At 49.4% G+C, this 57,671-nt stretch carries 43 protein-coding genes and 3 pseudogenes (2 of these 46 cut by a window edge); 18 read left to right on the top strand and 28 right to left on the bottom strand.

The genetic code is table 11. The features are described from left to right. Positions 1 to 849, bottom strand: partial view of a DNA polymerase IV gene (dinB, locus tag K0335_RS17320; protein ID WP_001226157.1) — the 5' portion only. Its footprint begins 207 nt before the window's first position; the window shows 849 of its 1,056 coding nt (coding positions 1-849); the start codon lies at positions 847 to 849; the stop codon falls past the left edge of the window. Between the two features lie 70 nt (positions 850 to 919). After that, the gene (gene lafU, locus K0335_RS17315; RefSeq protein WP_219393961.1) at positions 920 to 1,705 is read right to left on the bottom strand and encodes a putative lateral flagellar export/assembly protein LafU; all 786 of its coding nucleotides are present in this window, start codon (positions 1,703 to 1,705) and stop codon (positions 920 to 922) included. Here lafU and K0335_RS17310 point away from each other — a divergent pair. Beyond that, positions 1,671 to 3,389 (top strand): annotated as a pseudogene (locus tag K0335_RS17310) (flagellar biosynthesis protein FlhA); the annotation flags it as partial. The gene lafU and the pseudogene K0335_RS17310 overlap by 35 nt on opposite strands. Positions 3,390 to 3,473: 84 nt before the next feature. Here K0335_RS17310 and recD read toward each other — a convergent pair. The 13 genes from recD to rppH form a co-directional block, all read right to left on the bottom strand. Further along, a complete protein-coding gene (gene recD / locus K0335_RS17305; RefSeq protein ID WP_000058017.1) occupies positions 3,474 to 5,294 on the bottom strand; it encodes an exodeoxyribonuclease V subunit alpha in 1,821 nt (606 codons plus the stop codon). Further along, entirely contained in the window at positions 5,291 to 8,842 is a 3,552-nt protein-coding gene (recB, locus tag K0335_RS17300; protein ID WP_104920478.1) for an exodeoxyribonuclease V subunit beta, read from the bottom strand. Before recB ends, recD begins: the two co-directional genes overlap by 4 nt. Further along, entirely contained in the window at positions 8,835 to 11,723 is a 2,889-nt protein-coding gene (gene ptrA, locus K0335_RS17295) for a pitrilysin (RefSeq protein WP_219393959.1), read from the bottom strand. Before ptrA ends, recB begins: the two co-directional genes overlap by 8 nt. Positions 11,724 to 11,738: 15 nt before the next feature. Continuing rightward, positions 11,739 to 11,861: a hypothetical protein gene (locus K0335_RS22530; RefSeq protein WP_255121708.1), complete on the bottom strand. Its 123-nt coding sequence runs from the start codon at positions 11,859 to 11,861 to the stop codon at positions 11,739 to 11,741. 38 nt (positions 11,862 to 11,899) lie between these two features. Then, on the bottom strand, positions 11,900 to 15,268 hold the full coding sequence (gene recC, locus K0335_RS17290) for an exodeoxyribonuclease V subunit gamma (protein ID WP_000946806.1): 3,369 nt from the start codon (positions 15,266 to 15,268) through the stop codon (positions 11,900 to 11,902). A 15-nt stretch (positions 15,269 to 15,283) separates the two neighbouring features. Next, complete coding sequence (locus K0335_RS17285; RefSeq protein WP_001164797.1) at positions 15,284 to 15,604, bottom strand: prepilin-type N-terminal cleavage/methylation domain-containing protein; 321 nt, start codon at positions 15,602 to 15,604, stop codon at positions 15,284 to 15,286. Beyond that, the gene (locus K0335_RS17280) at positions 15,589 to 15,993 is read right to left on the bottom strand and encodes a DUF2509 family protein (protein ID WP_046083260.1); all 405 of its coding nucleotides are present in this window, start codon (positions 15,991 to 15,993) and stop codon (positions 15,589 to 15,591) included. The genes K0335_RS17285 and K0335_RS17280 overlap by 16 nt, the downstream gene beginning before the upstream one ends. Next, positions 15,990 to 16,553, bottom strand: coding sequence for a prepilin peptidase-dependent protein (locus K0335_RS17275; protein WP_176912997.1), 564 nt, complete (start codon positions 16,551 to 16,553; stop codon positions 15,990 to 15,992). The genes K0335_RS17280 and K0335_RS17275 overlap by 4 nt, the downstream gene beginning before the upstream one ends. Beyond that, the gene (locus K0335_RS17270) at positions 16,544 to 17,014 is read right to left on the bottom strand and encodes a prepilin peptidase-dependent protein (protein ID WP_000817989.1); all 471 of its coding nucleotides are present in this window, start codon (positions 17,012 to 17,014) and stop codon (positions 16,544 to 16,546) included. The genes K0335_RS17275 and K0335_RS17270 overlap by 10 nt, the downstream gene beginning before the upstream one ends. 174 nt (positions 17,015 to 17,188) lie before the next feature. Next, positions 17,189 to 17,983, bottom strand: a complete 795-nt coding sequence (gene thyA / locus K0335_RS17265; RefSeq protein ID WP_000816250.1) for a thymidylate synthase — start codon at positions 17,981 to 17,983, stop codon at positions 17,189 to 17,191. A 6-nt stretch (positions 17,984 to 17,989) separates the two neighbouring features. Further along, the gene (gene lgt / locus K0335_RS17260) at positions 17,990 to 18,865 is read right to left on the bottom strand and encodes a prolipoprotein diacylglyceryl transferase (protein WP_104920480.1); all 876 of its coding nucleotides are present in this window, start codon (positions 18,863 to 18,865) and stop codon (positions 17,990 to 17,992) included. A 163-nt stretch (positions 18,866 to 19,028) separates the two neighbouring features. Then, a complete protein-coding gene (gene ptsP / locus K0335_RS17255) occupies positions 19,029 to 21,275 on the bottom strand; it encodes a phosphoenolpyruvate--protein phosphotransferase (RefSeq protein ID WP_104920481.1) in 2,247 nt (748 codons plus the stop codon). 12 nt (positions 21,276 to 21,287) lie between these two features. Further along, complete coding sequence (gene rppH / locus K0335_RS17250; protein ID WP_000564492.1) at positions 21,288 to 21,818, bottom strand: RNA pyrophosphohydrolase; 531 nt, start codon at positions 21,816 to 21,818, stop codon at positions 21,288 to 21,290. Positions 21,819 to 22,500: 682 nt separating this feature from the next. Between rppH and mutH the strand changes: the two genes are divergently transcribed. The 5 genes from mutH to K0335_RS17225 all read left to right on the top strand — a co-directional run bounded on the left by mutH (position 22,501) and on the right by K0335_RS17225 (position 27,286). Further along, positions 22,501 to 23,196: a DNA mismatch repair endonuclease MutH gene (mutH, locus tag K0335_RS17245; RefSeq protein ID WP_001112893.1), complete on the top strand. Its 696-nt coding sequence runs from the start codon at positions 22,501 to 22,503 to the stop codon at positions 23,194 to 23,196. Between the two features lie 63 nt (positions 23,197 to 23,259). Further along, the gene (locus K0335_RS17240; protein ID WP_000895629.1) at positions 23,260 to 23,973 is read left to right on the top strand and encodes a TerC family protein; all 714 of its coding nucleotides are present in this window, start codon (positions 23,260 to 23,262) and stop codon (positions 23,971 to 23,973) included. A 133-nt stretch (positions 23,974 to 24,106) separates the two neighbouring features. Then, positions 24,107 to 24,325, top strand: coding sequence for a lipoprotein YgdR (gene ygdR / locus K0335_RS17235; RefSeq protein ID WP_000758655.1), 219 nt, complete (start codon positions 24,107 to 24,109; stop codon positions 24,323 to 24,325). Positions 24,326 to 24,432: 107 nt separating this feature from the next. Continuing rightward, entirely contained in the window at positions 24,433 to 25,473 is a 1,041-nt protein-coding gene (locus K0335_RS17230; RefSeq protein WP_001199325.1) for an NADP(H)-dependent aldo-keto reductase, read from the top strand. 157 nt (positions 25,474 to 25,630) lie between these two features. Continuing rightward, entirely contained in the window at positions 25,631 to 27,286 is a 1,656-nt protein-coding gene (locus tag K0335_RS17225) for a DUF4139 domain-containing protein (RefSeq protein WP_229321769.1), read from the top strand. A gap of 38 nt (positions 27,287 to 27,324) precedes the next feature. Here K0335_RS17225 and lplT read toward each other — a convergent pair whose 3' ends face one another. From lplT to K0335_RS17210, 3 genes are all read right to left on the bottom strand, one after another. Next, positions 27,325 to 28,518, bottom strand: a complete 1,194-nt coding sequence (lplT, locus tag K0335_RS17220; RefSeq protein WP_104917927.1) for a lysophospholipid transporter LplT — start codon at positions 28,516 to 28,518, stop codon at positions 27,325 to 27,327. Further along, the gene (gene aas, locus K0335_RS17215; RefSeq protein WP_104920484.1) at positions 28,511 to 30,670 is read right to left on the bottom strand and encodes a bifunctional acyl-ACP--phospholipid O-acyltransferase/long-chain-fatty-acid--ACP ligase; all 2,160 of its coding nucleotides are present in this window, start codon (positions 30,668 to 30,670) and stop codon (positions 28,511 to 28,513) included. Before aas ends, lplT begins: the two co-directional genes overlap by 8 nt. A gap of 282 nt (positions 30,671 to 30,952) precedes the next feature. Continuing rightward, positions 30,953 to 31,252 (bottom strand): hypothetical protein, encoded by a 300-nt coding sequence (locus tag K0335_RS17210; protein ID WP_104920485.1) that lies wholly within the window; start codon positions 31,250 to 31,252, stop codon positions 30,953 to 30,955. A gap of 12 nt (positions 31,253 to 31,264) precedes the next feature. Here K0335_RS17210 and galR point away from each other — a divergent pair, with 12 nt between their 5' ends. Beyond that, the gene (galR, locus tag K0335_RS17205) at positions 31,265 to 32,293 is read left to right on the top strand and encodes an HTH-type transcriptional regulator GalR (RefSeq protein WP_046080646.1); all 1,029 of its coding nucleotides are present in this window, start codon (positions 31,265 to 31,267) and stop codon (positions 32,291 to 32,293) included. Positions 32,294 to 32,307: 14 nt separating this feature from the next. On the opposite strand, the gene lysA is transcribed toward galR, so the two are convergent. Next, positions 32,308 to 33,570: a diaminopimelate decarboxylase gene (lysA, locus tag K0335_RS17200; RefSeq protein ID WP_104920486.1), complete on the bottom strand. Its 1,263-nt coding sequence runs from the start codon at positions 33,568 to 33,570 to the stop codon at positions 32,308 to 32,310. Between the two features lie 109 nt (positions 33,571 to 33,679). Here lysA and K0335_RS17195 point away from each other — a divergent pair, with 109 nt between their 5' ends. Beyond that, a complete protein-coding gene (locus K0335_RS17195) occupies positions 33,680 to 34,615 on the top strand; it encodes a LysR family transcriptional regulator (RefSeq protein ID WP_000741904.1) in 936 nt (311 codons plus the stop codon). Between the two features lie 4 nt (positions 34,616 to 34,619). Here the strand turns inward: K0335_RS17195 and K0335_RS17190 are convergent, their stop codons facing one another. After that, positions 34,620 to 35,801 (bottom strand): acetyl-CoA C-acetyltransferase, encoded by a 1,182-nt coding sequence (locus tag K0335_RS17190; RefSeq protein ID WP_000665972.1) that lies wholly within the window; start codon positions 35,799 to 35,801, stop codon positions 34,620 to 34,622. A gap of 243 nt (positions 35,802 to 36,044) precedes the next feature. Here K0335_RS17190 and K0335_RS17185 point away from each other — a divergent pair, with 243 nt between their 5' ends. The 9 genes from K0335_RS17185 to codA all read left to right on the top strand — a co-directional run bounded on the left by K0335_RS17185 (position 36,045) and on the right by codA (position 49,272). Next, positions 36,045 to 37,274, top strand: a complete 1,230-nt coding sequence (locus K0335_RS17185; RefSeq protein ID WP_219393957.1) for an amino acid permease — start codon at positions 36,045 to 36,047, stop codon at positions 37,272 to 37,274. A 483-nt stretch (positions 37,275 to 37,757) separates the two neighbouring features. After that, a complete protein-coding gene (locus K0335_RS17180) occupies positions 37,758 to 38,444 on the top strand; it encodes a LuxR C-terminal-related transcriptional regulator (protein ID WP_000521992.1) in 687 nt (228 codons plus the stop codon). Between the two features lie 358 nt (positions 38,445 to 38,802). Further along, positions 38,803 to 39,609, top strand: a complete 807-nt coding sequence (locus tag K0335_RS17175; RefSeq protein ID WP_000289858.1) for a transcriptional regulator — start codon at positions 38,803 to 38,805, stop codon at positions 39,607 to 39,609. After that, positions 39,602 to 40,084 (top strand): hypothetical protein, encoded by a 483-nt coding sequence (locus K0335_RS17170; protein WP_000039762.1) that lies wholly within the window; start codon positions 39,602 to 39,604, stop codon positions 40,082 to 40,084. Before K0335_RS17175 ends, K0335_RS17170 begins: the two co-directional genes overlap by 8 nt. A gap of 296 nt (positions 40,085 to 40,380) precedes the next feature. Next, positions 40,381 to 42,615 carry a cyclic di-3',5'-guanylate-activated glycosyltransferase NrfB gene (gene nrfB, locus K0335_RS17165; protein ID WP_219393955.1) on the top strand — a complete coding sequence of 745 codons (2,235 nt, stop codon included), beginning with the start codon at positions 40,381 to 40,383 and terminating at the stop codon, positions 42,613 to 42,615. Continuing rightward, entirely contained in the window at positions 42,605 to 45,574 is a 2,970-nt protein-coding gene (locus K0335_RS17160) for a phage receptor (protein ID WP_219393953.1), read from the top strand. Before nrfB ends, K0335_RS17160 begins: the two co-directional genes overlap by 11 nt. Next, positions 45,574 to 46,467: a DUF4434 family protein gene (locus K0335_RS17155; protein WP_001096404.1), complete on the top strand. Its 894-nt coding sequence runs from the start codon at positions 45,574 to 45,576 to the stop codon at positions 46,465 to 46,467. Before K0335_RS17160 ends, K0335_RS17155 begins: the two co-directional genes overlap by 1 nt. A gap of 272 nt (positions 46,468 to 46,739) precedes the next feature. Next, entirely contained in the window at positions 46,740 to 47,999 is a 1,260-nt protein-coding gene (codB, locus tag K0335_RS17150) for a cytosine permease (RefSeq protein ID WP_104920489.1), read from the top strand. Next, entirely contained in the window at positions 47,989 to 49,272 is a 1,284-nt protein-coding gene (gene codA, locus K0335_RS17145; RefSeq protein ID WP_002432459.1) for a cytosine/isoguanine deaminase, read from the top strand. Before codB ends, codA begins: the two co-directional genes overlap by 11 nt. Before the next feature lie 220 nt (positions 49,273 to 49,492). On the opposite strand, the gene K0335_RS17140 is transcribed toward codA, so the two are convergent. From K0335_RS17140 to K0335_RS17130, 4 genes and pseudogenes are all read right to left on the bottom strand, one after another. Further along, positions 49,493 to 51,229, bottom strand: coding sequence for a metallophosphoesterase (locus K0335_RS17140; protein WP_219393951.1), 1,737 nt, complete (start codon positions 51,227 to 51,229; stop codon positions 49,493 to 49,495). 147 nt (positions 51,230 to 51,376) lie between these two features. Continuing rightward, a pseudogene (locus tag K0335_RS22525) lies at positions 51,377 to 51,580 on the bottom strand (GyrI-like domain-containing protein); the annotation flags it as partial. 32 nt (positions 51,581 to 51,612) lie between these two features. Further along, the gene (locus K0335_RS17135; RefSeq protein ID WP_231825843.1) at positions 51,613 to 52,197 is read right to left on the bottom strand and encodes a pentapeptide repeat-containing protein; all 585 of its coding nucleotides are present in this window, start codon (positions 52,195 to 52,197) and stop codon (positions 51,613 to 51,615) included. 118 nt (positions 52,198 to 52,315) lie between these two features. After that, positions 52,316 to 53,104: pseudogene (locus K0335_RS17130) on the bottom strand (integrase); the annotation flags it as partial. A 241-nt stretch (positions 53,105 to 53,345) separates the two neighbouring features. Between K0335_RS17130 and K0335_RS17125 the strand changes: the two are divergent. Continuing rightward, positions 53,346 to 54,566, top strand: coding sequence for a tyrosine-type recombinase/integrase (locus K0335_RS17125; protein ID WP_000023114.1), 1,221 nt, complete (start codon positions 53,346 to 53,348; stop codon positions 54,564 to 54,566). Positions 54,567 to 54,660: 94 nt separating this feature from the next. Here the strand turns inward: K0335_RS17125 and K0335_RS17120 are convergent, their stop codons facing one another. The 4 genes from K0335_RS17120 to K0335_RS17105 all read right to left on the bottom strand — a co-directional run. After that, positions 54,661 to 55,374, bottom strand: coding sequence for a phage baseplate protein (locus K0335_RS17120; RefSeq protein WP_000179445.1), 714 nt, complete (start codon positions 55,372 to 55,374; stop codon positions 54,661 to 54,663). 34 nt (positions 55,375 to 55,408) lie between these two features. Then, positions 55,409 to 57,238 (bottom strand): hypothetical protein, encoded by a 1,830-nt coding sequence (locus K0335_RS17115; protein ID WP_219393949.1) that lies wholly within the window; start codon positions 57,236 to 57,238, stop codon positions 55,409 to 55,411. Between the two features lie 14 nt (positions 57,239 to 57,252). Next, the gene (locus K0335_RS17110; RefSeq protein ID WP_000452041.1) at positions 57,253 to 57,456 is read right to left on the bottom strand and encodes a hypothetical protein; all 204 of its coding nucleotides are present in this window, start codon (positions 57,454 to 57,456) and stop codon (positions 57,253 to 57,255) included. A gap of 86 nt (positions 57,457 to 57,542) precedes the next feature. Further along, positions 57,543 to 57,671 carry the 3' portion of a major capsid protein gene (locus tag K0335_RS17105; protein WP_219393948.1) on the bottom strand. Its footprint extends 900 nt past the window's final position, so 129 of the gene's 1,029 nt are visible here — the last part of the coding sequence; its start codon lies beyond the right edge, outside the window; the stop codon is at positions 57,543 to 57,545.

Below are 57,671 nucleotides of genomic sequence, written 5' to 3'. Positions count from 1 at the left end.
AATCAGTAAATCAGGTTTTACCTTTGCCAGACGACGCTCCAGTTCAGGGTAAAGCCGCTCGATGATCGCTTCACATTCAGACCAGTGATGAATATCTTCCGCCATGGTGCGTTCTACACCGACGGATTTTCGCAACCTTTCGCTGTTAACGTCGCGCTCGTCAATCCCCTGACTACGCTCCCACAAAATGCGACCAAATTTGCCAAAGCGTTTAAGCAACGTCACCAGATCACACTTTTGTACATCGCCGCAGGTCCGCAGCCCCATCGCTTCCAGTTTTGCCGCCGAGACTTTGCCGACACCGGGAATTTTTGCCAGCGGTAAGGTTTGCAGAAATGCCGGAACTTCTGCCGGCGTAATCACAAACTGACCGTTGGGTTTATTCATGTCTGAGGCGATTTTGGCAAGAAACTTGACCGGCGCAATGCCCGCAGAGGCGGTAAGTTGCAGCTCGTTGAAAATCGTCTGACGGATTTCCTGAGCAATAAGGGTCGCAGAACCGTGGCAATGTACGCTGTCGGTGACGTCGAGATAAGCTTCATCCAGCGACAGCGGCTCAATACGCGATGTGTAGCGAGAGAAGATTTCGCGGATATGATTTGACGCTTCTTTGTAGGCGTCAAAGCGCCCTGGAAGCAAGGTGAGATGCGGACACAGTTTGAGCGCCATGCCGGTTGGCATTGCGCTACGCACGCCAAATTTACGCGCGGGATAATTGGCGGTGCTGATCACCCCCCGGCGTTCGCGGCTGCCGCCAATAGCAATAGGGATATCGCGCAGGGCGGGATTGTCGCGCATCTCCACCGCGGCGAAAAAGCAGTCCATATCCACATGAATGATTTTACGCATTGCTCACCTCTCAACACTGGTAAAGTATACAGTGATTTCAGGGTTTGAGAAATGCGTAAAGATTCAGCATTTAACGCGTTCGTTGCGAAAGCACCTGCTGCTTATCCAGCTTTTGCACCAGCGGCTGCACCACTTTATCGCCATGCTGACCAAAATATTGATACAACGTATCAGACGCGCTTTTGGTGAGCACCATAATCTCAATGCGCCGGTTACCCGCACTTTGCGGATTTTTCGCGTCCAGCAGCATCTGGTCCGCCATTGCGCTCACCTGCATCACTTTATCTTCCGGCATCCCGGCCTCTTCCAGCACCCGACGAGCCGAAAGCGCGCGGTCACCCGAAAGGTTCCAGTTGTTGTAGATATTGCTTTTATAGGCCATCGCATCGGTATGCCCGGTAATAATAATTTTGTTATCGAGCGAGTCGAATACCGGCGCGAGCTCCACCAGCAGCGTTTTAAAGAACGGCATAATCTTCGCGCTGCCGCGTTCAAACATATTGCGGTTCTGGTCATCTTTAATCAGCACGCGCAGTCCCTGGGGAACAATCTCCATCTCCAGATTGGCTTCCATATGCGCATCACGGGCGATGGTGTTGATACTGGTCGCCAGCTCGCCAAGCTCAGTGGCGGACTTCTTCTTCAGTAGCGTCGTTTTCTCGTTGACGTCACGCGCTTTTTTCTCCGTCTCTTCCGGCACCGCCACGGTGGCAGGTTTCAGCGGATGCGTCGGGCTGATTTTATTTAACGGCGATAGCCCGCCGCCATTGAAAATCGACTGCCCGTGCAGCGCGGCGATAATGCTTTCACGCTCAGATTTACTGACACTGTTGACAATCAACTTTATCGTCGTCACCAAAGGGGCCGAGCGTATTTCCGAGGTTTCTGCCCGCTTTACCCTGGACGCGATGCCCGGCAAGCAGATGGCGATTGACGCCGATCTTAACGCCGGGTTGATCAACCAGGCGCAGGCGCAAACCCGGCGTAAAGATGTTGCCAGCGAGGCCGATTTCTACGGTGCAATGGACGGGGCATCGAAGTTTGTGCGCGGGGATGCCATCGCCGGGATGATGATTCTGGCGATCAACCTGATCGGCGGCGTCTGTATCGGGATATTCAAATACAACCTGAGCGCCGATGCCGCCTTCCAGCAGTATGTGCTGATGACCATCGGCGACGGGCTGGTGGCGCAGATCCCATCCCTGCTGCTCTCTACCGCGGCAGCGATTATTGTCACCCGCGTCAGCGACAACGGCGATATCGCCCATGACGTGCGCCACCAGTTGCTGGCAAGCCCGTCGGTGCTCTACACCGCCACCGGGATTATGTTCGTGCTGGCGGTGGTGCCGGGAATGCCGCACTTCCCGTTTCTGATGTTCAGCGCCCTGCTTGGCTTTACCGGCTGGCGAATGAGCCAACGCCCGCAGGCGGCAGAAGCGGAAGAGAAAAGCCTCGAAACGCTGACCCGCACCATCACCGAAACCAGCGAGCAACAGGTCAGTTGGGAAACCATTCCGCTGATCGAGCCTATCAGTTTAAGCCTCGGTTACAAGCTGGTGGCGCTGGTGGACAAAGCGCAGGGCAACCCGCTCACCCAGCGGATTCGCGGCGTGCGGCAGGTGATTTCCGACGGCAACGGCGTGCTGCTACCGGAGATCCGCATTCGGGAAAACTTCCGCCTCAAGCCCAGCCAGTACGCCATTTTCATCAACGGCATTAAGGCTGATGAAGCGGATATTCCGGCGGATAAACTGATGGCCCTGCCCTCCAGTGAAACCTACGGCGAGATTGACGGCGTGCTGGGGAACGACCCGGCGTACGGGATGCCGGTGACCTGGATCCAGCCCGCGCAGAAAGCGAAAGCGCTGAATATGGGGTATCAGGTGATCGACAGCGCCAGCGTGATTGCTACCCATGTGAATAAGATTGTGCGCAGCTATATTCCTGATTTATTTAATTATGACGACATCACGCAGTTGCATAACCGTTTGTCGTCAATGGCACCGCGCCTGGCGGAGGATTTAAGCGCGGCGCTCAATTACAGCCAATTGCTGAAAGTGTACCGGGCGCTGCTGACCGAAGGCGTTTCCCTGCGCGATATCGTCACCATCGCCACCGTGCTGGTCGCCAGTAGCACCGTCACCAAAGATCATATTCTGCTGGCGGCCGATGTGCGCCTGGCACTGCGGCGCAGCATTACCCATCCGTTCGTTCGCAAGCAGGAGCTGACGGTGTATACGCTGAATAATGAGCTGGAAAATCTGCTGACCAATGTGGTGAATCAGGCGCAACAGGCTGGCAAAGTGATGCTCGACAGCGTGCCGGTTGACCCGAATATGCTCAACCAGTTCCAGAGCACGATGCCGCAGGTGAAGGAGCAGATGAAAGCGGCAGGGAAAGACCCGGTGCTGCTGGTGCCGCCGCAGCTGCGCCCGTTGCTGGCGCGTTATGCGAAGTTGTTTGCGCCGGGGTTGCATGTGCTGTCGTATAACGAAGTGCCGGACGAGCTGGAGTTAAAGATTATGGGGGCGTTGAGTTGATGGCTTTTAAGGGGCGCTGCACAACTGCCGGATGTGGCATAAATGCCTTATCCGGCAGTCAATATTTATCACAACATGTGACGTTTAAACTCTGAACAATGCCGGAAGTCCGCTACGACGCTCTGTACGGGTAGCAATTGCACTACTTAAAATGCGTTCATCTGTATACAGCGAAAGGCGTGTACGGGCGCGGGTTACTGCGGTGTAAACCAGTTCCCTTGTCACAACAGGCGTACGCTGAGTGGGCAAAATCAACGCTGCATGATTAAACTCAGACCCCTGCGACTTATGTACCGTCATCGCCCAGGTGGTTTCGTGTTCCGGCAAACGGCTGGGCTGTACCGATTTAATGCTTCCGTCTGGCATTGCAAACCAGACTCGCATCCCCTGCCCGCGATCAAGCGCTATGCCGATATCACCATTAAACAATCCTAATGGACTGTCGTTGCGGGCAATCATTACCGGTCGCCCTTCGTACCAACGGGAATGAGGGTGGCGATGAATTTTGCGTTTTTGCTGTAACACGTGTTCCAGTCGTTCATTTAGCCCGGCAACGCCAAATGGTCCTTCCCGTAATGCGCAAAGTAACTGGTAATCATTGAACGCCTGAATAATTGATTCCGGCTCGGCACGTTGTTGCAGTAGTTGCAGATACCGACCATAGCCAGCAATCGCCTCTTCCAGCATCGCGCTGTAATCTTCGCTACTGGTGAGCGTGCGTTTTTCGATATCGCTAAATTCCTGTTGAAATATTGAACGAACGGCTGTTTTGTCTCCGCGATTAATCGCCGCAGCCAGTTGTCCAATCCCGGAATCGCTGCCAAAACGGTAACTTTTTTGCAGCAGGCAGAGACTGTCTCGTAAAGATGCCGCTTCGGTCCCCTTGCCTGCGGGTATTTCACATCCCGTCAGGCGAGATAATTGCTGTGCGCGCTGTGCGGTAAAACCAGCACTGACCCAGGCGCAGATATCACCCAATACGGCCCCTGCTTCTACAGAAGCCAATTGATCGCGATCACCCAGAAAGATCACCCTGGCATGAGGAGGTAAAGCCTCGATCAACCGCGACATCATCGGTAGATCGATCATTGACGCTTCATCCACTACCAGTACGTCAAGATGCAACGGGTTTCCCGCATGATGACGCAAACGCTGGCTTCCCGGTTGCGCACCTAACAAGCGGTGCAACGTGCTGGCATCATCAGGAATACGCGTCTTTTGCTCGTCGGTTAGCGGGAGTTGGCGCAGTGCTTTACCCAAAGATTCAGTCAACCGCGCAGCAGCTTTACCTGTCGGCGCAGCCAGGCGGATCCGGCAGCGTTCGCCATCCATCATCTGAATCAGTGCCGCCAGCAATTTTGCAACTGTTGTGGTTTTTCCCGTTCCCGGACCACCAGAGATAACCGAAATTCGCCGCGTTAATGCCACCGCAGCAGCCACTTTTTGCCAGTTGATTTCACCTGTGGAAGGGAAGAGTCGCTCCAGCGTTTGTGTCAGTAGTGGCTCATCAATTTCAATGGCGTAATTTACGTCATTAAAAAAGCGTGCCACCGTACGTTCACTGCTCCACATGCGATTCAGGTAGAGGCGATCACCATGCAGAATCATCGGTGTGGGTCGTTCGCCCTGGCTTACTGCTTCTGACGCCAACAGGCAGTTTTGCCAGTCTTGCGGCGCGTCAAATTTGTTGAAGCCCATTGCCAGTAGTGGATGTGGCTCATCACTGTTAACAAGGCGAGAAAGGGGCAGGCAAACATGCCCTTCACCTGCATCATGGCTGAGGATGGCCGCCGCCAGCGCAACAGCTGGCTCGTTATCTCCGGCCACCGCCAGGGCAAATTGCGCATCCAACGGACGCAAAAATTTTTGCTCAACGGCGCTCAGCAATAATTCTTGAAGGCTCATTGTGTTTCCTCTACGTCAGCACCTGCAAACATGTCGTCCATCAGAGCTATGAGTTCACCATCGGGCCGGGTGGTATAAATGCCCTGCTGCGGATTATCGCGGTCAACGCCGCGCAGGAAAAGGTAGATGACACCACCAAAATGGCGTTCATAGTCGTAATCAGCAATGCGATGACGCAAGTAACGGTGCAGCGCCAGCGTATAAAGCTGATATTGCAGATCGTAGCGGTGTTCCTGCATAGCCGCAGCCATTGCCTGTTGGGTGTAGGCTGAACTGTCTTCACCCAGCCAGTTCGATTTATAGTCGAGCAGGTAGTAACGCCCCTGATGGCGGAACACCAGGTCGATAAAACCTTTTAACATCCCGCGGACTTGTAAGAAGTCCAGCGGCGGACAACCTGCAGAAAGCGAATCAAACTGGCGAATCAGTGTGTCGAGTTGGCTTGCGATCAGGGGTTTCGTGATCGGCAAATAAAACTCCATCTCTACCTGCTTGTCGCGTTCAGTCAGTTGACTCAGACTGATACCTGTTTCATTTAATGGCGCACGCAGGATAGCGTCAATCCACTCAGTTAATACTGGCTCCCACCAGGTCTCAAAACCATCCAGTTCCAGCTTTTCTCGTACCCATGCGCTATCGACCGGTTGGCTGAAATCGAGCGTTTCAAACAGGCTATGTAAAAATGTTCCCGGCGATGCGCCACGGGGAAACTGGTGTGGCGTAAGTTGCGGTTCTTCTGATTTTTCACTGACAGCCGTGCCCGCTGCATCGATATCCAGACGTGGCAACAGATCCTGGGCAATACCGTGCCCACGCTGTTGCAGACCAGAATAACTGGTAACGCGCCAGTTATCGCCCGGTGAACGTTGCAGGTTTCTGGCGCTCAGTTCCTCACTGGCGGATTCCACCATGTGCCAACGGATATTATCGGGGCGAGGCGGAGTCTGGCAGGTGATATAGTCATCACACAGCGACTCAATGCACGCCCGTAGCCCGGCGGCATCCTGCGGTTCTCCTTTTTGCAGCAATCGCCCCAGCGCACTTTGATGTACGTCGGTAGGGCCTTTTTTATCACCACGACGGCGCACCAACGGCGCAACACCAAGACTGCAATGCCAGACTGAACGCGTCAGCGCCACATAGAGCAGACGTAAATCCTCCGCCAGACGCTCTGCTTCAGCCAACTCAACGCTCTCTTTCGCCTCGCTGAGATCCAGCATGGCTTCAAAGGATTGTCGATCATGGTAAAACGCTTGATCCTGTACACGGAAATTAGTGATAAACGGTAACCAAACCAGCGGATACTCCAGCCCTTTCGATTTGTGGATCGTGACGATCTGTACCAGATGTTTGTCACTTTCCAGACGCATTTGCTGGCTGGCCGCATTACTGTCTGGTTCGAGAATATGTTGTGACAACCAACGCACCAGTGCATGTTCGCTTTCCAGTTGCGTTCCCGCCTGCTGCAATAGCTCACTGATATGCAAAATATCAGTCAGTCGACGCTCTCCACCTGCTGTTGCCAGAAGGTTTTCGGCTATGTGTCGCGCCGACATCAGCGCTCGCAACATGGGCATCACACCACGTTTGCGCCAGAGCTGCCGATAGCCATCAAACTCTTCAACCACTGCATCCCACGCAGTTTCATTGGTGTTGAGATTTTCAATATCCAGCGCGTTCAACCCCATCATCGACGTTGCCAGCGCACTACGCAGGGTATCTTCCCGCTCTGGCGTCATGACTGCCTGCAAAACCCATAACATCTCCTGGGCTTCCAGTGTTTCAAAAACGCTGTCGCGGTTAGAGAGGTAAACGGAAGGTATCGCCAGCAGGGTAAGGGCATCACGTATTAAGGATGCCTCCTGCCGACTACGCACCAGAACACTAATATCTGAGGCTCGTACAGGGCGCGATGTGTCACCGTTCATCAGCAACGCATCGCCACGTTGCCCGGCCTGTAACCAGTCACGGATCTGCATGGCACAAACTTGCGCCATCGTGCTTTGATAGTCTCCGACGCTGCAGTATTCACCGTCCATCAACCACATTTTCATCGCAGGCTGCTTTTCACCGTTCACAGCAAAATGCAGCCCCCGGTTTTTCCCGGCTGATTTCACCGGAACAAACGGGATTTCGCGGAACATAAAGGCGTCATCGGTCTGGCTGAAAAGCTTGTTCACACTGTTGACCATCCCCGGCGCAGAACGCCAGTTGGTATCTAACGTGTAATGAGCATGGACTTCGCTACGCGCTTTCATATAGGTGAAAATATCTGCCCCACGAAACGCATAGATCGCCTGTTTCGGATCGCCAATCAGGAGCAACGCCGTTTCCGGCTGTTGATGCCAGATACGGCGAAAAATACGGTATTGCTGCGGATCTGTGTCCTGGAATTCATCGATCATCGCCACCGGGAAGCGTGTACGGATCGTCGTCGCCAGTGCCTCTCCGCTTTCACTACGCAAAGCGGCGTCCAGCCGGCTTAGCATATCGTCAAAGCCCAGCTCGCCACGGCGACGTTTCTCACGGGCAACGGTTTCACGGATCTCCGCCAGTGCTCTGGTGATGACCAGATCACGGATCGATAACGGTTCAGCAAGCAGTTGATCGATCGCGTCAAACAAGGGGTGGCGTGGCGTTTCCCCGCCTGCCTTCGTGCGATCTTCTAAAAAACGCTGAGAGAACTTTTCCAGCGATTCCGGCAGTTGATAGCTGTTTGTTTCTTCCTGCGCCCAGCGACTGATCTTGTCGATCCATTTGGCCTGATTGCTACGATTAAACTTGCGTCGATCAATGCCAGAAGATTCAATCAGCGCATCCAGTTCACCTACGGTTTCACACCACTGCTGTTTGACAGTGTTAATTCGCGCCACAATCTGCGCGTGACGAGAAATGAGCGTTTCATCATCCGGTGGTGGCGCTTTAATCACTGGCGCTTCACCTTGCAGATAACGGTTAATATCTCTTAGCAGTGCCTGTGGCCCTTTCCAGGTTTCGAAGACCACCTGAGCGATTTCACGTGGTAGCGGGTAACAATGACGGCGCCAGAAATCGGCGCAAGCCTGATAGCGCAACAACGACTCATCTTCAATCAGTTGTTGTTCAAACAACATGCCAGATTCGAAGGCATTCAGGTTGAGCATTCGCTGACAGAAGCCGTGAATGGTAAAGACCGCAGCTTCATCCATCTGCCGTTCGGCTAACAATAACCACTGCGCAGCCTGTGCTTTATCGTCAATCTCTTCAAGCAAGCTGGCATACAGCGGATTGTCGGTAGTGTCGCGCAGACAGGCGATGCGTAATTCGTGGATATTACTACGGATACGACCACGCAGTTCTGCGGTTGCGGCCTCAGTAAAGGTCACCACCAGCAGTTCTTCAACGGTCAATGGACGGGGAAAGGCGGATGCTCCGCCTAATCCAAGTAACAGGCGCAAATAGAGCGCCGCAATCGTAAAGGTTTTGCCTGTACCGGCAGAGGCTTCAATCAGGCGCTCGCCCTGTAAGGGCAAGCGCAAAGGGTCTAATGTCTCGGCGACATCACTCATTCTTTTCACTCATCAGGGGCATTGTTTGCTGCAACGCGCTGACGTTCTCCCACACTTTCCAGCCTTCCGGGTGCACATACTCTGCTTTCCCGTTCTGGCTGCCAGAAATCTGCGACAAGATAGCCATGCCTTGCGGCTCAACCACCGCCTGATGGAAGAAATCGGCAAGTTTTTGCGGCGTCAGCTGTTTTATCTGTGCCACAATTTTATCACGTGAATCAAAGCGCATATTGCCACGATCGAAATCTTTGCTTAACTTCGAGGCTTCTTCGCCCAGTGTCTGCGGTGCCTGCAACATCTGAGTAATAATAGCCTGCTGGATTTGTGCGAACTCTTCCGGTTTCATCGCCCGCAATTTTGCTTCTGCCACAGGGAAGAAATCTTTATAGCGTTTCCAAAGGTAAGACGGCTGTTTATCGCTGCTTTGCAGCAGGAATCCCATCCCCCATTGACGCCCCACGCTCATCGGGAAGGCAAATACCGCATAGCCCAGTTGCTCCTCTGTACGCAACTGGTTATAGAACCACGGCTGAACAATTTGCCCCAGCATAGCGCTGTAGGCAGAGCTGGTGTATTCGTCATAACCGGTGGGAACGAATACAGCTGCCAGTGCCGAATCAGTGCTACTTCCGGCTTGCTCAAGAATAACTGACTGTTTTTTATCTACCAGCACGTCTTTGTTACGACACCATTCAGTACCCTCTGCGCCCAGCTGTTTTTGCACGTCACGCGCGAGTGTTTTCGCTTGCGCTTCGCTCATATTGCCAATGACCATAAACTCGGGGCGCGCGCCTGTTTTCAATGTCTCACGATAGGCCATAACGTCTTTCAGGCTAATGCCAGACAACAGTTTGCGGCGCTCGTCACGCGGGAAGTAAGGCACTTGAGAAAGCATCTGTACTGGCATAATCGCCTGCTCAAATGCTTTTCCTTTTTCCGCCGAATCCAGCATCTGGATATACCAGGATTTCGCCTGTTCAAGCTGTTCTTCTGTAGCGCTATAGCTAAAGTAGCCCGTCAACAAGGCCTGGAAAAGTTGCGGTAATCGCTGGGTATAACCACTAGCGTTAACCATTAAGCCATTATTCGCATTGGTGGAAATGCTTATTCCCCCCACCGCAGACTGGTTACTTAACTGGTCAAGGGCAAGCCCCGCCAGATAATCATTTAACGCAAACATGACCTGATTGCGGGCACTGTCCATCGCTTTCGGATTGCGCAAAATCAGGCTGATATCGACTTTTGGCTCACTGGCAAAATAGCGGCTTGGGGCATACACCACACGCAAATCTGACTCATCAACAATTAACTCAGGGTGATCATATTTTTTCTCTGGCGTGATCAGCGAAAAATCATCTGGTATATAGGGGTTAAGCTCCGGCAAAGAGAGCGCAATACCTGCCGCTTTTTTCTGCCAGTCAGCGAAGGTTTGTTCACTGATTTTATCAACCTGATAAGGTGCATCGACAAAATAGGCGGTTTTATTGTGCGGCTCTTTCGGGCTGATATACCAGATACGTGCGTTCTGTGGCGTCATCATCGCCAGCCTTTCTTTAACAGCTTTGGCGTCATACTGGTCGGCGATATTCACGGCATCCAGAGTATGCTCAACCGGTACGCGAATCATGGTATCCGCCAGCCATTCGACGTAATCCATATCACGGGTGATCGACGGATAACGGAAATCGAGATCCAGCACATGCGCCAGTTCATCGAAGTACTGTTTATCCACGCCTTTTTCACGCAATAAATTGAGATAGCTGAAAATAGCCGCAATCACTTCGTCACGGTTAGCGAGGCCTTTATCAGTTAAGGTTGCCGAGATCGCTAACACGCCGCTGTTGCCGTTAACGATAGGATCGGAACTGGCACTTATGCCTTCGACCAGGCCCTGCTTTTGCAACCAGTCCGAGAGAGTTCCAGGACTACGATTGCCAATCAGGTAGGTGATCAATTCATCGGTTTTACTGCGAAACTTCGCGGAGTTGTTATCGATACGAAACTCCACGCGCACCACTTTTCGTGGCAGCGCGGGCACGTAATGGATGATGATGCCCTTTTGCGCGTCGGTCACCACCGGCACGGTGATTTCTGGTTTTTGGCTCTCTTTATTTGGCACGCGACCAAAAGTTTCTGCCACCAACTGCGCCAACTCCGGCAGTGGTTTGTTGCTGTAGATAACCGCTTTCATCAGATTGGCTGAATAGTATTTCTCATGGAAATTTTTCAGCGCCTGCTGTACCGGATTTCCAGGTTTGTCGCTTAAGGTTTCCAGATTTCCGCCAGAAAACTTCGCCCCAGGGTGTGCCGGGTTAATAGTTTCGGCGCTCACTTGTGCCATGCGCATACCGTCACGGGTGCGTGCCATAGTGAGTTCAGCGTTTACCGCGTTACGCTCGCGCTCGGCATATTTTTTGTCGAGTAAAGGGGCTGCAATGGCATCCGCCAGACGATCAACCGCACCATTCAGGGCATCATTTTCTACTTCAAGATAGAAAGCCGTGCGATATGGCGCTGTGCTGGCATTGTGGCTACCGCCATGCATTTTGAGATATTCCGCAAGGCTGTCTGCCTGTGGATATTTTTTCGAGCCCATCAGGCTCATATGTTCGAGATAGTGCGCCAGCCCCTGATAAGAGTCAGGATCTTCAAGTGACCCAACAGGTACAACAAGCGCTGAAAGCGATTTGACCGCCTGAGGATCGGAAACCAGCAACACCACCATGCCGTTATCCAGCCGTATAGCCTGATACTGGCGATTATCTTTTTCACTTTTACGGATGGTTTCCGCCATAGGTGTCCAACCGGTGTCTGCCTGACAGAAAGGTACCCAAAGGGTAATTAAAACCAGTAACGCTTTAAACCAGGTGCTGCGGGGCATTCACGAACCTCATGATTAACGATATTTTTCAACCTGAATCAACGCATTAAAGCGCATCAACCGGAGAATACAAAATATGCCGCTGAACTGCTCAGCGTCGGTATAAATAACAATCAGTCCGTGACTGGTGCGCATCATAGAGTAAGCGACCTGCTTGCGCAATTTTTAAACAATCGTTATGACTGATTGAAACGAAAAATAGGTAACAAAAAACGTTGAGACTGAGAAACTATCGTTTCCAGAGTCTCAGGTTCGAGCTGACGCCACAGGCGTTGATACCAGATATCATCGCCTTCCCCACGAACTATCATGTTGCCTTCATACGCTTGCAGGAACTTAGTTCGCGCTTTTTGTTGTGTATCTTCGTCAGTTAAAATCACATCATTTTCAGTGTCATAACAGGTTTTAATCCATGCACCACCGCTTTCGGGTAACACCAACAGCGGTGAGGACATTCCTTCCCGATAGCCCTCTATAAGCTGCGCAAGGTAATGTAACGCCTGTTCTGTTTCCAGTGGTGGGAAACGCCATTCGCCATCTTTACGTAAAAACAGACGGCTTTCCCCTGTACCACCACAGGCGCAATAGACAAGATGTTCCAGCCAAAGTTGCACGCCTTGTGAAACGCTAAGCAACGATGGTCGCCAACGCAATAAACCATCGTCCTGGACTTGTGGTAGCCAGCCGGTTAATTGTACGCCATTACAGTTGAGATCAACCTCCATGCTTTGCCCTGGCAGGCGACAGGCAATCACCCGGTCAGCCAGCTGTTGCATCTCCTGACACTGGGTTTCCCACAGGATCTCACCAAAAGCACCATAAGGCAGCTCCCCTGCGGCTCGGAATCGGCGGAAAAGACGCTCAGCATCTTCCTGCTCAACCAGGGTGTTAAGTAGTTGCTGGTTAATTTGATAACGGGTTAGCCCTTCCAGCGTGAACGGTTCGGTATCAGGGATCTCGCTCTCTTGCGCACGGAAATTTACTCGCAGACGCATCTGAAAGAAGGCTCTTACCGGATGCGCCCAAAAACGTTGTAAAGATTCCAGCAATAGTGTTGACGGCATTTCAAATGGCAATGGCTGCACAAAATCAGAATGTGCCTCACCAGACTGACTGGCAGCAGGTAGCCACTCTCTGGCATAGCTTTGCTGCTCACCAGGCAGGTAATTTTGCGGATCAAACGGCATACGGGTATGCATACAGGTAATATGTGCTTTTACCTTCGCTTCGCTTTCGTCGCAGTTCAGCGCTTCATCGCCCGGTAAGTAATGGCTTTGACCAATATAGTCAATTAACTCCTGTACCAGCACGGAAGGAAAACGTTCGCTGTTATCCTGAATGGAACGCCCGATATAACTGATATAAAGCTTTTGCTGCGCAGAGATCAGCGCTTCCAGGAACAGATAGCGGTCATCATCACGACGACTACGATCCCCACGGCGCGGTTTCTGACTCATTAAATCAAACCCCAGCGGTGCAAGCTGACGAGGATAAACACCGTCATTCATTCCTAATAAGCAGACCACTTTGAAGGGGATAGAGCGCATTGGCATGAGAGTGCAAATATTCACTGGCCCCGCAAGGAATCGCTGGCTGATACGTTCTTGATCAAGGCGTTGTGCCAGCTCGTCGCGGAGCAATGAAAGCGGTACAGCTTCGTTATATTGTGCGCCAAGCCCCTGAGCAATCACGGCCTGCCACTGTTGTTCAATAAGTGTCATCGCTGCTTCGGTTTCGGCATCTGGCAGGAAGAAGGCATTGAGCATGTCACGACACACAGGTAGCCACTCTTCCAGTGGTCGTTCCTGCGCAAGTCCACGACGCCAGATGTTCAGTTGCATCAACAGTGATGCCAGATGCCCCACCAGCTCGGCAATCAGGCCGCTGGATTCATCATAAGGCAGGACAGACTGCCACTCACCCTGAGCACTTTCCATGGCGTAACCTAACAGCATACGTGTCAGGCCAAAGCGCCAGGTATGTTGACCGGTGGCAGGCAGCTCCAGCTCACGTACGTTATCGTCGTCAATCCCCCAACGAATGCCTGACTCATTTACCCATTGGCGTAAATAACGTAGCCCTTCTTCGGTAATATCAAACCGCGCCGCAAGTACAGGTACATCCAGCAAGGCCAGAACATCCTCGGAAACAAAACGACTGTCAGGTAAAGAGAGCAGAGTGATAAATGCTTCCAGTACCGGATGCGACTGACGCGCCCGACGGTCGGAAATGGCATAAGGCAGGTAACGATCGGCTGGTGCGCTCCCAAAGACGGCCTGAATAAACGGACTGTAACTGTCAATGTCGGCCACCATCACAATAATGTCGCGAGGTGTCAGTGTGGGATCTTCCTCCAGCATTGCCAGCAAGCGATCATGTAGCACTTCAACTTCACGTTGCGGGCTATGGCAAACATGGAAGGTCACGCTGTTATCCTGCGGATCGAGCAGCCTTTTCTTATCGCTACGGGAAAACTCTTCAATATTAACGCCCGCCACCGCCCGATTTTCCAGCTCCAGAATATCGGACTGAATGTTATGCAACAGATTATCTGGCGTGATATCAACGAAAGCATCCAACTCCTGGCTGTTATCGAGATCGGAAAGCAGATAAATATAATCACGCCCCAACTTGCCCCAGGAGGCTAAAAGTGGATTACCAACATCCTGTTCGCCTTCGCTATTAAACAATTTTTCTGCATCAACGCCCTTACGAAACAGCGGTAATTCGCGGTCTTCAAAGCTGTGCCGACGCTGGCGGGTAAGGAGTTTTGCCAGATAAGCAGGATCTTTAATATCTCCCCAGTAATAACGACAGGGGTTAGTAAACAAAAGATGAATTTCTATATGCTTACCCAGTGCCTGTAGAGCTTGCAGATACACCGGGGGTAACGCGGAAATACCGCAAATAAAGACGCGGGAAGGTAATCCCGGTGGGCAGGTGGTAGCCGACTCCAGCGTTTCAATAAAGCGTTGATAAAGATTGGCACGGTGCCAACGTGGTTGCCCCAGTTCAGCAGTGTATTCCACCAGTGCCTTCCACAAAGGTGCCTGCCACACTTGCGCTTCGCTCAGCCCATCAACCAATTTTCCGGCTTCCCACTGGGAAAGCCACTCAGGGCGATAAACCAAATACTGGTCAAAAAGATCCGCTGCACGCGCAGAAAGCTGAAAGAGTTTTCGTTTGTCAGAATCGTCAGTCAAATAATGACGTAGCAGGGTAAAATCTTCCCGATCCAACCACTGCGGTAACAGCGTCATTAATTTCCAGGTCATGCTCTGTTTATTAAACGCGCTCTCTTTGGGGATCTCTGGCAATACACGAACGAACATATCCCAGATGAAACTTGCTGGCAGCGGGAATTCGATATTTGCCGCAATGCCAAACTTCTGCGACAGGGCCATCTGTAACCATTGCGCCATCCCGGTGCTTTGTACCAGAATCATTTCCGGCTCAAAGGGATCGTCCAGCCGCTCGCGCTCAACAATAAACTCCATTAGCGCTTCCAGCACATCCAGACGATTCGAATGGTAGACCCTTAGCATAGCGGCTCCTGACGACTAACGATTCGGGCAATGCAGGCGTGTCATCTCGCCTGTCCTGCCCAGTGGTGAAAATAGCGTAGCGCTGATGCTGACACATCCGGACTGCGATGTCTCCACCCGGTTAACTTGCCAGTTCACAGGTGGCGAAATTGACCGCAAATGTGTTTGTTGCCAGCTGGTGCGCCAGAGTTGTAAGTACTGATTTTTGAGCACAAAACTGTTCATCAGTGCCCGCTGATAACCAGACAATGCCGTCACAATCATGACCATTAATACCATCGCCACAATCACTTCCGGCAAGCTGAATCCCCGTTGGCTTTTCAGGGAATGTTGCATAGCACCTCCTCTTTTAATGGACAGAAATCGCTCCAGCCGGTTGCCGAGAAGGTGACGCTATTATTTTCTCTCGCTGCCATTTGCCATAAAGAGACGCCAGAGTACTGAGCGATAAGCACAGCCTCATCATTCGCTAACAGGCGCAGACAGACCACCGCGAGTTGCTGATATCTCTGGCACTGAGCGTCATGTTGCAGTGGCCAGTGTTGCGATTTCCCCCACTCCAGTGCTGACTGTACGATTGCCTGACGTTTTAATGCCTGGCTTTCCAGCGCGACGCGTGCAGAGTAGCTGCGCTCCTGCTGATTTAGCCCCTGAAGCAGTAAGCTACCGAGGATCAGCAATAACAAGACTAAGCCCAGCGACGAGACTCCCCGTTCACGATTCACAAATTAAACCCCGTCACGCTGTATTGCGCCTCTGTACTGTGCTGTGGTTTGTTTTTACTGGCACCACGTAATCGCACGGTGAGAAGTGGAGCGAAACCGTTTTGGTTATGCCTCTCAACCGTGAACGTTTCGACGACAATGGCATCAGGTTCGGTCATCCTGTCCCAGCCTTTACCGGTGCAGGATGTCGCGCCGCGCAGTGTTTCCAGGGCGTTATCTTTGAGACGGAATCCCACTTGTTCTGAGTCTTTGGAGGGGGCTGTTTCAAAGCGGCCATTATTGTTGGCATCCCACTGAACAATTATGCACTCTCCGTTATTGACGATTTTTAATCCTTCACCGCTACATTTCCCCCGGCAATATCCCGCCCGCTGGAGATGTTTTGCGACCGTATAAGTGCGTTGCCAGAGTTCGTCTTCCAGCGCCAGTTTTAACGTATTGCTTAAGACATCACGTTGAATAGCAGGTAAAAAACGAGCTGTACCAAGCAATAACACGCTACTGATCGCCATCGCGATAAGCACTTCAAGTAAAGAAAAACCACGCTCGTTTAACGGCAGCTCTCTACCTGGGTTGGCTTGCACAAGCGGATTCGCCCCCAGGGAGAGATCACTATTTGCCATTCGCCTGCGGTGTTTTGCAGACGAATATGACCAGGCCAGGCAGTATTGCGCAGGCCATAAAACGCCAGTGCCGGAGTGGCTTCGGCCAGGTTTATCTCTTCCCAACCGGGCGTAAATATCAGTGGTGAGGCGGGCATGCAGGTTGTTTGCCCTACGGCTGAGCTGACAAGACACCATGACTTTCCCTCCCTGATAACACTGATGACATGATCGCGGTTATGCCAGTTGGCATCCTCACGCAAATACAGTAAGTAATCGCGCAGCTGGCAGGCGGTTTGCCAGAGTCGTTGCTGCTGTTGCCAGCTCTGCCAGCCATAAACGCCCCCTGCGCTCAGTAGCGCAATAATGAGCATCGCGACCAGAATTTCGATAAGCGTATAGCCCTGTTCTCTTTTCATGGCGGCAGTATGACGTGAGGAAAATTTCTGGCGAGGCTTAATTTTTTGTTATTCGGCGCGCTTTCAGAACTTTTTTATGGGTTGCACAACGTTGCAAAATTTCGGGAAGGCAGCTCGAAGAATTGGCCGGGAGAGAAAAAAACCGACGCACAATGGCGTCGGCTTTGGCAGGATTTAAATCGCAACAGGGGCTTTGATGCCCGGATGCGGATCGTAGCCTTCAATCTCAAAGTCTTCGAAACGGTAGTCGAAGATGGATTCAGGTTTACGTTTGATAATCAACTTCGGCAGCGAACGTGGCTCGCGGCTTAATTGCAGATGGGTTTGATCCATGTGGTTGCTGTAGAGGTGCGTGTCGCCTCCCGTCCAGACAAAATCGCCCACTTCCAGATCACACTGCTGCGCCATCATATGCACAAGTAACGCATAGCTGGCAATGTTAAACGGCAGGCCGAGGAAGACGTCACAGGAGCGCTGATAAAGCTGGCAAGAGAGTTTGCCGTCTGCCACATAGAACTGGAAGAATGCATGGCATGGAGCCAGTGCCATTTTATCCAGTTCGCCTACGTTCCAGGCTGAAACAATAATGCGGCGGGAATCCGGGTCGTTTTTCAGCTGGTTCAGTACCGTAGTGATCTGGTCAATATGACGACCATCCGGCGTTGGCCAGGCGCGCCATTGTTTGCCATACACCGGACCGAGATCGCCGTTTTCGTCGGCCCATTCATCCCAGATAGTGACATTGTTTTCATGCAGGTACGCAATGTTGGTATCACCCTGCAAAAACCACAGCAGTTCGTGGATGATGGAACGCAGGTGGCACCGTTTAGTTGTTACCAGCGGGAATCCCTCCTGCAGGTTAAAACGCATCTGATGACCAAAAATGGAAAGCGTTCCGGTTCCGGTACGGTCGTTTTTCTGAGTGCCTTCGTCGAGCACTTTTTGCATCAGTTCTAAATACTGTTTCATGGTTCCTCAGGAAACGTGTTGCTGCGGGCTGCGACGATATGCCCAGACCATCATGATCACACCCGCGACAATCATCGGGATGGAAAGAATTTGCCCCATGCTGATGTACTGCACCCATGCGCCAGTAAATTGCGCATCCGGCTGGCGGAAAAATTCGACAATAATACGAAACACGCCATAGCCAATCAGGAACAAGCCGGAAACTGCTCCCATCGGGCGCGGTTTACGAATATACAGGTTGAGGATAATAAACAGCACCACACCTTCCAGCAGCAGTTCGTACAGCTGTGACGGATGACGCGGTAGCACACCATAAGTATCGAAAATGGATTGCCATTGCGGGTTGGTTTGCAGCAGCAAAATATCTTCTGTACGGGAGCCTGGGAACAGCATGGCAAACGGGAAGTTCGGGTCCACGCGGCCCCACAATTCACCATTAATGAAGTTGCCAAGTCGCCCGGCACCGAGGCCAAACGGGATAAGTGGCGCAATAAAATCAGAGACCTGGAAGAAAGAGCGTTTTGTACGGTGAGCGAAAATGAACATCACCACGATTACGCCAATCAGACCACCATGGAAGGACATACCGCCATCCCAGACACGGAACAGATACAACGGATCATCCAGGAACTGTGGGAAGTTGTAGAACAGAACATAACCAATACGTCCACCGAGGAATACGCCCAGGAAGCCCGCATAGAGTAAGTTTTCTACTTCGTTTTTAGTCCAGCCGCTGCCAGGACGATTAGCACGGCGGGTCGCCAGCCACATCGCAAAGATAAAACCAACCAGATACATCAGGCCGTACCAGTGAAGCGCGACGGGGCCAATTGAAAATATGACCGGATCGAATTCCGGGAAATGCAGATAGCTACTGGTCATCTGTCACCACAAGTTATTGTTATCTCGCTGGAAAGGGTCAGCGAATGCAATGCGCACCGCAGGTTACAGGCGCTCCAAAGGTGCGAATAATAGCACAAGGGATCGGGCATATTGCCCGATTAGCTGTAAAAGTAATGCTTCGTTACGTTTTACAGACGGGCTTTTAAAGCCCGCCACGTATCAGTCCGCCTAAGCCGCGCCGCTCCATAAATGCCGCCACCTGATGACGAACTTCGGTTGCCAGTTGCGCTTCCAGACTCCGTTCAGCAAGGTTTTTAGCATCGTCATAATCGATGTTACGCAGAAGATACTTCACGCGGGCAATCGAGCGACCATTCATAGAGAGATGTCGATACCCCATACCAATCAGAATAGCCACACACATCGGATCGCCCGCCATTTCACCACACAGGCGAAGATCGATACCGTATTTCTCCGCTTCCTGAGCAATTACCGCCAACACCCGCAACATTCCAGGATGAAGGCTATCGTAGATATTCGCCACACGGGTATTGTTGCGATCAACCGCCAGAATGTACTGAGTGAGATCGTTCGTTCCCACTGAGATAAAGTCGATCCGGTTGGCCAGGTGCGGCAACATAAAGATCATTGATGGCACTTCCAGCATGATACCAATACGCGGTTTTGGGATCGCGTAACCGATCATTTCTTCAACTTCACGTCCGGCACGCTCAATTAAGCGACGTGCTTCATCTACTTCATCAATGCTGGTGACCATTGGCAGTAGAATGCTGAGATTTCCGGTGGCAGCATTAGCGCGCAGCATCGCACGCACCTGTACCAGAAAGATCTCCGGCTGGTCGAGGGTTATGCGAATCCCCCGCCATCCCAGACACGGATTCTCTTCACTGATAGGCATATAAGGCAGTTGTTTATCTGCACCAACATCCAGCGTTCGCAACGTAACAGGTTTATCGTTGAACATTTGCAACATTCCCTGATACTGCGCCACCTGCTCTTCTTCAGATGGAAAACCGCTTTGTAGCATAAAAGGGATTTCGGTACGGTACAGGCCGATACCGTCAATACGACTGCCTAATTTCTCTTCATGTTCCGGGCTTAAGCCAGCATTGAGCATGACTTTAATGCTTTCGCCGCTTTTCAGCTGTGCCGGGCGATTGACATCATCTTCGGCAATACGGCTAAGTTCGATTTCTTCGCTGATAAGACGCTGATATTCCTGAATTAAAACCGGTTCAGGATCAACCAATAATTCTCCGCGATAACCATCGACAATAAGCGTACGTTTATGAAGCACAGAGGGCTGAATATCGGCCCCCATGACAGTTGGAATACCTAACGCTCGCACCATAATCGCAGCATGAGAGTTTGCTGCGCCATCTCGCACCACAACACCTGCCAGACGATCCTGGGGAAGCTCTGCGAGCGTCGTCGCAGAAAGTTCATCAGCCACCAGGATAAAGCGCTCTGGCCAGGCATTGGTGGCCTGTACGGAATCGTCAAGATGGAATAATAAACGCTGCCCCAGTGTACGTAAGTCGCCAGCGCGTTCTTTCAGGTAGTTATCGGTGAGTGCAGCAAACTGCTCGGCAAATTTTTCGATTACCGTTTTCACTGCCCACTCAGCAACCGAACCATTATCCACTTCGGCAAATAGCTCACGGCGCAAGCGGGCATCAGAGAGCAAGTGGGAATAAAGGTCAAAGATGGCGGCAGTCTCTTTCTGCGCTCCGGCAGAAAAACGCTTACTGTAACGGCGAAATTCGTTTGCTGCCTCTTCCAGTGCTCCGGTCAGGCGCTCACGCTCCAGCGCCGGGTCGAGGGTAGAAGCCTGATAAACCTGTTCCATTAATGGCAGTGTTGCATCCTGCCAGCCTTCTGCAATCGCTACGCCCGGTGCCGCAGGCAAAGCACGGATTCGTGTCTGACGATACTGACCAAACAAGGCGGTCAATTGCGATTGAGAAAGAATGGCTGCCATTTGGGTGGCAAGCGTAACCAGGAAAGATTCTTCGCTTTCGTCGTATTGACGAATTTCCCGCTGCTGGACGACTAATACCCCCAGCAACTGCCGACGCTGAATAATCGGCACGCCAAGGAAGGCGCGAAAACGCTCTTCTTTAACCGAAGGAACATATTTAAAGCTGGGATGTTTTTGCGCATCTGCAAGGTTGATAGGTTCTGCCAGCCTGCCAACCAGGCCGACGATACCTTCATCAAACGCGAGCGCTACAGTGCGACCACGTGGTTTTTTCAGCCCCCGGGTCGCCATAAGGTAGTAACAACGGCGGTCATGATCGGCCAGATAGACCGAACAGACTTCGGTGTTCATCGCAAGACAGATATCGGTGACCAGAATGTTCAGCGCCTCATTGAGGCGCGGAGCACTGGCAACTTTTTCGACTATTTCGCGCAGGCGAGTGAGCATGATTTGCGTGACTTAACCTCTTTTACGTCGATAAGCAGGTGAGTTTTGTGGCTTCGGCGTATTGTCCTGAAGCGCCATGACTACACTTGCAAACTCTTTCATCACCCTGCGGTAGACATCACGTTTAAATGACACCACCTGTCGGACGGGGTACCAGTAACTAACCCAGCGCCAACCGTCAAACTCTGGAGTACTGCTGGTTTGCATATTGATTTCCGCATCAGCGCTCATCAATTGCAAAAGGAACCACTTTTGTTTCTGGCCGATACACACCGGCTTTGTATCCCAACGCACCAAACGTTTCGGTAACTTGTAACGCAACCAGTTGCGAGTCGAGGCGAGGATCCGCACATCTTTGCGGCTTAATCCAACCTCTTCAAACAGTTCCCGGTACATCGCCTGTTCTGCTGATTCTCCTGGGTTAATCCCGCCCTGAGGGAATTGCCAGGAGTGCTGACCATATCGCCGGGCCCACATAACTTGCCCCTGGCGATTACAAATTACGATACCTACATTTGGGCGGTAGCCATCGTCATCAATCACCGGACTACCTCAACATAAACTTTATATACAAACGATTGTTTCACACTCCAGTGAGGCGGTAAACCACTCTGTTAAAGCGACAGCTTACTAATAACATTTGAATAACTCACAGTTAAAGGCAAAGTTATAAACAGAAGAACGACTGTCAGGCAATTTTATTCACCTTTTCTGTGGATAGAGTTGTGAAGAACTACGGAATTACCACGGGAAAACCAAGAATTTTCTGAACGAGCACGTTGAGTGGGCGTAATTTTTTTTATTTATATTCATATAATTAGATGTGTTTTTTGGCAGGAGTAATAGGAATATGTGATATACATCACATCACCATTTACCGGTGTGGCGAAAATTTAATCGACAACGATTTTATCCACAGAATGCACACCAAAGTGAGTGACAATTCGTACGAAAATTCGATTTACGTCGCACGTCAAGGCTGTAAATCAAACCAGTAGTATGGGTTTTTCACAGTTATCCCAACTTTCTGTGGATAACATGGTGTAAGATCCTGTTTATTTTCAGTGACCAGAATTGGAAAACCGTTAGCGCTGTTGCGCAACAGTATAAAGTTATAGATAAAAAATCATATAAATCATAGCATTGAATATCTCTCAGGGAAAAATATACACTCTGTACACCCGGTATAAAATTGCTGTTTGTTTTTTAACCAAGGTTGAATAGTATGCCCGACATCCGCCCTCTTCTTACATCCCCTGCCTCAGAAGCTGAATTACTTGCTCAGGCACAGCAGCTCTCTGGCTATACCTTAGGGGAGTTGGCAGCCCTTGCCGGGATGGTAACGCCCAAAGATTTAAAGCGGGATAAAGGCTGGATTGGTGTTCTGCTGGAGATCTGGCTGGGGGCCAGCGCAGGGAGCAAACCGGAACAGGATTTCGCCGCACTGGGAGTCGAGCTAAAAACAATTCCGGTGGACAGTCTTGGTCGTCCGCTGGAAACCACATTTGTTTGTGTCGCGCCATTAACCGGAAACACGGGGGTTACCTGGGAAACCAGCCACGTGCGACACAAACTAAAACGCGTCCTGTGGATACCTGTCGAAGGTGAACGAAGCATTCCCCTTGCGCAACGGCGTGTGGGTTCACCATTGTTATGGAGCCCAAATGAAGAAGAAGATCGCCAGCTACGTCTCGACTGGGAAGAACTGATGGATATGATCGTGCTGGGTCGGGTAGAGCGTATCACCGCCCGGCATGGTGAAGTTTTACAGCTGCGACCGAAAGCAGCCAACGCTAAAGCCCTGACCGAAGCCATTGGCGCTAATGGCGAACCGATTTTAACGTTACCCCGCGGTTTCTACCTGAAAAAGAATTTCACCAGTGCATTACTGGCCCGTCATTTTCTGATCCAGCAGCCATAACTTTGATCTGCCGAATTCCGGGCATATAATTATCGCTTCATTTTTTTTGGCAGGGCTTTTTAGATGTTATTTGCATGGATCACCGATCCTAACGCCTGGCTTGCGCTCGGTACGCTGACGCTGCTGGAGATCGTGTTAGGGATCGATAATATTATTTTCCTTTCTCTGGTGGTGGCGAAACTTCCTACGGCGCAGCGCGGTCATGCGCGACGTCTTGGTCTGGCTGCGGCAATGGTGATGCGTCTGGCATTGCTGGCGTCTATTGCCTGGGTGACGCGTTTAACCAATCCGTTGTTTGAGATCTTTGGTCAGGAAATATCGGCACGTGATTTAATCCTGTTGCTCGGCGGCCTGTTCCTGATCTGGAAAGCCAGTAAGGAAATCCACGAGTCTATCGAGGGTGAAGAAGAAGGGCTGAAAACGCGCGTTTCGTCATTCCTCGGCGCCATCGTGCAGATTATGTTGTTGGATATTATTTTCAGCCTTGACTCCGTTATTACCGCGGTAGGTCTGTCGGATCATCTGTTTATTATGATGGCGGCAGTGGTAATTGCTGTAGGCGTAATGATGTTCGCCGCACGCCCGATTGGTGAGTTTGTGGATCGGCATCCGTCGGTAAAAATGTTGGCACTCTCTTTCCTGATTCTGGTGGGCTTTACCTTGATTCTGGAAAGTTTCGATATCCACGTACCGAAAGGTTATATCTATTTCGCGATGTTCTTCTCTATCGCGGTTGAAAGCCTCAACCTGATTCGCAATAAAAAGAATCCGCTCTGACGCACCACACGCTCTCCTGCGGGAGAGCGTCCCCCCCCTCTCCTCACAGTTTAAGACTTTCCTGCTTTCAAGATATATAACGTCGGTTTATAAACAGACTATTATCATTTATGGGCTAAATGAGGATAACCGGATGAAAAAATGGGCAGTTATAATTTCTGCAGTCGGGCTGGCGTTTGCTGTTTCCGGTTGTAGCAGCGATTACGTGATGGCAACGAAAGATGGCCGTATGATCCTGACTGATGGCAAACCGGAAATTGATGATGATACCGGGCTTGTGAGCTATCACGATCAACAAGGCAATGCCATGCAGATTAATCGTGATGACGTTTCGCAAATCATTGAGCGTTAAGCAATAAGGTCAGCCTCCTGCTGGCCTTAAGATATTTCACTTTCCCTTTTCCTTTCCCTCTGCCATTTTTATAGTCCTCATGTCGTGATTATAAAAAGGAAACGGCTATGCAATATCACCGTATACCCCACAGTTCGCTGGAAGTCAGCACGCTGGGGCTTGGCACGATGACGTTTGGTGAACAGAACAGCGAAGCCGACGCACACGCACAACTCGACTATGCCGTCGCGCAGGGCATTAACCTTATCGACGTTGCAGAGATGTATCCCGTGCCACCACGCCCGGAAACACAAGGTTTGACTGAAACTTACGTCGGTAACTGGCTGGCAAAACAGGGTAGCCGCGAAAAGCTGATTATCGCCTCAAAAGTGAGTGGACCGTCACGTAACAATGATAAGGGTATTCGCCCGGATCAGGCGCTGGACAGGAAGAACATTCGCGAAGCATTACATGATAGCCTTAAGCGTTTACAGACCGATTATCTCGATCTCTATCAGGTGCACTGGCCGCAACGTCCGACCAACTGTTTTGGCAAACTGGGATATAGCTGGACTGATTCCGCGCCTGTAGTTTCGTTGCTCGATACGCTGGATGCTTTGGCTGAGTACCAACGCGCAGGTAAAATTCGTTATATCGGCGTCTCAAATGAAACTGCATTTGGCGTAATGCGCTATCTGCATCTGGCAGATAAGCACGATCTGCCGCGCATTGTCACTATTCAAAACCCCTATAGTTTGTTGAACCGCAGCTTCGAAGTGGGGCTGGCGGAAGTCAGCCAGTATGAAGGGGTCGAGCTGCTGGCTTATTCATGTCTTGGTTTTGGTACGCTGACAGGTAAATATCTCAACGGTGCCAAACCGGCTGGCGCGCGTAATACGCTCTTTAGTCGCTTCACGCGCTATAGCGGCGAACAAGCACAAAAGGCGGTGGCGGCCTATGTCGATATAGCCAGACGTCATAATCTTGACCCCGCTCAGATGGCACTGGCTTTTGTGCGCCAGCAGCCGTTTGTTGCCAGTACCCTTCTGGGTGCGACCACCATGGAACAACTAAAAACCAACGTCGAAAGCTTACATCTGCAACTGAGTGAAGACGTGTTGGCAGAAATTGAAGCGGTCCATCAAGTTTATACCTATCCGGCACCTTAACGTCCTTGCCTGGCGTTCTTCGCCAGGCGTCTCTTTTCTCGATTTTTCAGAATACAATCCCTGCATTTCGCCGCACTTTTCCTGCTTAAGAAGAATAGACTCTTTCCGTTAACGCCAGCGTGCGTTCCATTGTCTGTGCCCATTGTTAAGGATAACCATGTTGATTTTAAAACCCCTTCCCCTCGCGATGCTGCTTGCCGGTTGTATGTCCTCTGCCTGGGGGGTGCAATTAACCCAACCGCTAACACTAAAAGACGTCACTGTTTATCTGCATGGCGCCAGCCTGCAAGGGGTAGAGACACTTAATTTACCGACAGGTGAAAGTGAAATCATTTTCACCAATATTGCCAACTCAGTTACACCAGACAGTATTGCCATTGCTATGGATAACGGTGTGACTGTGCTCTCTTCCCGGTTAGCGTTACAAGAAACGCCATCCCAGGCACTTCTTTCTGATGTTCAACAGCAGCTAAAAGCGGCCCGACTGGAGCAGGCAAAACTCACTGCTGAGAAAGACAATATCGCAGCTCAAGTCAAGGTATTAGAGGCGAACAACACATTAACTCAAAAAAATGCTGCTGAAGTCGGCAAGTATCTGCAAATGGTGAAAGAGAAAAATGGCGAGCTATTACGTGCAGATAGCGAACTAACGCAGAAACTCGCTGAAAATCAAGATGCAATAGATAAATTAGAGCAGCGAGAAAATATGAGTAATGGCTCGTCGGATGGCGCAGACGAACCACAGGTCATTATCGCGCGGGTATATGCACCGAAAGCCGTCAAAACGCAGGCCGTGGTGCGATACATGACACCAGATGCCTCCTGGACACCGCTCTATGATATTCACGCCAGTGCTATCAACCAACCGCTACGGCTGGTCTACAAAGCCAGTATTCGACAGTACACTGGCCTGGCGTGGAAAAACGTCAATATGGAGCTCTCGACCAATGAACCTGATACCCACCTGATGCTGCCGCAACTGGAACCTCAATATGTTGATGTTCCAGAGTATGGTGATATGAGGAGTTATCAGCAGAAGTCACTATCAGCACCGCATCAAAGAGCTGCGGCCGACAAAGTCGTTGACTTTGAAAAAGCTGGGGCGCACGCAGCGAAAGAGGCACAGGCGCAACAAGCTAGTGTCAAAAGCCGGTATGTCGCAGAGAAAGCGCCTGTTTCACCACAACCAGAAAACTTAACCGCGCAAAATGTTCACTACACGCTTTCTTTACCGTGGCAGATCGACAGCGACAACACGGCACGTACTGTTGTGATCAAAGAAGAGTCAGTCGCTGGCGATTACCGCTTCTTCGCTATACCCAAATTGAGTAACGACGTTTACTTGCAGGTCCAAATTAAAGAGTGGGAACAGCTCAATTTAATTCCGGGTGAAAGTCAGATCTTCTTTGATAATAATCGCACTGGCCTTGGCTACTTGCAGCCACCGGAAGATGGCAATTCCCTGGATATCCAGCTTAATCGCGATCCAAAACTGATTATTCAACGTAAGGCGGTACTGAAAAAAGAGAACGCTATCTCTATTTTTAATGACAGTGTGGTACGTAACTTCAGCTATACCGTCACTGTGAAAAACAGCTACGGCGAAGCGGTAGATTTAACGCTTGTTGATCAGATTCCAATAAGTTCCCATAGCGATATTACGGTAGACAAAATGCAGTACGGTCAGGCGCAGTTAAACGCCAAAACAGGAGAGCTTAGCTGGAAGCTCCATCTGGCAGGGAAAGAGAACGTCAGCTTGCCGTTCTCTTACTCTGTTAAATATCCCAAAAATATACAACCATCGGGACTGTAATCTTCATCGGGCAGCAAATAACGCCGCCCGGTACACGCTTAATGACGGCGCTGCCAAATCCAGAGCGCCGTTATTGCCAGTGCAAACAGTGCACCAAAACCAATGCCAATGGGTACGACCGGAATCCCCACCAATACCGCCAGCGAGTAAATACCTAACATCAGCAACATGGCACTGTTTTCGCCGAGGTTCTGTACTGCGATAGCATTACCCGCCCCAACGCTTTTTTTGCCTCGCTCTTGTAGCAACGCATTCAGTGGGACAACAAAAAAGCCACCCAGGACGCCAATCAACATTAACAACGCATAGGCGGGTAGCAGTTCATGTTGTAGCGAGAAAAACAGTACCACCACACCAATCAAGATCCCGGCAGGCATACAACGAGAGACCGTTTCCAGCGTCACCAGTTTTGCGGCTGCCCCCGCACCAAGCACAATACCAATCGCCACCATCGCGTTAAGATACGTTGGCGTCGCGTTGTCAGTGATCCCTAAAGCGACGGGCACCCACAATACCAGCAGAAAACGTAATGTGACTCCCGCCCCCCAGAACAAACTGGTGCCCACCAGCGAGAAGCGAGTTTCACCGTTTTGCCACAATGAGGTGCAGGCAGATTTAAAACTACAGGTCATTTTAAGGACATTCCACGACTGCCCAGGACGCGCTGCTGCCAGTTTCGGAATGTAGATATTCGCTGCTACCGCCCCGGCATATGCCAGTGCACAAGCGGCCAATGCCACCAGCACATGCAAATCAGCCAGCACGCCACCAGCGACGGAACCCAGCAAAATCGCGGCAATCGTGGAGGCTTCCATCAGACCATTGGCTTTTACCAGTTTGTCTCCCGTGGTCAGCTCACCAAGGATGCCATATTTCGCCGGAGAATAAGCCGCAGCGCCAATGCCAACCAGCGTATAGCCAACAAATGGATTAAAACCAAAGCAAATACTGGCAGCCCCCAGCAGCTTCAGGCCATTGGCGAACATCATCACCCGACCTTTCGCAAAGCTATCGGCCACCTGTCCCACAAACGGCGCAAACAGAATGTAAGCACCCACAAACACCATTTGCAGAACTGGCTGGCTCCATTCCGGGTAAAATTGCGCTTTCAGTAATGCCAGCGTGGCAAACAGTAGCGCGTTATCACCAAATGCAGAAAGAAACTGCGCGATGATAACGGCCTTCATCCCCTTCGACCATAGCGAAGTGTTAGTGTGCACTGACTCACTCATTATGTTTTTCCGGCTCGTCGACCCAGCTTTTTAGTGTCACAAAGTCTGGCTTACCACTGCCCAACAGCGGCATCTGTTTCAGATAGCGAATATCGCGTGGTACAGCAAGTTCTGGTACACCGTGCTCGCGGGCGTATTGTTGCAATTTGTCACGCGTCAGCTCGCTGTCGGTGGTGAACAGCACCAGTGCCTCACCTTTGCTGGCATCGCTCTTAATTGCGGTGGCGTGAACTTTATCAGGCGAAACCCCCAGTGCCAGTTGTTCAACCATTTCCAGTGACACCATCTCCCCGGCAATTTTAGCAAAGCGTTTCGCCCGCCCCTGAATCTGCACAAACCCTTGCTCGTCAAAACGCACGATATCGCCAGTGTCATACCAGCCGCGTTCCAGCTCACCCTGGATATTCTCTGCGGTTGGCACTTCCAGCACGCCAGGTTTTTCCACCCGCAAGTAGCCATTCATGATATTTGGCCCTTTCAGTTGCAAACGCCCACCGTCTTCAATACCTGGCACTGCCAACAAGCGGGCATCCATTCCTGGCAGAATACGCCCGACAGTGCCCGGTTTGGCTGCCATCGGCACGTTGATAGAGACCACCGGCGCACATTCGGTAACGCCATAACCTTCGAGAATTCGCAGGCCAAATTTATCCTGCCAAAGCTGTTTGGTACTTTCTTGCAGTTTTTCTGCACCAGCCACCACATAGCGTAGGCGATAGAAATCATACGGGTTGGCAAAGCGCGCGTAATGACCGAGGAAAGTTGATGTGCCGAAAAGCACTGTGCAATTACGGTCATACACCAGCTCCGGCACAATGCGATAGTGTAGCGGGCTTGGGTAAAGGAAGACTTCGGCACCTGTCAGTAAAGGAGTAAAAAGCCCCACCGTCAGACCAAAAGAGTGAAACAGCGGTAACGCCGACATAAAGCGGTCGTTGGTGGTGAAGTCGGCGATAGTTTTAATCTGCTCAACGTTTGCCAGAATGCTTTTATGGCTATGAACCACCCCTTTAGGATGACCTTCAGAACCAGAAGTAAAGAGAATTAACGCCTCTTCCTCGGGTTGCTGTTTTACCTGTGCCAGATGCGGCATTAATAAATGAGCAAAGATCCAGACTTTGTCTGTCAAGGTAACGTCGGCTTTCAGGTCTTCCAGATATATCCAACGAACCTGTGTGAGTTGTTCCGGCAGATGCCAGAGTTTGCCTTTATCAAGGAACTGGCGAGAGGTGAAAATAGTTTTGATTTCAGCGGCAGTGATAGCACTGGTTAGCCCTTTTACGCCGGCGGTGTAGTTCATCATTGCCGGGATACGGCGACGGGCAACGGCCCCGAAAATCACCGCTGCGCTAATACCTGCATTGGGTAGCATTAAGCCGATTCTTTCCCCTTCTGCACTGTACTTCTCAAGAATACGCCCGACAAACAGCGTCTTGGTGAGTAATTTTCGATAGCTGTCCGGGGTAAAATTGACATCTTCAACGCAATTTTTTCCGCCACCGTAGCGGTGCATAGCTCCCAATAACGATTCATACAGCGTTTCACGTGGACGCACGGCCATCCGCGCTTCCATCATGATCTGGTGCAGCATTTCGCCCGCGATTTTACGGCGATCGCGCGCTCGTGGCGCATCCGGCATCGGCACATGAGTTGGTGGCAAAATATGCAGATGAATCTTCGGGAACAATCGACGTTTGACCAGACCTTTCAGACGGCTGAAATGAGTTAATTCAGCCCCTTCAATACGAACTGGAACGACCGTCGCGCCTGATTTTGCTGCCACAAAACCCGCACCATCGTATATCTTCATCAGCGAACCGGTTACTGTGATTCTCCCTTCCGGAAAAATTACCACCGGGCGCCCCTGTTCTACCAGACGCACCAGATGTTTAATCGCCATCGGTTTGGTGGGGTCCAGCGGTACAAAGTCGATAAGGGATTGTAACCAGCGCATATACCACTGCTGGCTGATGGATGTGTACACGGCAAACACCGGGCGCACAGGTAAAAACAGCGCCAGCAAGATGCCATCAATAAAGGAAACATGGTTTGGTGTGATGAGCACACGCTCACCTTTTAGTACCGCTGGGTCTCCCGTGACCTGAACACGGTATAACACCTGACATAATTTACGAAAAAAGCCGAAAAGCATATCAACTCCCTTTGCAGAATATTCAGAAAAAACGAATGAAGGCAGATTACACGAGAAGAGGATTGGAATGCGAGCAAGAGAAAAAATGAGGCGAAAAAAAACCTGCGCATCCGCGCAGGTTGGTGCAAGAGACAGGGTACGAAGCGCGTACCGAATAATCTCACCAATCAATACCTCTGGGATCTTGATTGTGGTCTCAATGAAGCCTCTACGCCAGCGAGAAAACGCAAAGGAATGAAGGGAAATGCAACCAGGTGTGTAAATTATCGCTTACTGTTACAGTTACATGAATGCATAAAAAAAACCTGCGCATCTGCGCAGGTTGGTGTAATTCAAGTGGTCAACTTTATAGTTGACACCACCTATCAATACCTCTGGGATCTCCAATGTAGCAAGCCGCGCTTCGTTGTCACCAGCACACAATCGCAACAGCACATCGCAAAGTGTAACCAAAGGTTTGTATTCTCTGGTTTCTGTCTTACTTTTAACGATATGACGCACATTTCCTTCTCCCCGCGCCGTAAGCCCCTTGAACACGCCATCATTTTCCGTAACACTGGCACAATGTAAGCGTTTACCCACAAAGGTATTTTCATGGCGACAATAAAGGATGTAGCCCGACTGGCTGGTGTTTCAGTCGCCACCGTCTCTCGCGTTATTAATGGTTCCCCAAAAGCAAGCGAAGCATCGCGGATTGCGGTGCAAAGCGCAATGGAATCGCTCAGCTACCATCCAAATGCTAATGCACGTGCATTGGCCCAACAGGCAACTGAAACTGTCGGTCTGGTGGTAGGTGATGTTTCCGATCCCTTTTTCGGTGCGATGGTAAAAGCGGTTGAGCAGGTGGCCTATAACACCGGCAATTTTCTGCTGATTGGTAATGGTTACCACGATGAGCAAAAAGAGCGCCAGGCTATTGAGCAACTAATGCGCCATCGCTGTGCCGCACTGGTCGTACACGCCAAAATGATCCCGGATGAAGACCTGGCGTCATTAATGAAACAAATGCCGGGGATGGTATTGATCAACCGAATTCTTCCTGGGTTTGAGAATCGTTGCATCGCCCTGGACGATCGCTACGGGGCATGGCTGGCAACGCGCCACTTAATTCAGCAGGGCCATACACGGATTGGCTATCTCTGTTCTAATCATTCCATTTCTGACGCCGAAGATCGTTTGCAAGGTTATTACGACGCCCTTGCAGAAAGCGGTATTACGGCGAATGACAGGCTGGTGACATTTGGTGAACCAGATGAAAGTGGTGGTGAACAGGCGATGACTGAATTGTTGGGGCGGGGAAGAAATTTCACTGCCGTGGCCTGTTATAACGACTCAATGGCTGCTGGCGCGATGGGTGTTCTCAATGACAATGGCATCGACGTACCTGGCGAGATCTCACTGATTGGTTTCGATGATGTACTGGTATCACGCTACGTCCGCCCACGCTTAACCACCGTGCGTTATCCAGTGGTGACGATGGCAACCCAGGCCGCAGAACTGGCACTGGCGCTGGCAGAAAAACGTCCGCTCCCGGAAGTCACGCACGTTTTCATCCCTACCCTGGTGCGCAGGCACTCCGTGACGCCGCCACTGGAAGCCAATCATTCAGCTTCCAGCAACTGAACACAAGCTGGCACTCAGATTAACTCCAGTGCCAGTAACTCCTCAATAGTTTGGCGACGACGAATTAACCGCGCCTGACCATTATCAAACAGTACTTCTGGCAGTAACGGGCGGCTGTTGTAATTCGATGACATCGATGCGCCATAGGCGCCCGTGTCATGCAATACCAGATAATCACCCGGCGCAACTTGTGGAAGTTCACGCGTTTCGACAGTGCCCCCCTCCTGCTGCGTGAAAACATCGCCGGACTCACACAACGGCCCCGCCACTACAGTTTCCACCACTGGCGTATTGTCAAATGATCGTCCGTCTGCCGCCAGTGCAGTAATTCGGTGATAACTGCCATACATTGCAGGGCGCATTAAGTCGTTGAATCCTGCATCAATCAACACGAAGTGGCGACGCCCCATCTGTTTCACGCTTCGTACCTGGGCGATTAATACGCCGGATTGTGCTACCAGAAAACGTCCTGGTTCGATTTCCAGCTTCACCCGATGCCCAAGATGATGAGCAATTTGCTCACGAGCAGCATTCCACAAACCAAAATAGTGTTCGGTATCCACGGCCTCTTCGCCGTCACGATACGGGATCGACAATCCACCACCAGCAGATATCGCCTCCAGATCCTGACTAAACTCAATGACCTGACTCACCATAGCCCCACAGACCTGTTCCAGATGCGCGTAATCGACACCGGAACCAATATGCATATGAATCCCCACAAGTTTCAACTCATAGCGTGCAATCACTGCCAGTGCTGCAGGCAGATCGGTATGCCAAATCCCATGCTTACTGTTCTCGCCGCCGGTGTTCGTTTTCTGGCTGTGCCCGTGACCAAAGCCAGGATTGACCCGCAGCCAGACACGATGCCCTGGCGAAACCTGCCCTAATTGCTCCAGCATATCGACAGATCCGGCATTTACCGGAATACGCAGCTCGCTGACCCGTGCCAGAGTCGCGCTATCAATCACATCAGCGGTAAAGACAATATCGTCCGGTGAAGTCAAAGGATCGTACCCGGCAGCCAATGCTCGTTCGATCTCGCCCAGCGATACAGAATCAACCTTCACTCCTTGCTCACGCATCAGACGTAGAATATGAATATTGGAACATGCCTTCTGGGCAAAGCGCACCACATCAAACTGCTTCAGTGCCGCGATCTGTCGGCGGATGATTTGTGCATCGTATACCCATACCGGGCAACCAAATTCGGCAGGCAGTGTCAGCAGATTTTCAGCGGTCAAATCACTGGCAGCACAGGTCAGTAAGTGTGGCATTTGTGGCTCCTCTTTTTTTTATGATTACGCCACAGGAAAAACCGAATAAAAAATATCGTTTTTTCGTAAGTCTATGCAAAAATGATATGGATTAATGCTGGAGAAAATAATGGCTGCCGTCACTCTACGTCATATAGAAATATTCCACGCGGTGATGACCGCCGGAAGCCTGACCGAAGCGGCTCGTTTGCTGCATACTTCGCAACCGACGGTCAGCCGGGAACTGGCACGGTGTGAAAAATTGCTCGGGCTAAAGCTCTTTGAGCGAACACGTGGACGCTTACACCCAACGGTGCAAGGTTTGCGCTTGTTTGAAGAAGTGCAACGTTCATGGTATGGGCTGGATCGCATTGTGAGTGCGGCAGAAAGCCTGCGTGAATTTCGTCAGGGCGAGCTTTCTATTGTCTGTCTGCCAGTTTTTTCCCAATCCTTACTACCACCGCTATTGCAGCCATTTCTCGCCCGCTACCCGGATGTCAGTTTAAATGTTGTTCCTCAGGAGTCACCGTTACTGGAAGAGTGGCTATCTGCCCAACGTCACGATCTGGGATTAACAGAAACGCTGCATACGCCTGCGGGAACTGAGCGTACGGAGTTGCTTTCCCTGGATGAAGTCTGCGTCTTACCGCCGGGGCATCCGCTGGCAGCAAAACATTGTTTAACGCCTCAGGATTTTCAGGGAGAGAACTATATCAGTCTCTCCCGCACTGACAGTTACCGTCAGTTGCTGGATAGTTTATTTACAGAGCATCAGGTGAAACGGCGGATGGTCGTTGAAACACACAGTGCCGCGTCAGTATGTGCGATGGTACGTGCAGGTGCTGGGGTTTCTGTCGTAAACCCACTCACTGCGCTGGATTATGCTGCCAGTGGCGTGGAAGTACGTCGTTTTAGTATTGCCGTGCCATTCACAATAAGTCTGATTCGCCCCTTGCACCGCCCCTCTTCTGCACTGGTCGATGCTTTTAGTGAACACTTACAAACCAGCTTACAGGGCCTGGTAACTTCACTTGATGCCATCCTGCAAGGTGCAAAGCAACATTAACGGCTTATTCGTCGCGCTCTATCGTTAAAGCCACGCCCTGACCACCGCCGATGCAAAGCGTCGCCAGCCCTTTACGCGCTTTGCGTTTGACCATTTCATGGACGAGGGAAACCAGAATTCGGCAACCCGATGCGCCTATAGGGTGTCCCAAAGCAATTGCACCGCCGTTAACATTGACCCGGCGTTCATCCCACTCCAGCATTTTCCCTACCGATAATGCCTGAGCAGCAAAAGCTTCATTTGCTTCAATCAGGTCAACATCCGCGAGCTGCCAGCCTACACGTTCAAGGCAACGACGAGTGGCATAAACGGGGGCTATCCCCATCAGCGCCGGATCAACCCCTACACTGGCAAAAGAACGAATACGCGCAAGGATCGGCAAATTAAGTTCCAGGGCTTTCGCTTCACTCATCATCATGACTGCCGCTGCGCCATCATTCATAGAAGAAGCATTGCCCGCAGTGACCGAGCCCATCTGCTCAAAAGCAGGATTTAGCTGTGCCAGCCCTTCTGCACTGGCATCGGTACGTGGCTGTTCATCGGTATCGACCCGCAGCAACTGCCCTTCACGTTCGATGACTACCGGTACGATTTCAGCCTGGAATCGGCCACTATCGATGGCAGCACGTGCCTTTTGCTGGGAACTCAGGGCGTATGCATCCTGTAACTCACGGCTGATACCATATTCACGCGCCAGATTTTCCGCCGTCACGCCAATATGATAATCATTAAACGCATCCCACAAACCGTCATGCACAAGGCTGTCAACCAGTTGACTGTTACCAAGTTGCGCACCAGTTCGGCTATCGGTCAATACATGCGGCGCGCGGCTCATATTCTCCTGGCCGCCCGCAATAACGATATCAGCCTCGCCGCACTGGATTGCCTGAGTGGCAAGATGAAGCGCTTTCAGACCGGAACCGCAAACGTCGTTGATAGTTATAGCTGAGACGGTATTCGGCAGGCCACCTTTAATTGCTGACTGTCGGGCGGGGTTTTGCCCTGCTCCGGCAGTGAGTACCTGCCCCAGAATCACCTCATCAATGGCATTGCCATCCACGCCTGTTTTTTCCAGCAGGGCGTGTATTACCCGGCTACCCAGCTCGACCGCAGAATGACGTGACAACGCCCCCTGAAAACATCCAATGGGTGTGCGCAACGCCCCGACTATCACGACCTCTTTCATTACGACCTCTGCACAAATTGACCCGGCAATAATAGATTATTGTTAATGACAGTTATCTTGTTTGTGCAAAAACGGTGATTTTTATCACAAGATATTTACATTTCCACTTTCATCTTCGTGTCATGCGGCAAGCCAGAGAAAGCTCATAGCAATGGAGTTCTATCCTTTAATCTCCCACATCATGCTCAGTTTGTGATAAATTCCGCTCCGTTTTGTTTAATTTATGGTTGAAACATTCAAATAATGTCAAAAATCTGGTCAAAAGATGAAACTCTCTGGAGTTTCGCACTCTATGGTACTGCCGTTGGAGCAGGAACCTTGTTTCTTCCCATTCAGCTCGGCTCTGCGGGAGCTGTGGTACTGTTTATTACTGCCCTGGTCGCCTGGCCACTAACCTACTGGCCGCATAAAGCATTGTGCCAGTTCATCCTTTCATCTCACACTTCAGCTGGCGAAGGTATTACTGGCGCGGTAACGCATTACTATGGAAAGAAAATCGGCAATTTAATTACCACATTGTATTTCATTGCTTTTTTTGTGGTGGTTTTGATTTATGCCGTTGCCATTACCAACTCATTGACTGAGCAGCTGGCAAAACATATCGAGATCAATTTCAGTATCCGCATGTTAGTCAGCTTGGCAGTCGTGCTGATTCTGAATTTGATCTTCCTGATGGGCCGCCATGCCACAATTCGGGTCATGGGCTTTTTAGTCTTCCCACTCATTGGCTACTTTTTATTTCTGTCGTTATATCTCACCGGCAGTTGGCAACCGACGTTGCTAACCGGGCAAATGACAGTGGATAAAGAGACGATTCATCAAATCTGGATCTCTATTCCGGTAATGGTGTTTGCTTTTAGTCACACGCCGATTATTTCTACCTTTGCCATAGACAGAGAGGAGAAATACGGCGAACAGGCGATGAATAAATGTAAGAAAATAATGAAGGTGGCTTATCTTATCATCTGCCTGAGCGTACTATTTTTTGTCTTTAGTTGCTTGCTGGCCATTCCACCGGCTTATATTGAAACAGCTAAAAATGAAGGGGTAACCATATTATCGGCCCTTGCTATGATGCCAAATGCGCCCGCCTGGCTTTCTATTTCTGGCATTATCGTTGCCGTTGTTGCCATGTCGAAGTCATTCCTTGGTACCTATTTTGGTGTTATTGAAGGTGCAACGGAAGTGATGAACAACTCGCTGCAAAAAATTGGCATCTATAAAAGTCGTGCATTTAACCGCATCATGTCGATTCTGGTGATCTCACTGATTACGTTTATCGTCTGCTGCATTAATCCCAATGCAATTTCGATGATCTATGCCATCAGCGGACCACTGATTGCGATGATTTTGTTTATCATGCCGACGCTGTCAACGTATTTGATTCCGGCACTGAAACCACATCGCTCGCTGGGTAATCTGATTACTCTGATTGTTGGCCTACTTTGTGTGTCTGTGATGTTCTTCGGTTAACATAACAAAAACGGTTCAGACGAAACCTACGTCTGAACCGTATCTTTTATTCGCGAATTTTCTCACCCCTAATAACATTCATCTTAACCAGCCTTATATCCCACAAAAAAACATAACAAAATCAATATAATTCATCTTAACCAGGCGAATTCGATGTAATTAAGAGTATTTAAGATGCGAAGCTAAGATTACCCAGGTAATATACTGACAACATTAAGGGAAAAGTGATACTCATCGCATTATCATAAAGATTTTTTCCTGGAAAAAAGTCTTACGGCACACAATAAAATACTCAATTTAAAAAATGAGCATTTGTTGATATCGAGCTTAATTAAAGAGTAATAGAATACGGCTATTAGCCGATTTTGAGAATTTTATTATTTTGCTAAATTTACTTAGGTATAAGTGAATTCAGTGGTGCATTGACACACCTTTTGGTGAGTGAAATTATGCAAATCATCTTCGGATAGGGAGGCTCTTAATATGGGGCTTGATATTAAGTTAAAAAATCTGATGTGCAGCAGCTGCTCACTGCATTGTGCAATGATGCCAGAGAAATCTCCACGTCAGGAATATTGTGCGAATGCCTGTTTCTGTACATGGCCGGAAGACAGCCTGTATTTTAATCGCGGAATCATCGATGGCATCGTGAATAAAAATCACAATGCCAGATTAAATGGCTATATCTTTGTTGATTTTTCAGTAAGCTTTTTCCGTTTATTTCTCGATGATGAATGGATAAATTATCTGGCAAGCTCATCCATGGGAATCGTTCTGGTCACCGATCGTAATATGCAGCCACTGGCAAATTACTGGCGTAAAAACCATCCGGCAGTCTCTGCGGTCATTTACCACAATGAAAGCATGAATGTTGCCAATGAAAAAATTCGTCAGTTATTTATCGGTCGTTTTTTATCTTTTGCCAAAGGTAGCACGCTGACGAAAATGGAATTTAAGATCATGGGGAGCATGATACGTGGTAGCGACCCGCAAGATATCGCTCAGGATCTGGATTTAGATATCCGCAGTGTCTATGCCTATAAACAGCGTATCGAGAAACGAATGGGGCGTAAACTCAACTCGTTGTTTATCGACTCTCATCCGGTCACTCGTGAACAACCATCACCACTTCCGACAGAAAAAAGGAAGGCCGAACTCGTCCTCGCCTGAGATGACTGTTACGTTCAATGCTTACCCGCTTTGGTTACGCCAAAGCGGGTTGTGCACTCGTCATACTTCAAGTTGTATGTGCTGCGATTGCGTTCGTTCACCCCAGTCACTTACTTTAGGAAGCTCCTGGAATTCACGCGCTTATCGCCTTCCTGCAACTTGAATTATTTAGAGTATAGTCCAATAATTCCCTGCATTCGTACCATTATTAATTATACTTGTCATACCTCAAGTTGCATGTATGACGAGTACAAGTAAAAAAACAATCAGCATTACTTCTATATATGCAATAATAGCTATATTAACTCAGAGATATTCCGGGTTATTTAATTTTATCAACCTGTCTTGTGACGTATATATGTACTGGATTATTAACGAGTTTATTGAATTTAGACCCGCGAGTAAAAAGCTCATTTCCCGGAGAAACCCTGAGCTTAATGTTGTATTAACGTCACCAGCCAGTCGTTGTCTGCTTCTTTTACTTGAAGCCTCTCCTGATGTCGTTTCCCAACAAGAACTTTTCAAAAAAGTGTGGGAAGATGAAGGAATGTATGTTCCGACCAACACCCTTTACCAGAATATTTCCATTGTCCGTCGGGGGCTGAAAGCGGTAGGTGAAACGGAACAAACACTGATAGCCACCATACCGCGCAAAGGGTTTAAGATTGAGCAGGGCGTTAAGATTGTCCGCATGGCTTCAGACGAACTTTTCCCTGAAGAAGAGCAAGAAGAAGAACAGACAGGTAATGCAGAGGAATTGTTATTACCCGTAAATGAGCATCAGCAACCACGAATATCTCTGATGTCGCGTTTATCTCTGGTTTTTATCATGCTCTTAGCCTTTATTGTTGGCGCTACCGGAATGCATTTTTATTGGCATTCCGGGGAAACCACGCCCTTTTTCGCGGACTACAAACTGCTCGAGCAAGAGAATGGTTGTCATTTCTATGTTAAAGATGACAGCCATGATGGTGACAATAATTTTGCGCGAATCAAAACGCTCATCACCCGTACCGGACTGGATTGTAAAAAATATCCCTGGGTTTATCTTCCACTCTCAAAAACCGATCCAGGGTTGGCAGTATTAGTTTGTAAGAAAGACTATCTTGTTCATTCTGTTCCTGGCTGCATGACACTCTCATTTCGCGAGGCTTACGGTGAGTAAAAAATATATCATTCTCTGCGCCGCGATTTGCTGCCTTCTGGGTATGGGTGCTGCTTTGGTATACCACTACTTACGCTTCGAGCATACCTATAAAGAAGAATGCTCAATATCGATGGTGGTATATCATAAAAATGTTCATGCCAATATCACGCTAAATTTTATGTATTCATTGGAAAAACAACAGGGTGTTGTTGCAGTCAGTGGTAATTATCTGCAAGACGACAAACCGAAAGGGATAATCAGACGCGATGTTTCTTACGACTGGACAGAAAATCAGGACGTCTATCACCTGCATTCCACAAAAATCGATAAATATGAAGGCATGGAAACCTTACCAGACGCTCTGCTTGCCAGTATCCTCCCGGACTTCTATGTCTATCCGAACGAAAATGTCAGTTATTCCATCCTTAATCAGGGGGAGCGTGGTTTTTTATTTACCATTGGTAAAAGGCCGCTCTTTTATTGCGCACGATAAGATATTTTACAATCAATGTAGTACACCAATATTTGAGATAAATTCTTATTTCCTCACATAATAATACAACATCTTTTGCATTTATTTTAAAACAATGGAAACATATAAGAAACAAACCACACACAATATTGTATGTATTTAAATCAAATAATAAAAGAGTGTAAAAAAATTACAGTAGTGTAAGAAAAAGCGCATTCTTATAATTATTTTTTTACCTCGTTCCGGGCTGTCAGACGTTATAAAAAACATTAATATATTCACGCTTATCATAATCACTAGTGATACAGGATAATAGCGTGGAGTGGCTTCTCGATCTTTTTTCAACCTGGTTGTATGGGTTGAAGTTTATCGCGATCGCATTAGCGATAATGATGTTAATTAGTGGCCTGGACGATCTCTTTATTGATGTTGTCTATTGGCTGCGTTGCGTAAAACGTAGCCTGAGCGTTTATCGCCGCTACCCACGGATGAATTACCGCGAACTGTATAAACCGGATGAAAAACCATTAGCCATTATGGTGCCTGCATGGAATGAAACGGGTGTCATTGGCAATATGGCCGATCTGGCAGCGACAACGCTGGATTATGAAAACTACCATATTTTCGTTGGTACCTATCCAAACGATCCGGATACCCAACGTGATGTGGATGAAGTCTGTGCACGTTTTCCCAACGTGCACAAGGTGGTCTGCGCCCGTCCCGGTCCAACCAGTAAAGCTGATTGCCTGAATAATGTGCTGGACGCCATCACCCAGTTTGAACGCAGCGCCAAATTTGCCTTTGCCGGGTTTATTTTGCATGACGCGGAAGATGTTATTTCGCCCATGGAACTCCGGCTGTTCAATTATCTGGTAGATCGTAAGGATCTTATCCAGATCCCGGTATATCCATTCGAACGGAAATGGACACACTTCACCAGCATGACTTACATCGATGAGTTTTCCGAGTTGCACGGCAAGGATGTTCCGGTACGCGAAGCTCTGGCCGGGCAAGTTCCCAGCGCGGGAGTGGGTACTTGTTTCAGCCGCCGGGCTATTTCAGCATTGCTGGCTGACGGTGATGGCATTGCCTTTGACGTACAGAGTCTGACCGAGGACTACGACATTGGCTTTCGTCTTAAAGAAAAGGGCATGAGTGAGATTTTTGTCCGTTTTCCGGTGGTGGATGACGGCAAAACGGGTGAACCACGTAAGTTATTCCAGAGTAAACGTACCCATAATATGATCTGTGTGCGTGAGTATTTCCCGGACACGTTTACAACGGCAGTGCGACAAAAATCGCGCTGGATTATTGGTATTGTCTTTCAGGGATTCAAAACCCATAAGTGGACTTCCAACCTGATTCTCAATTACTTCCTCTGGCGTGACCGCAAAGGGGCTATCAGCAATTTCATTAGTTTTATTGCCATGTTGGTTTTTATCCAGCTGATGCTTTTGATGCTGTATCAAACCTTCTGGCCCAATGCCTGGCATTTTCTCTCTATTTTTACCGACAGTGCCGCATTTACAACGCTGTTGTGGATGAATTTTGCCTTAATGGTCAATCGCATTGTGCAACGGGTGATTTTTGTCACTGGCTATTATGGGCTGACGCAAGGAATACTGTCGGTACTCCGTCTGTGCTGGGGTAACCTGATTAACTTTATGGCGAACTGGCGCGCGCTAAAACAGGTACTTCAGCATGGCGATCCGCGTCGGGTAGCATGGGATAAAACGACTCACGATTTTCCCAGCGTAAGCGGAGAAAACCGAGCGTTACGCCCGTTAGGCCAGATTTTGCTGGAGAATCATGTTATTACCGAAGCGCAACTGGAGCAGGCTTTGACGAATCGTATACAGGGTCTGCGTCTCGGTGGTTCAATGTTGATGCAAGGACTTATCACTGCCCAACAACTGGCTCAGGCGTTGGCGGAACAAAACGGAGTCGGTTGGGAATCCGTTGATGCGTGGCAGATCCCGCGTTATCTGATTGAACAAATCCCCGCCAGTGTGGCACTGCATTACGCAGTGTTACCGCTGCGCATCGAAGATGATGTTCTGGTAGTAGGCAGCGAAGACGGGATTGATCCTGTCTCTTTGGCAGCATTGTCTCGCAAAACCGGTCGCCAGGTGCGCTATGTAATTGTGTTACGTGGCCAGGTGGTCACGGGGTTACGCCACTGGTACGCACGCCGTCGTGGACGCGATGCCCGCGAACTGCTCGAGCAGGCGGTGCTGCGTCGTTGGTTAACGCCACAACAACAAACCGCGATCTGGCAACAGTTTGTACAGCATCAGTTTCTGTTTGCTGAAGTACTGACAACGCTTGGGCATATCAATCGTTCAGCCATTAACGCCCTGCTACTTCGCCACGAACGCAGTGATCGCCCACTTGGCGCATTTCTGGTAGCGGAAGGCGTGATCAGTCAGGAGACACTGGATCGCGTTCTGAGCATTCAGCAAAATTTGCAAGTTTCAATGCAGTCGCTGTTACAGGCGGCTGGGTTAACCACAATGCAGATTGCAGAACTGGAGACAGATCATGAAGGATAATAATCGTTGCCGGATTATCGGCCTGTCTGGTCTGCTGATGAGCGCATTGCTAAGCGGTGGTGCGCTGGCAGAAGAGAATATAGGCACCAGTGCTGAAGAACTTGGTATCAGCGATTATCGCCATTTCGTTATTTATCCACGACTGGAAAAGGCGCTGACAGCACAACGTAAAAATGATGAAAAAACAGCCCTGCGTGAATTTGAGTATATTCATCGTCAGCTTCCCGACAACATTCCGCTGACGCTGTATCTTGCCGAAGCTTATCGCCATTTTGGTCACAATGAACAAGCCCGCCAGTTGCTTAGCGAGCAGCTGCGCCATCAACCAGGAGATGCGCGCCTGAAACGAGCACTTGTAGCGATCCCTGTGGAGGTGAAACCTGTTAACTCTGAGGAGGAGTTACGGGCGTTACAAAAAAGTTGTGATGCCGTACCAGGCCTTGGGTGTCGTAGTGAAGTCGGGCAACATGCACTGCGCCTGGCATTGCTCGACATTGCTAATGCGCAGCTTGAGGATAAAACTTTCGCGACCTCACCACAGGGAAAAGCCCTGCGCCGCGACCTTCTGCACCGGGCAATCTACCTGAAAGACTGGGCACTGGCAGAAAGTCTGTTCGCCCGCGCCCCACACAGGCTGAGTGCTGCTGAGCGCCAGCAATGGTTTGATGTATTAATTGCCGGACAACTGGATGACCGCTTACTGGCATTACAAGCTAAGGGGATTTTTAACGATCCACAAAGGCGGATTGATTACGCCTCTACGCTGGCGCAACGCGGAGAAACGGCTCGGCTGGCGCACTATCTGGCAGAAAATCAGCCAGTTTTCCTGAATGCTGAACAGGAGAAAAGCTGGCTGTATTTGCTTACGCACTACAGCCAACAACCGGTACAGGCGCTGATGCATCAGCCAGTGCAGTTTGCGCAAAACCGTCGCTATGTGGTTGGCACAACACTCCCCGAACTGCTTAAAAAGCGGGATTACATCGGTGCACAACGTATCCTGGATTTGCTACCTGCCGGGGAAATGCCAGAGGAGCGCTATAGCGTCAGTCTGGCGCTTAATAACCGCCAGCAAGCATTGCAACTCGCGAAGCTGATGTACGCCGATAAACCGGATCTACAAAATCTCGATCGTCTGACATGGCAACTTATACAAAACGGGCAGAGCAAAGAAGCCGCACGGTTACTGTTACAGCGTTATCCCTTCTCTGATGATGAGAACGCGACAACACAAACGTTGATGGTGCGTCTGGGACAGTTACTTGAGTCTCTGCCGTCGCTAGCTACGCCATTGAAACTGGCAAGCCTGACACAACCGCTGTCATCCCCTGCCCTGCGTCAGTTGCAAAGCCAGTTTCCAGGAATTGCCGACAATTGCGAGGCTGTTCGTAATTTATTAGGTGATATGTCACCTTCGTACGATGCGACAGCCTGGACCCGCCTGGCCCAGTGCTATCGTGACGATTTCCCCGGATTGTCATTGTACGCCTGGCAACAAGCGCAACAGCGAAAGCCCGATGACTGGCGTCACCGTGGTGTTGCATACCAGGCTTATCAGGTGCAGGACTACGCGACGGCACTTCAGGCATGGAAAAAAATCAGCGACAACGCATTGAAGAGTGAGGATTTGCTGGCTGCCGCCACCACAGCTCAGGCGGCAGGTGACAGCGAAGCCCGCGATCACTGGCTTAAGGTTGCCCGGCAACGTGGGCTGACTAACAACGCGCAATACTGGTGGTTGCACGCTCAGCGTTACCTTGCGCAGCAATCACCACAAGCCATGGAAGATTTAAACCGTTCCCTTGCCATCACCCCGAGCGCCCGTGCTTTTGCTGCCCGCGCTCGTATTTATCGTCAGCAAAAAAACATCTCTGCAGCGATAAGCGATTTGCGTCATGCCCTGGCACTGGAGCCTGATAACAGCGCTGTTCAGGCCGCACTTGGGTATGCACTTTGGGATAACGGTGATATCGCCCAGTCGCGAGAAATACTGGAGAAAGCCCATCGTGCACAGCCAGATGATCCGGCGATTCGCAAGCAGCTGACGTATGTTAATCAGCGGCTGAACGATATTGCGCAAACACAGTTTTATGCCCGCGAAGTGATTGACGATATTACCTGGCAGGCCCAGGTTGATTCACTTAGCCCGCAGCAGAATCAGCAACTGTTCAATTTCCGTCGCCTGCATGAAGATGTGGCGCGTCGCTGGAGTTTTAATTTTGATACATCGATTGGTTTGCGTTCCGGGGCGATGAGTTCTGCTAATAATAATCTTGGTGGTTCATCTCCGGGTCACAGCTACCGCAGCTACGGGCAACTGGAAGCGGAATATCGTATCGGACGCAATATATTGCTCGATGGAGATCTCCTTGCCGCTTATAGCCGGGTATTTGCCGATACTGGCAGTAACGGCGTGGTAATGCCGGTGAAGAACCCAATTTCAGCCACCGGACTGTGCTGGAAACCGTTACGAAACCAGGTGTTTTTCCTTGCAGTTGAACAACAATTGCCACTCGATAAACATCATGGCGAGTCTGACACAATGTTACGTGCCAGTGCGTCACTGTTTAATGACGGTAAATACAGTGATGAATGGCACCCCAATGGCCCAGGCTGGATGGCACAAAACCTCTATCTTGATGCGGCACACTATATTCGTCAGGACAGTCAGGCATGGACGGCAGACTACCGGGTGAGCTGGCACCAGAAAGTGGCATATGGGCAAACTCTCGAACCTTATGCCCATGTGCAGGGCAATGGCTATCGGGGTAAAGATACTCAGGGAACACAGGTGGGTGGCGTTGGCCTGCGCTGGAATCTCTGGACTGGTGAGAGTCACTATAACGCCTGGCCGCATAAAATCAGTGTTGGCGTGGAGTATCAACATACATTCAAAACCATTAATCAATCAGCCGGGGAGCGCAATAATGCCTTCCTGACATTGGGAGTTCGCTGGTAATGGCTAAGTTATTGACTCTATTGTTTACTTTGCTGTTGGTAAACCCATTTTCGCAAGCAATGACCGGTATTTTCTGGCAGCCACAAAACCGTGATATGCAGATTAACGATGCACACTGGCAATCATTAATGAATGCTCTGCACCAGCAAGGTTTTGATACCCTTGTTGTGCAATGGACACGTTACGGTGACGCCTTTACACAACCACAAGAGCGCACAAACTTGATCCACCGGGCAGAAGCGGCAAAGCGGGCAGGCTTAAAAGTGATTGTCGGGCTAAACGCTGATCCTGACTTTTTTCATCATCAAAAACAGTCACCTGCCGCACTGGAAAATTACTTTAACCACTTGCGGGCAGCAGATATTCAGCAGGCGCAGCGTTGGATGAGTCAGGCAGGTTTTCAGCCTGATGGCTGGTATATCAGCGCCGAAATTGACGACCTGAACTGGCGTGATGTTAGCGTGCGTGCCCCCTTGCTCAAATGGCTGAAGGATAGCCGTCAGATGTTGCAAGCTGTAGCCGATAAACCTGTTTACATTAGCAGTTTTTTTGCCGGTAATATGTCGCCAGACGGCTATCGTCAATTACTTAGTGAGATGCATGACGCCGGGGTGAAGGTGTGGGTGCAGGATGGCAGCGGCGTCGGCAAGTTAACCGCTGCCCAGCGGGAACGTTATCTGACGGCGAGTGCGGGCTGCCAAAACGTAACACCTGCCAGTGGTATCGTTTATGAGTTATTTGTCGCCGGGAAAGGTAAAACATTCTCCGCGCAACCAAAATCACCGGCGGAGATCGCCACACTGATGGCAAAACATTCTTCTTGTGGCAAAGATTCACTCTATTTTTCGCTGCGCTATTTACCTGCGGCACAGGGAATAATGGAATACAACTAACTGATATCTTAACCATTAATGGGGCGGTTGCTGAGTCATCACTTCCGCTCCCGTCATTTCATCAAACTATCATCCCCAGTAATATCTCCAGCCTTTTGAAATTTTGTCGTTAACCTCTTATCCGATGATTTTTAATAGATAAATACAATTCCTCCAATCCTTATTCATCAATATAAAAAATATATTCACCCGCGAAAACGATTGCTTTTTATCTTCAGATGAATAGAATGCGGCGGATTTTTTGGGTTTCAAACAGCAAACGGAGGAATTTCGTGTCGCAAGATAACAACTTTAGCCAGGGACCAGTCCCGCAGTCGGCGCGGAAAGGGGTATTGGCATTGACGTTCGTCATGCTGGGATTAACCTTTTTTTCCGCCAGTATGTGGACCGGCGGCACTCTCGGAACCGGTCTTAGCTATCATGATTTCTTCCTCGCAGTCCTCATCGGTAATCTTCTCCTCGGTATTTACACTTCATTTCTTGGTTACATTGGCGCAAAAACCGGCCTGACCACCCATCTTCTTGCTCGCTTCTCGTTTGGTGTTAAAGGCTCATGGCTGCCTTCACTGCTGCTGGGCGGCACTCAGGTCGGCTGGTTCGGTGTTGGCGTGGCGATGTTTGCTATTCCGGTGGGCAAGGCAACCGGGCTGGATATTAATTTGCTGATTGCCGTTTCCGGTTTACTGATGACCGTCACCGTCTTCTTTGGCATTTCGGCGCTGACGGTACTTTCGGTGATTGCGGTTCCGGCGATTGCCTGCCTTGGCAGTTATTCCGTATGGCTGGCCGTTAACGACATGGGCGGCCTGAACGCATTAAAAGCGGTCGTTCCCGCACAACCGTTAGATTTCAATGTCGCGCTGGCGCTGGTTGTGGGGTCATTTATCAGTGCGGGTACGCTCACCGCTGACTTTGTCCGCTTTGGTCGCAATGCCAAACTGGCGGTGCTGGTGGCGATGGTGGCCTTTTTTCTCGGCAACTCGTTGATGTTTATTTTCGGTGCGGCAGGCGCTGCGGCACTGGGGATGGCGGATATCTCTGATGTGATGATTGCTCAGGGCTTGCTGCTGCCCGCGATTGTGGTGCTGGGGCTAAATATCTGGACCACCAATGATAACGCACTGTATGCGTCAGGTTTAGGTTTCGCCAACATTACCGGTATGTCGAGCAAAACCCTTTCGGTAATCAACGGTATTATCGGCACAGTCTGCGCCTTATGGCTGTATAACAATTTTGTCGGCTGGCTGACTTTCCTTTCGGCTGCTATTCCTCCGGTGGGTGGCGTGATCATCGCCGACTATCTGATGAACCGTCGCCGCTATGAGCACTTTGCGACCACGCGTATGATGAGTGTCAATTGGGTGGCGATTCTGGCGGTCGCGCTGGGGATTGGCGCAGGCCACTGGTTACCGGGGATTGTTCCGGTCAACGCGGTATTAGGTGGCGCGCTGAGTTATCTGATCCTTAACCCGATTTTGAATCGCAAAACGACAGCTGCAATGACGCATGTGGAGGCTAACAGTGTCGAATAACGCTTTACAGACAATTATTAACGCCCGGTTACCCGGCAAAGAGGGGCTGTGGCAGATTCATCTGCAGGACGGAAAAATCAGCGCCATTGATGCGCAATCCGGCGTGATGCCCGTAACAGAAAACAGCCTGGATGCCGAGCAAGGTTTAGTTTTACCGCCGTTTGTGGAGCCGCATATTCACCTGGATACCACGCAAACCGCCGGGCAACCGAACTGGAATCAGTCCGGCACGCTGTTTGAAGGCATTGAACGCTGGGCCGAGCGCAAAGCGTTATTAACCCATGACGATGTGAAACAACGCGCCTGGCAAACGCTGAAATGGCAGATTGCCAACGGCATTCAGCATGTGCGTACCCATGTCGATGTTTCGGACGCAACGCTGACTGCGCTGAAAGCAATGCTGGAAGTGAAGCAGGAAGTCGCGCCGTGGATTGATCTGCAAATCGTCGCCTTCCCGCAGGAAGGGATTTTGTCGTATCCCAACGGTGAAGCGTTGCTGGAAGAGGCGTTACGCTTAGGGGCTGACGTAGTGGGGGCGATTCCGCATTTTGAATTTACCCGTGAATATGGCGTGGAGTCGCTGCATAAAACCTTCGCCCTGGCGCAAAAATACGACCGTCTCATTGATGTTCACTGTGATGAGATCGATGACGAACAGTCGCGCTTTGTCGAAACCGTTGCCGCCCTGGCTCACCGTGAAGGCATGGGCGCGCGAGTCACCGCCAGCCACACCACGGCAATGCACTCCTATAACGGGGCGTATACCTCGCGCCTGTTCCGTTTGCTGAAAATGTCCGGTATTAACTTTGTCGCCAACCCGCTGGTCAATATTCATCTACAAGGGCGTTTCGATACGTATCCAAAACGTCGCGGTATTACGCGCGTTAAAGAGATGCTGGAGTCCGGCATTAACGTCTGCTTTGGTCACGATGATGTCTTCGATCCGTGGTATCCGCTGGGAACGGCGAATATGCTGCAAGTGCTGCATATGGGGCTACATGTTTGTCAGTTGATGGGCTACGGACAGATTAACGACGGCCTGAATTTGATCACCCACCACAGCGCCAGGACGTTGAATTTGCAGGATTACGGCATTGTCGCCGGAAACAGCGCCAACCTGATTATCCTGCCGGCTGAAAATGGGTTTGATGCGCTGCGCCGTCAGGTTCCGGTACGTTATTCGGTACGTGGTGGTAAGGTGATTGCCAGCACGCAACCGGCACAAACAACGGTGTATCTGGATCAGCCGGAAGACATCGATTACAAACGTTGATCGCCTTGTGAACAAGCCACTGGTCTGTGTTGATTGTTAGTACACCGCCAGTGGCTGTAAGCATTAATACTCAATAAAATTCATATCTTGCGAAATTGGTGTGGTTACCGCGCCGCACATATGGAACTCAAATTCGTCTGGCGATACGCAGGATCTTAGTTTTGCAGAGTTCTGGAAGCGGGACTCCCGGCATTGCAAAATGTCGGAAGTCCTGGACTTGTTACGGATGAAACGAATTATTCTGTCCACTCAACGTAGTTGCCACATGGACATTACGATCAAATATCAGATCGGACCCAATTTTACCGCCCATCCCATCAAGCGTGGCATAACTCTCCTTGCCAATTGCGCTGGTATGCCCATGCACCGAGATCATCCCGTCAGGTGTGTCCAGTACTTCTTTCACCATTTCACCGTTTTCATTTTTCACTTCTTTCGTCAAACCAATATCCGCCAGATTCGCCTGACGATATACCATCTGGCCTAAAAAGAGCCAGACATCCTCTTTAGGTTTTGGCAAACCTTTGATTGAGGAATACTTAACCCCATCCACGGCAGCCGCGAACAGTTTATTCCAGTTATCGTTTATCATCGTCACGCCATCATCCTTAAACATCAGATTCAGGAATAGCTTGTCCATATGAGCCAGATTCGTGGAGGTCATTTCATCTGATTTTTGTGGTACAGGACGTCTCTGCGATTCAAGCTCCTTCTCCATCAGCGGCACCAGAGTTTTACATGCATCCCCCGTCAGAGGTGCATGGCTGTAACAGAACGCTCCGACGCTGGCAGGTTGCAGCAGATGCAGATGCGGAATGTAAGCTTTATTCATCAGTTTGGTGTATGCCTCTTTTGCCTCCCCGACGCTCTTAAAGCCATCTTTACTTACGCTTGCAGCATAATCAGGAGAATCAAAGCGGGGTAAAGATGCCACAGCGGGTCCCCTCATCGATTCTGATGCCCAGGTAATCGCGGGCGACGGTGCAGCAGGTGTCGGGTTAGCATCCGGGGTATACGCCGGTACGAGGGACTGGCACTGCCCAAAGGCAGCAAGGTCATGGTTACCCAGCAAAACATCATATTTCACACCGAGTTTATCCATTTGCGCCAGCACATTTAATGAACAAAAGTCACTCAATCCCCGGTCGGCAAGCACATCGCCCACCATAATCATGCGCCCCTGGGCTGCTCCCGCTTTCACCGCATCCGGCAGTAACTTGTTGAATGTCGCGCTATCACCAGAGTGGTAGGCCTGCTGCAATTTGGTAAATGCACCTTCGTCCTTCACCTTCAGATGTCCGGTGGTAATAGATTGGTGAAGCATTAACAGTGCATTTCCGTGGAGATCTCCCAATGCCACTTCGGGCAGGCTGGAGGGAAAGTTGACCGGGTCATGGGTAGGAATTTTTCCGGCGTAGAGGTTCAGCGGCATTTTTCGCACGCCAGAAAGATATTCCGTTGAAGTAATTCCCGTCACCGCTTCAAAAGAACATCCTCCGAGATAAGGCACCCCTGGATCAACAGTCACCTGTTGTAAACCATTGTCCCTGGCCTCTATCCGCAGAGTTTGGCTGAACCCGCCGCAGTCATTTTTCTGCAACAAATCCAGGGCCGCTCCGGCTGCCTCTGCAAGAGAAGTGCGTCCCTTTGCCACATGCACGCCCTGCATCTGGAATGTTTCAAGAGCCACCTTCTTTTCGGCATCAGATGCGTTTTTCAACATACTTGTCGCTTTGAGTAAAACAGGAGCCTCCTGGATTTCCCGCCTACGTCCTCCCTGGAAAAAATCAAGAAACCGCTCAAGCAAACTCAATTTAACATCCTGTTTGAGCAATGTTTTTACAAATTCACCTACCGCCTGGCCCTGTAACGGCACAGAAGATTCCTGTTTATTAAGGCGCTCCAGGGTATTCCAACCAGGAGCTTGCTGATAGGGTTGAAGTGACAGATTACTCATTGGAACCTCCTTGCTGTTGTAAGTTACCCACTTTCAGATAGCTCTCGGCATAAAGGCTATAAAAAATAGCTCATTCTTATTGTTGGATAACAAAATTCCACTAATCCCGGTGTGGCATAATTAATCGGTGAATCCCTTCAGCCTGGTTAACACTTCATGCGCTCCCTGATGGCGCAATACTGCGCATCGCCCCGCCGGAATTTCACTATTTATTACCCCGAAGCGATTATCTTGCGAAATCGGTGCGGTTACCGAGCCGCACAAATGGAACTCAGATTCGTCTGGCGGCGTTAAGCTGGGATCGTAAGGCGCAATACCGAACCCAGACCAGCCGCGCCTTCTGTTATAACTCTGTACATCCTGACACTGTGCAGTTCAGCACCTTACACTATGGCAAAACTCAGGTCGGCACCGTACAGCCTGACACAGTGCATGTTGGTATTGCGCAGGTTGGCACCATGCAGTCTGGCATTATGCAGGTCGGCAAAACTCAGGTCGGCACTACGCAGGTCTGCATCGCACAAGTCAGCACTGCGCAGGTCGGTACTGTACAGGCTGGCATCGCGCAGATCAGCACCGTGCAGTCTGGCAAAACTTAGGTTGGTACCGCGCAGGCTGGCACCGCTAAGGCTGGCACCGCTAAGGCTGGCACCACACAAGTCGGCACCGCTAAGGTTGGCACCATTAAGGTTGGCACGGATAAGGTTGGCACCGTGCAGGTCGGCACCACGCAGGTCAGCACCGTGCAAGTTGGCATCGCGCAGGTCGGCACCGTACAGGCAGGCACCCAACAGGCTGGCCCCACTAAGGTTGGCACCTCTCAGGTCTGCACCTCTCAGATCAGGTCGTTCCCCAGTAGAGCTTAATTGTATTGCCTGGTGTTCAATGACCACATTCCCGAAATGAAAGGTTGTCTTCAGGCAGTTATTCACGTCAAGACTGATTGTCCAGTTTACAGACTTACTCACTGACTGATCGGAGATCAATGCTTTGAGCTTACGGAATGCATAAAGAGAAGACGTATACTTCTTGCCTTCGTTATTATCAACAGCGCCAGGGAGCCCACTGACTTCGGTATCTTCAGGGGTCGGATAGCGGCATAGACTTAAAGCGTTGCTTGCGGTTCTTCGGTAGCTGTTGGAGGACTTCACGGACCCTAAGCATATCTGCACGGGTCGCCTTGCCGACATCCTGAATATCCAGATAGTCGAATATCTCGATTAGCGTAGAGTGTGACGCTCGGTTTTCGCTTAGGGTCGCTGGCTTCCAGTTCTGGGCGTTCTCCTGCTCGTACTGCTCAATGAGAGACGCGAGGGTCAGTGCTTTAGGTTCAGGGACTTCAGGCTCCGATGATACAGATAGGGAGACGGACGGTCTTAGACTGCCAGTCTCAGGCTCAAGGTAAGACAACAGGCCAGAGTTATCGCCCTTGAGTCTATCCTGACAGGCTTTAAGTACACCGATAACGTCATTGATATAGCGATGCTGGTCTACAGTCAGACGCTCAGTCGCTACAGCTTCCCGAAGGTTGGACTTGATGTCGTCGTACTGGTCAACGTAAAGCTGGTAGGACTCCGGGTCGTTCAGGTCATCACGGCTGACACCAAGTTCCCACTCAACAATGGTCTTCAGGTGCTCCCGTAGTTCCTCATATGATGCGCTAGGGTTGTCTGCGTGTATTGCTTTAAGTGCTGACTTGATGTGCCGTGAGTGAGCCATAGCGGTACGTCTGTCCTTAGTCCGTAGTGATACTGACGCTAGTTTATACCGGTTGTGAGAAGGAAGCGAAGCGGTCAGGCGACCAGTGGTCTTCATCCTGAGACGGATGTAAAAGACACCGTTACGCTGATAAAGGTAGGTTCTTGAATTGAGCATGTACTGAGACCTTAGGTCTGCTCACTACTTCAACAAAGTTAGTCACAGTGTTGGTTACAGTGAGTAAAACTATCGGAAGGCTTTAAGCCGTATCCCTTAGGATTCAGTAAGTTAGTAGACTTTAAGAATGGTCATGGAGCGGGCGAAGGGAATCGAAGAAAACCCCTTATAACCTGCTGTCAGATAACACTATTGAGATCAGCTTATGTAACTGATTGCGTGATAATAGAGGATCATTATCGTGTCAATCAAGGGCCAGGCTTATCTTTACCAACGAAAGGACGGAATCTGGATGTTTCAGATTTTTGTTCCTAAATACCTACGCCACCTTTACCCGTATCGGATGTGGCGAAAGACTACATCTACACGAGATCTTAACGAAGCTAGAAGATTCAGAAACCATCTGTTACTAGAATGGGAGGAACTAAAGCGGAAACATAACCCGGATAGCCCTGAAAAGAGATTACAACAAGCTATTGAATCATTACATTCAGAGGCAAGGGCTAATAAAAACACACAAAGAGCCGTAAAACGTGGTTATGCAACCCCTACATTGTGTTTATTACGTGATGAATACACAGAAAGCTATAAAGATCGCCGATCTTACTCAACACTACAGAAACTAGCTAGAGCCGTTGAGCTATTTTTAGAAAGTATTCAGAAAGATGATATTCATATTGAGAAGATAGGCAGACGGCTTGTAACAGTGTTTTTAGATGACCAGAAGCAACGAGGAGCCGCCGATCAATCTCGTCAAAACTGGCTTACGTGTTTAGGATCACTTTATGAGTTTGGTAAACGGCGCTATGACGGAATACCATCTGATAACCCCTTTCACGGTCACAATTTGGAAGCTAGACGCACAATTGAGAGCTATCAACCGTTTACACCGGAACAGATGCAAAAGCTACTTGATGCAGCGGAGCCGGAGATCAGAAATATTATTTTAATGGGCTTGTTTTCAGGATGCAGATTAGACGAACTAGCCAGCCTGAAAAAGTCAGAGGTTGTAACAGTGGAAGGAATACGCTGTTTTTATATCAGCAAGAGTAAGACTAAGGCAGGGATCAGACACGTTCCGATACATTCGAAACTATCGGTTATAGTTGATGAATACTTAAAGCATAGCTACGGTGAATATCTGTTTCCTCAAGCTAATAAGATAAAGAGAATCGACGGTAAAAAGGGGCCGTTTTATAGTCAAGCGTTCTCACGTTTACGTCGTAGTGTCTTACCTACAGCTACAGAGCGTCAATGCTTCCACAGCCTGCGCGGGATGTTTATCACCTGTCTTGATCGTGCAGGAGTACAGGAAACTAGGATCGGAGCCATTACCGGACACACAGAACAGAAAGCTAAAACAGAAGCCTTTCGCACTTACTCGCAAGGGGCAAGTATTCAGGAATTAGCTGAATATGTAGAGTTGGTAAGATATGAATTAAATATTGATTTTAAGGCGTAAAACAACGCCATAGACGCAATAAAGAGGCTTCAACATAGATTGGTAGCCTCTTTTATAATTACATCGTTACAGAGCGTTTTAGAGGCGTTTACGGCTATTCCTGTTTAAAGGCAGGAGTTATAGTGTCTTCACCTTCACTACTTTGATCTTCAGTGTTAACACGTTTTTTCGTACGAACCCCTATATTTTTAGATGCCTGTGTTTTGAGAGCTACAGTATTTACTGTGGCATAAGAAACTAATCTGATCTGTTCAAATTCCAAATCAAATACCAGGGATTCGCTTGCCTCTTCTGTGTATTCGATGCCTGTTAAAACAACGTTCTCAAAAGTTTTATTTTCTGTAACAAGAAGAAAAGGCTGTCTACTGTCCATAATCTGATTCAGGTAGTCGATAGCTAATGATCTTCTGTTCCCGTTCACCCCTGCACTCTTTAACAAGCCAGGATCGCTTTTAATCGGTGTTTCAGAGATACGCCCTTTAAGAGAAAACTTATTGTTTTTAATTTGAACGTGATCAGACACAGTAGCACCATTTTCTACAGGATAGCTAGTAACATCTGCTTGACGTTTTACGTTCACATCGTCTACACTGTCAAAGGCCAGTGCCATATAATTTTCATAAACGTCATTACCAGAAGATGCCAGCCCACTGGTAACAATAGCAAATCCATTCTCCCCTTTTGCTTTATTAGCTTTGCTATTTTCGTTTTTTGTAGAGTTTATATCTTGTTCTGCTTTGTAAACAGCCTGAACGTGTTGTTCTGGAGTATTTGCTGCACGTATGGTTAAAATCCCGGCGGTCGCCATAATAATAATTTTCCTTGTAATGTTATGGCGGGAATTACCCGCCGTTGGATTGCCCTGATAAGCTGGTTAATGTTAATGATTTCAAGAAGCTATCCCGACTTGCTCTCGCTGTAAAATCCACATAATCGCTTAATCTGGATGTGTCCGAATTAATAGTAAGCGGAACCTCTGTTACCACTTCAAATGTAGGATTCAGATTAAACACAGGAGATAAATTATAAGCCGGAGTTGTCATTGCAAGATTATTTAAAGCACCCTGTTTGAGATTGGTTATCGGTGCTTCATTGACTGACATTTTTACATCTGACACAGAAGATTTATCATCGAAAAGCAATCCCTTAATCGTGTTAAAGAGAGAATGACTATTATCAGGTGTAGTTGTTGCAGTGCCAGCGCCTTTATATTGGTCAGGAACGAGATTAGAAAGATTCTGTTTCATTCCTTCATTGCTTAATGGCGGTGCATCACCTAAATTTTTCTGAATAGCCTCTGTCTTATCATCATTACGATTAAACCAGTTTACAATCTTCATAATAGCTTCAAAGAGACTTCCTGTAGCTTCTCCCAGCTTCGTAAAATACGGAGTGAGATTAGAAAGGTTTTTCAAAAACTCTTCCGTTACTTTTGGATCGAGAGATTTCATAAACCCGTCTACAAATGCTACTTGTCTTGCATCAGAAAGCTGCGAAAGCTGTCTGTTTAGTTCTCTGAATTTAACAATAGAGTCTTGCTGTGTTTCTGTTAGCCATTTTCCAGAGGCTTTTTGCTGATTAATACTTTCTTGTACATCTTTAACGGAACGTTGCCAATATTTTGACGTAAGCATCAAATCATCGCCCAGGTCTTCTAAACGTTGTCCAATTTGGGAGTCTGAAAACCCTTTTTTCATCATTCCATTAACAGCCTTAGAAATTAATCCGGCTGGATTATCAGCAAATTTTTTAAGGTCGCTTTTGTTAATAACACCGATGTTTAGAAGTTCATTAATACCGTTATCACCGCCTTTCCATTCAGATTTTCCGGTTTTCTTATCTTTCACCAATTCAGCTTCACTGTAGGATTTTGCGGCACGTTCCCTAACATCTTTCATCTGATCCAGGTATTTCCTAGCCCCTTGATCACCCATCATAGAGTCAACGCCGTTTTTATACGCCCATTCTGTAATGTTATACATCTGGTTAACGTCTACACCGCCAAGCCTTGCACGTTGGATTAATTCTCCTTGTGTCTCTGCGTTAGCGAAACTTTTACTAACAAACTCGGCGATTTTACTTACAGCCATCACGCCAGCAGCCGCCGTAGCGCCTCCAAATAACAGAGCGCCCATAGTGGCGGAATTCCCTGATCCTCCCTTAACGGGGGCTAATTGAGCTTTTCTGTTGCCATTAATCTTACGTTGTTGCTGTTGTAAGCGTTTCATCTGGCTATTCATACGTGCAAGCGAGATAGCCCCTTGCTCATATTGTTTTGCTATCTCTCTAGCCTGTGCAATAGCTTTGTATTGTTCAGCTACAGAAAGACGGTGCATTGCACTAATGCTTGATCCAACGTCTAAAAGCTTTAGTTCAGCTTTCTCCTTACGTGCTGCTATTTGTTGCTGTTGCCTTGCCTGTGCTCTTGCTGCGGCAGCTTGTGCTCTTTGATTCTGTTTTTCGTTTTTCGCTTTCTGTTGAGCAATCTTATCTACTTCACTTTGTGCTTTCTTATAGCCTTTAGTGACAGTATCAAATCTTAATTTAGCAGGCTTGATATTTTCTGCGAATTCCTTTAAGCCTGTAATAGAGTCTTTCGCTTTTTTCAAGCTGTCTTTATCTACACTAAATGTAACTGTGTTCTTAATTTTAGAAGTGTTAATTTCTAACATTTAAAATCCCCTTATTAATCATTTTTACCACCTTCTTTACTTAAGAAATGGTGTAGAGCCTGATCAATACTCTCGTTTAGTCTGAACATACGGGCTTTTACTCCTTCATATGGAACATCTAAGAGAGAACATAGATATTTCAGATTTAACAAGCCTCTAGAATCATTAGCATCTAAATGTACGTGGACACCATTTTTTGATTTCAGAATCACTTCCATATTTTAATCACCTCTCAAAATTTAAAAAATAAATAAAAAAAGGCGAAGCGTGAATACACGCCACGCCTCTATTACACGTTAAAATATTATTTTACCGTGATTTGAACGGAGAAGCCTACACCGTGGTTTACAACCATCTGGCTATTCTCTGTAACAACGTTAACAGCATCACCACGAGAAGATTCATAGCTATAGCTATAAACCTCAGTAGGGGC

Origin of the sequence: Escherichia sp. GZ89 (genome assembly GCF_019366485.1) — a bacterium.
GTDB lineage: Bacteria > Pseudomonadota > Gammaproteobacteria > Enterobacterales > Enterobacteriaceae > Escherichia > Escherichia fergusonii.
Note: the sequence above shows the minus strand (reverse complement) of the source record. Positions and strands in the feature narration are given on the sequence as shown.

What these genes read in the sequence shown, in the direction of transcription:
- K0335_RS17175 (WP_000289858.1), top strand. Translation starts at nt 38,803, where the DNA reads ATGTACTGGATTATTAACGAGTTTATTGAATTTAGACCCGCGAGTAAA.
- K0335_RS17190 (WP_000665972.1), bottom strand. Translation starts at nt 35,801, where the DNA reads ATGAAAGAGGTCGTGATAGTCGGGGCGTTGCGCACACCCATTGGATGT.
- ptrA (WP_219393959.1), bottom strand. Translation starts at nt 11,723, where the DNA reads ATGCCCCGCAGCACCTGGTTTAAAGCGTTACTGGTTTTAATTACCCTT.
- K0335_RS17140 (WP_219393951.1), bottom strand. Translation starts at nt 51,229, where the DNA reads ATGAGTAATCTGTCACTTCAACCCTATCAGCAAGCTCCTGGTTGGAAT.
- recC (WP_000946806.1), bottom strand. Translation starts at nt 15,268, where the DNA reads ATGCTAAGGGTCTACCATTCGAATCGTCTGGATGTGCTGGAAGCGCTA.
- thyA (WP_000816250.1), bottom strand. Translation starts at nt 17,983, where the DNA reads ATGAAACAGTATTTAGAACTGATGCAAAAAGTGCTCGACGAAGGCACT.
- K0335_RS17120 (WP_000179445.1), bottom strand. Translation starts at nt 55,374, where the DNA reads ATGGCGACCGCCGGGATTTTAACCATACGTGCAGCAAATACTCCAGAA.
- K0335_RS17155 (WP_001096404.1), top strand. Translation starts at nt 45,574, where the DNA reads ATGGCTAAGTTATTGACTCTATTGTTTACTTTGCTGTTGGTAAACCCA.
- K0335_RS17110 (WP_000452041.1), bottom strand. Translation starts at nt 57,456, where the DNA reads ATGGAAGTGATTCTGAAATCAAAAAATGGTGTCCACGTACATTTAGAT.
- K0335_RS17225 (WP_229321769.1), top strand. Translation starts at nt 25,631, where the DNA reads ATGTTGATTTTAAAACCCCTTCCCCTCGCGATGCTGCTTGCCGGTTGT.
- K0335_RS17180 (WP_000521992.1), top strand. Translation starts at nt 37,758, where the DNA reads ATGGGGCTTGATATTAAGTTAAAAAATCTGATGTGCAGCAGCTGCTCA.
- K0335_RS17240 (WP_000895629.1), top strand. Translation starts at nt 23,260, where the DNA reads ATGTTATTTGCATGGATCACCGATCCTAACGCCTGGCTTGCGCTCGGT.
- ptsP (WP_104920481.1), bottom strand. Translation starts at nt 21,275, where the DNA reads ATGCTCACTCGCCTGCGCGAAATAGTCGAAAAAGTTGCCAGTGCTCCG.
- lgt (WP_104920480.1), bottom strand. Translation starts at nt 18,865, where the DNA reads ATGACCAGTAGCTATCTGCATTTCCCGGAATTCGATCCGGTCATATTT.
- galR (WP_046080646.1), top strand. Translation starts at nt 31,265, where the DNA reads ATGGCGACAATAAAGGATGTAGCCCGACTGGCTGGTGTTTCAGTCGCC.
- K0335_RS22530 (WP_255121708.1), bottom strand. Translation starts at nt 11,861, where the DNA reads ATGATGCGCACCAGTCACGGACTGATTGTTATTTATACCGACGCTGAG.
- K0335_RS17115 (WP_219393949.1), bottom strand. Translation starts at nt 57,238, where the DNA reads ATGTTAGAAATTAACACTTCTAAAATTAAGAACACAGTTACATTTAGT.
- lplT (WP_104917927.1), bottom strand. Translation starts at nt 28,518, where the DNA reads ATGAGTGAGTCAGTGCACACTAACACTTCGCTATGGTCGAAGGGGATG.
- K0335_RS17185 (WP_219393957.1), top strand. Translation starts at nt 36,045, where the DNA reads ATGTCAAAAATCTGGTCAAAAGATGAAACTCTCTGGAGTTTCGCACTC.
- K0335_RS17285 (WP_001164797.1), bottom strand. Translation starts at nt 15,604, where the DNA reads ATGCAACATTCCCTGAAAAGCCAACGGGGATTCAGCTTGCCGGAAGTG.
- recD (WP_000058017.1), bottom strand. Translation starts at nt 5,294, where the DNA reads ATGAGCCTTCAAGAATTATTGCTGAGCGCCGTTGAGCAAAAATTTTTG.
- recB (WP_104920478.1), bottom strand. Translation starts at nt 8,842, where the DNA reads ATGAGTGATGTCGCCGAGACATTAGACCCTTTGCGCTTGCCCTTACAG.
- K0335_RS17160 (WP_219393953.1), top strand. Translation starts at nt 42,605, where the DNA reads ATGAAGGATAATAATCGTTGCCGGATTATCGGCCTGTCTGGTCTGCTG.
- aas (WP_104920484.1), bottom strand. Translation starts at nt 30,670, where the DNA reads ATGCTTTTCGGCTTTTTTCGTAAATTATGTCAGGTGTTATACCGTGTT.
- lysA (WP_104920486.1), bottom strand. Translation starts at nt 33,570, where the DNA reads ATGCCACACTTACTGACCTGTGCTGCCAGTGATTTGACCGCTGAAAAT.
- K0335_RS17230 (WP_001199325.1), top strand. Translation starts at nt 24,433, where the DNA reads ATGCAATATCACCGTATACCCCACAGTTCGCTGGAAGTCAGCACGCTG.
- K0335_RS17195 (WP_000741904.1), top strand. Translation starts at nt 33,680, where the DNA reads ATGGCTGCCGTCACTCTACGTCATATAGAAATATTCCACGCGGTGATG.
- ygdR (WP_000758655.1), top strand. Translation starts at nt 24,107, where the DNA reads ATGAAAAAATGGGCAGTTATAATTTCTGCAGTCGGGCTGGCGTTTGCT.
- mutH (WP_001112893.1), top strand. Translation starts at nt 22,501, where the DNA reads ATGCCCGACATCCGCCCTCTTCTTACATCCCCTGCCTCAGAAGCTGAA.
- K0335_RS17270 (WP_000817989.1), bottom strand. Translation starts at nt 17,014, where the DNA reads ATGAAAAGAGAACAGGGCTATACGCTTATCGAAATTCTGGTCGCGATG.